This is a genomic window from Komarekiella delphini-convector SJRDD-AB1, assembly GCF_014831675.1.
Taxonomy (GTDB): Bacteria; Cyanobacteriota; Cyanobacteriia; order Cyanobacteriales; family Nostocaceae; genus Komarekiella.
Window position 1 is genome coordinate 115,344 of sequence record NZ_VJXY01000007.1, and the last position, 57,671, is coordinate 173,014.

Genomic DNA, 57,671 nt, shown 5'->3' on the forward strand with positions numbered 1-57,671 from the left:
TTTAAGTTACCTGGGCCGATAGAAACCTTTTCCGAAACTTGGAATCCTTTTATCATTAATCCATTTTTTGATAATGGCGAAAGTGATAAAGGCTTAGGCTGGCAGATACTCAGTAGTTTAGGAAGAGTTGGTTTAGGCTTTTCTCTAGCAGCAATTGTTGGTATCGCCTTGGGGATTTTGATTGGTGCTAATAAATTACTTTATAACGCTCTAGATCCCATTTTCCAAGTGTTGCGGACTGTACCGCCTCTCGCATGGCTACCAATTTCTTTAGCAGCATTTCAACAGGCTAATCCTTCAGCTATTTTCGTGATTTTCATTACATCTGTTTGGCCAGTTGTAATCAACACTACAGTGGGCGTGCAACAAATTCCTCAAGATTACATCAACGTAGCTAGAGTTTTGCGTTTAAAAGGAGCCAAGTATTTCTTTAAAGTGGTGTTTCCTGCCACTGTTCCTTATATATTCACAGGGTTACGCATTGGCATTGGTTTATCTTGGTTAGCAATTGTCGCAGCAGAAATGTTAGTCGGTGGTGTTGGAATTGGTTCATTTATTTGGGATGCCTATAATACCACCACAGAAACTAACTTAAGCGAAATTATCCTCGCTTTAATTTATGTTGGTTTGGTCGGCTTAATCTTAGATAGATTAGTTGGCTTTATAGCTAGTAAGCTTGTACCCGAATAACAAAAGTAGGAAATGGGTTATTTCTCAATTACGAATTACGAATTACGAATTAAAAAATGACTACTTTTGTTGAAGTTGATCACGTTGACCGTGTATTTGATCTGCCAACTGGTGGCAAATATATTGCTCTAAAAAATATTGAGTTGAAAATCCAACAAGGGGAATTTGTTTCTCTAATTGGACACTCTGGTTGTGGTAAATCTACTTTGCTCAACATCATTGCAGGTTTAGATCGAGCAAGTGTTGGTGGCGTTACCTTGGAAGGGCGGGAAATCAAAGATCCCAGTCCAGATCGGATGGTAGTGTTTCAAAACTACTCTTTGCTGCCTTGGTTAACAGTACGGGAAAACGTAGCCCTGGCTGTGGATGAAGTGTATAAAGGTAAGCCCAAGGGTCAACGTCAAAGCATTATTGAAGAACATATCGATATGGTGGGGCTACGCCCTGCGGCGAATAAACGTCCGAGTGAGTTATCTGGGGGGATGAAACAACGGGTAGCGATCGCTCGCGCCCTAGCTACCCGTCCCAAGTTGTTACTGCTAGATGAACCCTTTGGGGCATTGGATGCCTTAACGCGGGGTAGCTTGCAAGAACAACTGATGAAAATTTGCAACGAACACAATGTTACATGCGTGATGGTGACACACGACGTGGATGAAGCGCTTTTATTGAGCGATCGCGTCGTCATGCTCACCAACGGGCCAGAAGCTCATATCGGGCAAATTATCGAAGTGCCAATCCCCCGCCCGCGTCAACGCCTGGAAGTAGTCAAACATCCCAGCTATTACAGTCTGCGGAATGAAATGATTTACTTTCTCAACCAGCAAAAGCTGGCCAAGAAACGCAAAGTACAGCAGACTTCAGTACCAGTAGCTACATTCCACAACGGCTTAGAAAAAGTCAATCTGGAAATTGGCTTTTTACCTTTAACTGATGCTGCACCTTTGATTGTTGCTAAAGAAAAAGGCTTCTTTGCTCAGTACGGTTTAGAAAAAATCACCCTCAATCGTGCCAGTAATTGGGAAGAAATAACTCAAGGGGTTGTTAATGGTAAATTAGACGCTGCTCAAATGCTTGCAGGAATGCCTTTAGCCCTAACTTTGGGTGCTGGTGGTAAAAAACCAATTCCTGTAATCAATGCCCTAAATATTTCTCGCAATGCTAACGCCATTACTTTAAGCAAAAGATTGTATAGCCAAGGAGTCAGAAACCTAACTGACTTAAAAGCAGCAATTAGCGCTACTCCCGACCATATTCTGACTTTGGGTGTAGTTCATCCTACTTCAATGCTGAATCTAATGCTGCGTTATTGGTTGGCGGCTGGTGGCATAGATCCCGATCAAGATGTCGGCTTAACGGTGATTCCACCAATGGAAATGGTTTCTCAACTCAAAGCCGGAAATATTGACGGTTATTGTGCTGGAGAACCTTGGAACTACCTTGCTGTTCATCAAGACTTAGGCTTTGTTGCGGCTACAGCTTTGGAAATTTGGTCAGGACAGCCGAAAAAAGTCTTGGGAGTGCGAGAAGATTGGGCGCAGCAGTACCCAGAAACTTATCTTGCTCTGGTCAAAGCACTGCTAGAAGCTTGTAAATACTGTGATGATCTCCGCAACCGCGAAGAGATTTTAGAAATACTCTGCCGTTCTGAATATTTAGATATAGATCCTGTGTACGTCCGTCCGGGATTCATCGATCCCTACGATCGCGGCGACGGTACACAACTACAAGAATTCACAGCATACAACCAGTTTTATCTCAACAAAACCAACTATCCCAACAGGACTGAAATTTTGTGGATGGTGACTCAGATGGCGCGTTGGGGCTTAACACCTTTCCCAAAAAACTGGGTGGATGTGATTGAAAGAGTCTGTCGTACAGACATATTTGGTGCTGCTGCACGCGAACTTGGCTTACTCGACATCGGAGAGGATGACCCGATTCATTTATTTGATGGTAAAGTTTTTAACCCCTCAGAGCCGATAGAGTATCTCAAGAGCTTGGAAATTAAACGACAAATACGTATTGAAGAAGTATTTATTTAGTCATTAATCACTTCTCATCATAAGATTACCTGCCTCTTCCTTTGCATCCTTGGCGTCCTTGGCGTCCTTGGCGGTTCGTTAAAAAAAATTAGTCTTCGAGCAGAAACAACAACTAATAAATAACAAATTACTAAATTCATCATGCAAACAGTAAACGGAACTAGCAGCAAAACTCAAATCAATCAACTGCAAACGAAAAAAGCAGAAAACTTTTTGGTAATTGAAGGTGTAAGCAAAATTTATCCAACTTCTGAAGGCCCTCACACCGTACTCGATGGAGTTGACCTAAAAGTGCGTGAGGGCGAATTCGTTTGCATCATTGGTCATTCTGGCTGTGGTAAATCAACTTTGCTCAACATGATTTCCGGGTTTAACACTCCCACCGACGGTGTTGTCCTGCTGCAAGACAAACCCATCACCGAACCAGGCCCCGACCGGATGATGGTATTCCAAAACTATTGTTTACTGCCTTGGCTGAGCGTTTTTGATAACGTTTACCTAGCTGTAGATTCGGTGTTTCCGAAAAAACCCCAGGCAGAGAAACGGGCGATCGCCAGAGAACATTTAGCAATGGTGGGACTTACAGAAGCAGCTGACAAGAAACCCAATCAGCTTTCTGGAGGGATGAAACAGCGAGTTGCGATCGCCCGCGCCCTTTCCATCCGTCCCCAAGTTTTGATTCTCGATGAACCCTTTGGTGCATTAGATGCCATCACCAGAGAAGAATTACAAGAAGAACTGCTGCAAATCTGGCGTGAGCATCAAGTCACCGTACTGATGATTACCCATGACATTGATGAAGCGCTTTTCCTTGCCGACAGAGTTGTGATGATGACTAACGGGCCATCTGCTCACATCGGTGAAATCCTCAATATCCCCTTCTCCCGTCCCCGCAATCGTCGCCGCATCATGGAAGACCCTGAGTATTACAACCTGCGGAACTACGCTCTAGACTTCCTCTTTCGCCGATTTGCTCACGCTGACGAGTAACAAAGTTTGTCATTGGTCATTTGTCATTCTCTTCCCCTGCTCCCCTGCTCCTCTACCTACCTCCCCTCCCCTACCCCTGATCTTCACTTAGGAAGGCCTAATGCTTAAAAAATTATTTTCATTCAGCGGGCGCTACAGCATATTACATAAGACTTGGTTTGCCTTCTTTCTCACCTTTGTCTGTTGGTTTAATTTCGCTCCTTTTGCGACAACGATTGGTAAACAGCTACAGCTAGCGCCCGAACAAATTAAAACTTTGGCTATTTGTAATCTGGCTTTGACTATTCCAGCGCGGATCATCATTGGGATGCTTCTGGATCGTTTTGGCCCCAGACGTACCTATTCAATGCTGCTGATTTTTGCGGCTGTTCCCTGTTTGGCTACGGCGCTGTCGCAAGACTTTAACCAACTAGTTATCAGCCGCTTATTGATGGGAATTGTTGGATCTGGGTTTGTGGTTGGTATCCGCATGGTGTCGGAGTGGTTCCCCCCAAAGGAGATGGGAATTGCTCAAGGTATTTATGGTGGTTGGGGTAACTTTGGGGCTTTTGGGGCAGAGTTTGCTTTGCCAATACTTGCAGTTTCTACTAGCTTTATGGCTGGTGGTGCTTCTAACTGGCGTTTTGCGATCGCTCTTACAGGGATCATTGCAGCCATCTATGGCGTAATTTATTACAACAGTGTCCAAGATACACCCCCAGGCAAAGTCTACAAGAAACCTAAGAAAAATGGTTCTCTAGAAGTGACCAGCGTCAAAAGCTTCTGGGCAATGATTATCTCCAATTTTGGTTTAATTTTTGCTCTAGGTTTATTAGCTTGGCGTTTAGAACAAAAGAACATTCACTTTTTGACTTTAAGCCAAATGTATCTGGCTTGGTTGCTATTAGGAGGATTATTTGCTTACCAAACTTACAAAGCTTGGCAGGTTAATCGGGAACTTTTAATTGGCAAAAAAACTTATGCTGCATCTGAACGCTTTCAGTTTGGTCAAGTAGCTTTACTCGAATTCACTTATGTAACTAACTTTGGTAGCGAGCTGGCAGCCGTTTCCATGTTACCTGCATTTTTTGAAAAAACTTTTGCTTTAGAGCATGTAGTAGCTGGGATGATTGCTGCTACATATCCCTTTTTGAACTTAATTTCTCGTCCCAGCGGTGGTTTAATTTCTGATAAGTTAGGTTCTCGCAAATGGACAATGACAATTATCAGTGTTGGTATTGGTATCGGCTATGTGATGACCCATTTTATTAATAGCAGTTGGCCGATTCCGCTGGCGATCGCAGCTACTATGTTTGCCGCTTACTGTGCTCAAGCTGGTTGCGGTGCAACCTACGGTATTGTACCTCTAATTAAAAAAGAAGCCACTGGACAAATTGCCGGAAATGTTGGGGCTTACGGTAATTTTGGTGGTGTGGTTTATCTGACAATTTTCAGTTTAACTAACGCACAAACACTGTTTAGCACAATGGCTATAGCCGCTTTTATCTGTGCTTTTATGTGTGCCTTTTTCCTTAAAGAACCGCAAGGCTCTTTTGCATCTGCTGATGAAAGTGAATTACAAGAAACTTCCAATAAAAACTCTACTGTACTAGTAGAAGAATAAGCTAGTTGCAAAGGTAGTCACTGAGTGAAGTTTCAGTTATAAAAATGTAGTCTGCATAGAGATAAAGACAAGATTTAGCTTTAGCTCATCAAAACTTTGAAGCGGACTACAGTATCTCAAAGCCTGCCTACAGGCTTTATTCGTTTATATTTACCTTTCTATACTGGAAAAGTTTTTGTAAATCCTGCTTAAATCAGTATGTAAAATTTCAAAAATTGGTAAAAATATGATTGTTAAAATTCAAAAATAATAAGTATTTAACCAATAATTACTGTAATTTTGATAGATAAAAAATATTAAAAATAAAGCATAAAAAGTATCGTGCATTACATTTCATTTGATTTAAATAATATTAAATAAGTAAAAATACTAGATTAATCGTTTAATCAAAGTTAAAAAAACATAATTGGGCAAATTTTAGTAACTTAAATTATTAGTTTTGAACAAGGAGCAGTTTAAATATTTTCTCATTACCACTAGTTAAGTTAATAACGACATGATTCGCTAAAATTGCGTCTCTACAAACCTTGCTTTTCAATATTTAAAAAATCAGCGAACACGGTACAACTGTCATGAGTGAATTTACCAAAACCCTTTGTCCATACTGCGGTGTTGGCTGTGGTTTAGAAGTTTCACCTCCAGCCCAACCTAACAAAGCGACTAATCGAGATAGCCAAGGAAATCCAATTTGGCGGGTGCGAGGCGACAAAGCACACCCATCCAGTCAGGGTATGGTTTGCGTTAAAGGTGCGACGATCGCTGAATCCTTAGATAAAAATAGACTACATTACCCAATGGTGCGAGACTCGTTAGATCAGGAGTTCCGGCGCGTTAGTTGGGATGAAGCTTTTGATCTGATCACCAAGCGCATTCAAACCGTGCGCTTTACCCAAGGGCCAGAAGCCTTATGTATGTATGGTTCCGGTCAGTTTCAAACCGAGGACTACTACATTGCTCAGAAACTCATGAAAGGCTGTCTGGGTACTAATAATTTTGATGCCAACTCTCGCTTATGTATGTCTAGTGCTGTAGCTGGCTATATTCAAAGCTTTGGCTCAGATGGCCCTCCCTGCTGTTACGAAGACTTGGAGTTAACCGACTGTGCATTTTTAATTGGCACTAATACGGCTGAATGTCATCCAATTGTTTTCAATCGGTTAGAGAAGTATCACAGAAAGAATCGCAAAGTCAAAATGATTGTGGTCGATCCCCGTCGCACACCAACCGCAGAAGCCGCAGACTTACATTTAGCGATTCGTCCTGGTACAGATATCGATTTGTTGAATGGGATCGCACATTTATTGATGCGCTGGAACTACATCGATACGATGTTTATGGACGACTGCACCAGTAACTTTCCCGCTTATGCTGAGGTGATTCGGCACTATCCGCCAGAAGTAGTGGCTCGTGAATGTGGGATTAGTATTGAAGATTTAGAAACAGCAGCCCGGTACTGGGGTGAATCTGGGCGGGTACTGTCTCTATGGTCAATGGGTGTGAATCAATCGTCAGAAGGGACGGCTAAGGTCAGAACGATCATTAATCTGCACCTGATGACCGGACAAATTGGCAAACCAGGAGCAGGCCCTTTCTCGCTCACAGGTCAGCCGAACGCGATGGGAGGACGGGAAGCCGGAGGTTTGGCGCATTTATTACCTGGTTATCGGGTGGTAAAAAATCCTCAGCATCGCGCAGAAGTTGAGGAATTTTGGGGACTCAAGCCAGGACAGATTTCGCCTAATCCGGGTCTGACTGCATGGGATATGATTACTGGATTGGAAACTGGCGATGTGGGATTACTGTGGATTGCTGCTACTAATCCAGCTGTGAGTATGCCAGATTTGGAACGGACGAAGAAGGCGTTGTTGCGATCGCCCTTCACTATCTACCAAGACGCCTATTACCCTACAGAAACCGCCGCTTATGCTCACGTCCTATTACCTGCTGCACAATGGGGTGAGAAAACTGGCGTGATGACAAATTCTGAACGGGTGGTAACTTTGTGTTCAGCATTCCGCCAACCGCCAAGAGAAGCGAAAGCTGATTGGGAAATTTTTGCCGAGGTTGGTCGCAGATTAGGTTTTGCTGGAGAGTTTGCTTTTGCTAACTCGGCTGAAGTTTATGCTGAGTTTACCCAACTAACTCGCGGGAGGCCTTGCGATATGACGGGTATCAGTCATGAGCAATTACAGACTGAAGGAGCAACTCAGTGGCCTTACCCAGAAGAAAAAGCCGAGCCAATATTTATGGATTCCGAAACAGGAATTCTCAGTTTTGAGCCAGAAGAAGGCGACGATGAAGAAATTCTATTACACAAGGAAGCCGCGAAGAAACAGAAGTACTATAGACGCAGAACTGGTAAACGTCTCTACACGGATTTGCGCTTTCATACCCCTGATGGACGCGCCCGATTTGCAGCATTTTACTCGCGCGGATTAGCAGAACCACCTGATCCAAATTATCCCTTTGTACTGACTAATGGAAGGCTTTACGGACACTGGCACACTCAGACGCGCACCGGTCGAATTGAAAAAATTCGCCAAATGCATCCCGAACCATTTATAGAAATTCATCCCCGTGATGCCGCTGTTTTGAATATTGCAGATCATCAGTTGATAGAAGTGCGATCGCGCCGAGGTAAAGCTAATTTTCCTGCAAAAGTGACAAAGGCGATCGCACCTGGCACAGTTTTTGTACCCATGCACTGGGGCGCACTGTGGGCAGACGACGCCGAAGCCAACGCCCTCACCCATCCAGAATCTTGCCCCGATTCACTGCAACCAGAATTAAAAGCTTGTGCAGTGCAGCTAATACCAATTTCTGTAGAAGTTACAGTCAAAAATTATCAACTCCAGTCTTCACAGTGGTAAGCTGCTAAGTATACCTTTCAATAGTAAATTGGTAATAAATAATCTAGTCAAATATCCATAGTCAATAGTCAATGGTAATTATTAAGTTTTTTGATTATATACTCTTGACTATTAACCATTACCATTTTAAGAAAGGTAAAATTCTCATTATCAAGAAGCTTGCCTAGTACTAGCTTGAGTTATGAAAAATAAAAAACTTAATATGAAACTTGCAAAGTGCTTTTTTTAATCCTCTAGATTTATCTATGGGATTTTTATTTTTTTTACTTTAAAACCGGGTGCAGCAGATGAAGAAATTGCTTAGGAAAGTTGCAGAAGTTACCAAAGATGAGAACTTTATGCACGTCATCGAACACATAGAGGTGATAGTTTCTAAAGTTCTATCTATTTTAATGGTCGTAGTAATTTTGGTTGCGATCGGTGATCTAGTAATTTTTATTATTCAAGAATTATTTACAACTCCATACGCCAGGTTTAACACAACATTGTTTAAAATATTCGGGTTGTTTTTGAATGTTTTAATTGCTTTAGAAATCTTAGAAAATATCACAGCTTATCTGCGAAAACACGTTTTTCAGGTAGAATTAGTTATCGTAACTTCTTTGATTGCTATTGCCAGAAAAATAATTATTCTTGACTTGGAAAAAGTCACGGGCATTGATATTATTGGTTTAGGAATTGCTATTCTAGCTTTGTCAATTAGTTATTTAATAATTCGCTTCAGTAATTCTAGACATTTCCATTAAAATAGGACATTTAAATAATTCGTAATTCGTAATTCGTAATTAAGTTTTGTAATGAGGATTTAACCCCAATACAAAGCTTGCCGATTATAAAACCGGGGGACTTAAACCCACGGAACTAGTTAAAATTTAGAATAAATTATAAGAGTAAAAAGCTCTTTGATATTGTGAGCCAAATAATCCTTATACAACGGGTAAGCTAAAAAGCGAGTGGAATGACTTACGATCACTATCATACCTTTCCCCTTTTCTCTTTTATCCCTCTTGTTTATTACTAGATAATATTAAGTAGAAAAGCTTATAATTAAATACAAGCTCGTAGTCAGCGGCTCTAACCCTTTAAAACTTGACAGCGATAAATCGCTAACTACGAAAAAAAATTTTATCTGAAATTGAATTTTTAACTATTGATTATGGCAACTTTCTTTAAATTTGAAAGCGATTTTGTTGACTCCCTGCGTTGCATCCCCATGCAAGTACGTTACAAATTAGATAGCTGTGGCATCAAGCTAAAATTGTCTGATTGGAACCACATGGCTCACGCTGAGCGTGAAACTTTAGTCGAATTACCTTGCACTACAGAAACGGAAATTCGAGCTTACCAAGAATATCTCCAGCAGTTAATTTTAGAACGCACAGGCATACCACCTGCAAAATTGCCTATCGAGGCTCATCCTGCATGGATGGACTCTACTACTATACCAGGCAGCATTCAAGAAAAATCTCAAGAAATACATATTACCCTCACACCGCATCAGTGGGCAAATTTAACTCCCTTACAGCGTTTTGCTCTGATTAAACTTAGCCGTTCAGGACATGAAAACAAAAACTTTCCAAAAGCAATGGCAGAATTTTCTCTGCTTTAATTAACCTTGGTGATTAATCAGACTTTTCGCGTCTGTAGAAAGCTCAACGCGCAACCTAATCCCCACCTCCCTTTTATAGTGACAGACAGAACATGTAGAGACGTTGCAATGCAACGTCTCTACAAAAGGATTTGTTGCAATTATTATTGAATTGGTATAAAAATATGTCGGTTCTTGAAAGAATCAACTATACGCGAATCTCGATTACAAACTCTGTTCCCTCACCAAGAATAGAATTACAACTCAACTTACCACCGTGGGTTTCTTCAACAATTTGACGAGCGATCGCTAATCCTAATCCTGTTCCTTTGCCAACTTCTTTTGTAGTAAATAAGTGATCAAAGATACGCGCTTTAATCTCCTCTGGCATTCCTGGGCCATTATCTTTGATCCGAATTACTACCGTATTTTGGTTGGTAGACACTTCAGTGGAAATAATAATTTGCTGAGGGTTGGCTTGTAATTGGGCAAATGTTCGTCCAACACTTTCTGTATCAAATACATCAATTGCATTGGCAAGAATATTCATGAATACTTGATTTAACTGTCCTAAAAAGCATTTGACAAGCGGTAATTTACCATAATCTGTAATCACCTGAATCGCTGGACGTTTGTCCGATGCTTTCAGGCGATACTTCAAAATCAACAGTGTACTTTCAATACCTTCATGAAGATTGCAAGCAACTTTTTCAGATGTATCGGCTCTGGAAAAAGTGCGAAGACTAGTGCTAATTTCTGTAATGCGTTCTGTCGCTACTTGCATCGAACTTAGTAGTTTTGGTAAGTCCTCAGACAGAAATTCTAGGTCAATATCTTCTGCATGATCAATAACTATGGGTGCTGGAGTGGGATGATGTTGTTTGAGCAATTGTATATGGGCAAATAAATCTTGGATATATTCCTCGGCATTGCTAAGACTGCCTTTGAGAAATCCAATGGGATTGTTAATTTCGTGTGCGACCCCAGCAACTAAATTACCTAAAGTTGCCATTTTTTCATTTTGCACCATTTGTAGTTGAGCCTGCTGGAGTTCTTGCAGTGTTTGTTCTAACTCCTGAGATTTCTGACGGATTTCTGTTTCAGCTTGTTTGCGATCGCTAATATCTCTAAAAAACCAAATCCGACCGTAATAATCATTACTATCCGACCAAACTGGAGCAGAATAACGCTCTAAAATACGTCCATCCTTAAGGTAAATCTCATCGTAACTTGTTTCCCTAGGGTGGTCATAAAGATATTCAACATTACTCAAAAAAACTTCTGGGTGTGATATTTGGTCAATAACAAATCCTAAAAGTTTTCTGTCGTCCCTAGTTTGAAGTAATGCCTCTGGAATTTGCCAAACTCGACTAAATCGTTGATTATAAGCGCTGATCTTGCGGTTTTCATCAGTTAATAAAATACCATCAAAGGAAACTTCTTGTTGAGCAAAAAAAATAGCATTACTTCGCTGAAGATCTGCTAGAGATTGAGTAAGTTGAATTGCTTTTTCTCGTTCCTTGAGTTCTGATTGCTGCAAAGTTTGATAGAGTTTGGCATTTTCTAAAGAGATGGCAGCTTGAGCACATAATAGTTGGATAACTTCGGTGCGATCGCTCGTAAATGCGCCAATAGTCAACTGATTTTCTAGATACAACAACCCGATTAATTTTCCCTGATGTACAATCGGCGTACATAAAACACTCTTAGGTTGTTCTTGTATCAAATATGGGTCAGCTATAAAATCGATTTGTTTCGTTGCATCATCCAATACAACCGTTTTTAAGCTGCGTTTAACATGATTTACAACTGTGGAGGGAACAGCTTGACAGTATTCCAAAGGTACAGACAGCATGGTGACAGTTTCATTCATGCTGGCTACAGCTTCAATTATTAAGTTACCGTCTTCAATTACAAGCAGAACAGCCTTTTTTGCTCCAGCATTTTCCATCACCACTTGCATTAAGGTACAAAGCAATTGTTCTAGTTGAATTTCACTAGAAAGGGCTTGTGAGGCTTTAAGGATGGTAGTTAAATCTAGAGATCCAGAAATACTGCTACTGCTAGGGCGGCTGGTTTGAATGGTTTGATTTAGGAATGAAGATGAGGTGACGGTGGAAATGCGCGTTTCACCTAGTTGAAAGCGATGCTGTTGCGCTTGCAAGATAGGAGCAAGGAGTTGAGGATAGCGTTTTTCTAAGTCTTCGATTTTAGCTGAGCTTCCCCAACGAGCATAACAATAGTAGGCTTCTTGCATGTAGGATTGAGCTACCTTTTCTTTACCCCAGTCGAGGTAGAATTTGGCTGCTAGTTCATTTGCTAAGGCTTCTTCTTGAATATAGCTGTTTTCTTTAGCTCCCTTGATAGCGTGATCATATAGTTCCATTGCTTGATGGTTTTGCCCACACATCCGCTCTTTTTCTGCTTCAATTAAGTGGAATTTGTGCAAACAATTCATTGGGGCATGATGTGCCCATAGTTTCATTTTTTTCTGATTAACTGCAACTCGCTTTTGAATCTGTTTGTGCTCTGGTTGTGAAGCATTTGAATATATAGCAAGCTGTGATAGAGAGTCATAAAAGTAAAAATTAACAACAGGTTGTAGTGCCGTTCCAGCTTCCAAATATTTGGCGGTCATTTCTGCCTTTTCAACGGCTCCGATATAATCACCGAATAGATAACGCAGAATGAGCTGATTGACATAGGAAAAGAAAAGCCCAGTGCCATCGCCCTTTTGCTCTTGAAGTGCAGGTTGTTTGTCTTCGTTGTAGCTATCACCAATTAGATAAGCAGGGTTTAGCGATCGCCCCAATAAATTCAATGCAATTTGATGATAGATGCTAATGTAAACAAAAGCATTCGTTTGCTTAAATTGATTTACTGCCTCACCATACAAGCGAGTCTCATGCTCAACTTTTGTCAGCTCCTCACCAATTGAATATAAATGTAGAGAACGGACAAGAATAGCCCAGGATGCATATTCTACATCCCCAGTTTCTAGTCCACTTTGATAGGCTGTAAACAATGGATTAATAGTTTCTTTAACATGTCCATGCCAATGGTTAATAAAACAATTAACCATAAATAGCGTCTTACATTGTTGTTCTTTAGCATTGAATATATCTAAAAGCTGGAGAGCCAATTGACCAAATTGATAACCTGTTTCTATATCCAGTAAAATTCCACAGTGAATTAGCCCAAACCAGCTATAAGTAAATGCTGATAAAGACGTATTGCCATATTTAACAGATAAATTAACTTGCTTAAATACCGTTAACGGCAATAAATCAGGATGCCCGATATACGCAGCAGATAAAGCACTAGAGAGAATCCGCATTGCTGCTAGCTGGTTGGGATTACTCATCCGAGGCAGATTTACCAAATCCACAGGCTTTTTCCCAGTTAGAGCTAGTTTTGTAGTGGTAAGTCCTAATAATGTTTCTATTTTTTTCGGTTGTTTAGGTAGCCGAATACCTAACTTTTGTAGAACTGTTAATGCAGTATTAATTGCTTCTTGAAGTTGATTTTGGGCAAGATATGCCTGAATCAGAATTTCGTAAGCTTTTACTTGATCAAGTAATGATTTAGCATGTTGTCTAATTATGCTAATATGTTGCTCCACTTGTTCAAATCGCCCTGTTAAATAGGCTAACTCTGCGGTTTCTTCATGTAAACTCAATATCAATTCATAATGAGATTCCCAAGCATTTTGGTTCAATAGTTCAATGCCTAAGCTCAAGTATTTATCAGCAGACTCGTATGCTGTGGTAGCCTTTGCCCTGTGTCCGGCAATAAAGTTTAGTTTGGCTAATTCATCTTTTTGAGATGAATCATGAAGGTTTGAAATGCCTATATTCAATTGGTTGACAATATCAAAAATGTTAGATTCAAGTTCTGTTTGAGGAGTATTTTGCAGTAGTAATTGACCAATTTTTTGATGTGTAGATTGTTTTTGCTTTTCTGGAATTAAGGAATATGCAGCTTGTTGCACGCGATCGTGCAAAAACTTATACGTTACCGCTTGTGAACCTTGAGCTATATCCTGTATTTCTCGCCCAACGTAGAACTTGTAAATTTCACTTTGAGGCAAGATTAAGCCCTCTTGCAAGGCTTTCCACAGAGCTGTTGCAGTTTCGGTTTCTGACTTTTGAGACACGATCGCTAATGTCGCCAAGTCAAATTGATTACCAATACATGCCGCTAATTTCAACACATCTTGCGTCACCTCTGGTAACTTCTGCAACTGCAATGCCATGAACTCGACAACATCATCCGATAGTGCTAACGCCTTCACCTTTGCAATATCACACTGCCAATTTCCACTATTAAAATCAAACTGAATCATCCCATCTTCATACAGCACTTTTAGAAATTGCGTACTGAAAAATGGATTACCTTGAGTTTTTTGATACACTAGAGTGCTCAACGATTGCGCTATTTCTGGCAAACAATTAAGAGTATCAGCAACAAGTTGATTTAAACTTTTTGTACTCAGTGGAGCTAAAGTAATTGTATTAATATTAGTGTTTTCTTTACCAATTTCCTTTAGAGTCAACATCAAAGGGTGGGTAGTAGAAACTTCATTATTTCGATAGGCTACAATTAATAATAAATACCCACTCTCTGACTCGCTCATCAACAACTGCATTAACTTCAAGGATGCGGAATCTGTCCACTGTAAGTCATCTAGAAAAATAACTAGTGGGTGTTCTTTTGTCGTAAATACTTGGATGAACTTTTGAAAAAGTAAATTAAAGCGATTCTGCGCCGCTGTTCCCGACAGTTCTGTTGCAGGAGGTTGTTTGCTAATAATTTGTTCTAGTTCGGGAATGACTTCAATAATGACTTGCCCATTGTTACCAAGGGCTGCTAATATTTTGTTTTTCCAACTTAACAATTGGGCATCACTTTCACGGCTCAATTGTGCCATTAAGTCACGGAATGCCTGTACAAAAGCTGAGAAAGGAATATTGCGATTAAATTGGTCAAACTTGCCTTTAATGAAGTAGCCACGCTGACGAACAATTGGTTTATGCACTTCATTAACGATCGCTGTTTTACCAATACCAGAAAAACCCGCTACCAGCATGAGTTCTGTCTGATTATTAGTAATGTGATCAAACGCTTCTAAGAGAGTTTTGACTTCTTCTTCTCTACCATAAAGTTTTTCAGGAATTAGGAAGCGATCGCACACATCTCGTTGAGCAATTGGGAAATCCTCAATTTTGCCAGTTTCTTGCAGTTGATGTAAACAAGTTTCTAAATCATATTTCAGTCCTAATGCACTTTGATAGCGGTCTTCGGCATTTTTTGCCATCAATTTCATCACGATATCCGAAACCGACTTAGGAATTTTAAGTTGCTCCAAAGCAGTGGGTTCTTTGGCAATATGACAATGCACTAACTCCATTGCATCGTTCGATTGAAACGGTAAATTTCCTAACAGTAACTCGTAAAAAGTTACACCCAAAGAATAAAAATCTGTGCGGTAGTCAATCCCGCGATTCATCCTTCCTGTTTGTTCTGGAGATAAATAGCCAAGAGTCCCTTCCAATACATTAGGACTCATCAGAATTTGAGTTTCTCGTGGTAGTAAAGATGCAATACTAAAATCAATAAGCTTAACTTGCTTAGTTTCTGGATGAATAAGAATATTAGCGGGTTTAATATCTTTATGAATAATCCGATGGCGATAAAGTAAATCTAATGTATTGCACAGAGCGATCGCAATCTCCAAAAACTCTATCAAACTCACCCCATCCTTAGATTTCGCTGACCATTCTTTTAAGGAAATTCCCCCAAAGTCTTCCATTACCAACGCAGAGCTATTCTGGTATGGTTCTAAGCTGTAGGTTTGAATGATTCCAGGTAAATTGAGATTTTTGGCAATAGTATACTGATTACGAAACTGCACTAGTTCGGTGAAACTAGGATAAGGATTCTTCAACAGTTTAATTACTACAGGTTTTTGGTCACTCTCTCGAAAAGCACGATAAACCTGAGTTCTAGAACCGTTGTAGAGTTCTTCGCTAACTTGATATCCGGGAATGATGACTTGGTTGCTAACCATACTACTAAATCCTTGAGATGCCTGGATTTAGTGTTCCCGATACACGAAACAATCCATCACCAAAAACCCTTTACCTGCTTTTGGATAACATAACGTATATTAAAAAATTGGCAGAAAATTTTGTAGAGACGTTGCATTGCAACGTCTCTACAAATCACCATTCCCTAATTCCCATTACCCAAAATGTTGAATAATCGCCTCAGCAAATTCAGAACATTTTAAGGGTTTAACTGGTGGTTCTAACAACCGTGCTAAATCATAGGTAACTTGACTATTAGCGATCGCATCCCCTAAACCTTTCTTAACTAGGTCTGCGGCTTCTTGCCAACCCAAGTACTCTAGCATCATCACACCAGACAAAATCACTGAACCAGGATTAATCCGGTCTAACCCAGCGTGTTTAGGCGCAGTACCGTGGGTTGCTTCAAAGATGGCACAGGCATCACCAATATTTGCCCCTGGGCCCATTCCTAACCCACCAACAATTGCAGCAGCAGCATCAGACAAGTAATCACCGTTCAAGTTCATCGTTGCCAGAATTGAATACTCATCGGGTCTGGTTTGGATTTGTTGAAAAATGCTATCAGCAATTCGATCATTTACTAATACCTTGTCTTTCCATTTACCATTGCCGTGAGTTTCCCAAATTGCGTTAAGAACGTTTTCAACCTCCTTGACAATTTGCACTTGTTTCTCTGTGGTCAGGCTGTCAAATCCTGGATCAATTTGACGGGCGTTTTCTTCTAAAGAAATATCGGGGTTATTTTCCTTGTTACTCAAAATCCAAGATTCCCGTTCAGTAACAGTAGAGGCACGAAATTCGCTGGTTGCCAATTCATAACCCCAATCGCGGAAAGCGCCTTCGGTGTACTTCATGATGTTGCCTTTATGCACCAAAGTCACTTGTTGCTTGTGTTTGGGCAACAGCAGGGCGTGTTTGATAGCACGTCTTACTAGGCGTTGAGAACCGCTTTTGCTGATTGGTTTGATACCAATGCCAGAATCAAGGGGGATTAGTTTTTTGCCATGTTCTGGGGTGGCGGGGATCAGTTCTTCGTTGAGGATTTTAATTAAGCGATCGCCGATTTCGCTACCTTGACGCCACTCAATACCTAAATAAATATCTTCCGTATTTTCCCGATAAACAATCACATCTAGCTTTTCAGGATTTTTGTGAGGTGAGGGTGTACCTGCATAGTAGCGGCAAGGACGCACGCAGGCGTACAAGTCAAAAATTTGCCGTAATGCTACATTCAAAGAACGAATACCGCCCCCAACTGGAGTGGTCAGCGGCCCTTTGATAGCTACACCATATTCTTGAATTGCTGTTAAAGTATCTTGAGGTAAATACTGGTATGTACCGTATAAATCACAAGCTTCATCTCCAGCGTAAACCTTGAACCAACTGATTTGACGCTGGCCCTTATATGCCTTTGTTACCGCAGCATCTAGTACTTTTTGGGTAGCAGGCCAAATATCTATACCTGTGCCGTCGCCCCGAATAAAGGGGATAATTGGATTGTCAGGCACAACAGGCTCACCATTTTTGAAGGTGATTTTTGCTCCAGTTGTGGGGGGAGTAATCTTATCGTACATACTTCACACGCTCCTAATTAATACGCCGTTGAGCATTGGGCATGGTGCATTGGGCATTGGGCATTGATTAGTTATTCACCTAGTCCCTAGTCCCCAGTCCCCAGTCCCCAGTCCCCAGTCCCCAGTCACTAGTCCCCAATCTCTAGTCCCCAGTCCCCTTAAACAAATCATGAGGCGCAGATTTCCCCTTATTCCCCTTGTACAGCATTTGGGGGTTTTGTGGATTTCAGTGAAACCATCGTAATTTTGTACGATCAAAAATAGTAAACTACTTTTCGCTATCAGTGTTTCGCCTTAGAAAACCCCGATAGCTGCTCGCCTACGACGCGCCTTCAAAGGTGAACACTTTTTCACTGACCGCTAACACTAGTAATGGCATGACAGACCCAATGATTGTATCAGGCAATGCTAATGACATCGACTCTCTCCGCCTTCAGTTAATCTCTGGGTCTGAAAAAGCCCAACAACAAATCATCTCACAGTTGGCTGACCTGGATAATGAAGGATTAGATGTGTTGATGGAATTTTTGCTGCAACGTCGTGATTACCCCGTGACTTGGGTTGATGGCAAAGCCTACCAAGTCCTTTACAGCTCTGATGCACCCAAAGCCAAAGAATTCATGCAAACTAATTTTCCTGAAGGAATTGTACCTCTAAAATCAGAGTGCGGGATTAATTACAATCCCTTGCAACAGCTACTTGCCCTCCAAGACTTTCAAGCAGCCGATCGCGAAACTCTACAAAAAATGTGTGAACTAGCAGGGCCAACGGCTGTACAAAGAAAATGGTTATATTTTACTGAGGTAGAAAATGCCCCAGTTGTTGACTTGCAAACCATTAACAACCTGTGGTTAGTCCACTCTGAGGGTAAGTTTAGCTTTTCGGTGCAGCGAGAAATTTGGTTGAGTTTAGGAAAAAATTGGGACAACTTCTGGTCGAAAATCGGCTGGAAAAGTGGCAATAACTGGACACGATACCCACATGAGTTTACCTGGAATTTGAGTGCCCCCAAAGGTCACTTACCCCTCTCCAATCAACTGCGGGGAGTACGAGTGATGTCTTCTCTACTATCTCACCCTGCTTGGTCTACAAATCTAGAAAAATGATTTTGAGTTGAAGTAAAAAGAAATTATGATCAATGCCAACAAGCGAGAATTCTACGTCATCATCGAACGAGATGAGGATGGCTACTATGTCGGAGAAGTTCCTCAGCTAAAAGCTTGTTACAGCCAGGGAGAAACAATTGATGAGTTAATGGTGAATATTAAAGAAGTAATTGAACTTTGTTTAGAATCAGAAATTGATGAGACAATACTAGAATTTATAGGTATTCAAAAGGTAGTAATTTAATGCCAAAACTACCAAAATTAGCAGGCAAAACAGTTATTAACATCCTTAAAAAAATAGGATTTGAGGTGGTGCGTCAAAAAGGTAGTCATGTGCAAATGAAACATGACGATGGACGCTTAGTAACTATTCCTGTTCATGCTGGTAAAACTATTGGTAGTTTGCTACGCAAGATACTGCGCGATGCCGAACTGACAAGGGAAGAGTTCATAGCATTGCTGGAATGAGAGTATTGAAGGAGTTTCCCCGCCCCTGTCTCCATCAATCCCAATTTGCAAATCTAAAATTCCAAATCGGCTTATGGCAAAAGTTCGTCTAGAAGACATCAAGCGAAGATTTAACAATGTCACCGCTATCGAGGATATTAGCTTTGAAATTCCCGATGGAGAGTTTTGGGTTTTGGTTGGGCCATCGGGTTGTGGTAAGTCTACAATTTTGCGAACGATCGCCGGTTTAGAAAGTGCTACTTCTGGCAAACTCTTTATTGGCGATTCGCTAGTAAACAATGTCCCAGCTAGACAGCGAGATGTAGCAATGGTATTCCAAAACTACGCTCTTTATCCTCACATGACGGTGGCACAAAACATTGCATTTGGGTTGCAGATGCGGAAAGTTGACTCGAAAATCATTCAAGAACGGGTGGTGAATGTGGCGCGATCGCTTTCTCTCGAACAGCTACTAAATCGCAAACCCAAACAACTTTCTGGAGGACAACAACAACGGGTAGCTTTGGGAAGGGCGATCGCCCGCGAACCACAAGTATTTTTACTTGATGAACCTTTGTCTAATTTAGATGCCCAATTGCGAGACGATACACGGGCAGAATTAAAACAACTACATCAAGAATTAGGTATCACAACTATCTATGTAACCCACGATCAAGTTGAAGCCATGACTTTGGCTGATAAGATTGTGGTGCTCAATCGGGGACGGATTCAACAAATTGGCGATCCTCAAAATATTTATGCGCGTCCTGCTAATCAAATGGTGGCAGCTTTTTTAGGCAATCCCCCAATGAATATTTTGCCAGCAATCTATAAGGATGATGGTTTTGATGTCTCTGGGCAATTATTAGCAATTCCATCATATATGCAGGATAATTTGCGTTTACCCCAAGGACAAAACTTTAATTTGGGGATTCGTCCAGAGCATATTTTTATTAATGAACCGCAACAAGCAGCAGAAAACCAGAATCAGTTAGTAGTGGAAGTTAAAGTAGTTGAACCTTTGGGGAGAGAAACTTTAATTCGTGCAGCTTTAGTCAAATCAGCGGCGTTGCTAAATATTCAAACAAGTGGGAATGTGCGTCTGCATCCAGGCGATCGCCTTTCTCTGCAACTGGATTTAAATGAGTTGTTTGTATTTGATCCCAAAACTGGCATCAGAATCTCACCTCAAGAGTAACTCTAGGTAGTTTCAATTAAAAATGCACAATTAAATAAGAGTCCTTAATTTGGCTTGAGAATCTCCATCTTTGTGATCAGATATTCTTTTCGGGTTTTGCCACAGGGTTCAGCACTTTGACAATCATTAACTGATTCTAGTTTATAAAAAACACGTACTTTCTTATTTACAAAAGTTGCTTGTTCTGCACAGATCTCAAATGATGCACCCACATTATGCTCAGTTCCATTTTCATCTATTAGGGTAGCGTAGCACATAAGATCACCATTGACTAACTCTTTGACTGTGCCAATTTTGGGTTTTTCGCTTACAGTAGTCTGAGTTGTGTCAGTTTTATTTTGAGTGCTTGTTGAAGTTTCTTGTATAGTTGCTGTTTTAGATTTTTCAATCTGATTTGTTTGAGTTTCTGCTGTATCAGTTTGCGAGTTCCCGCAACTCGTAATCCAAAAGAAGCAAATAATTAATGGCATGATCAGAATTAATTTTTTCATGAAGTTAATTAGGTAGCTGTTATTCCGACTTTTCAAGATACATACAATAATTTATAAGAATATAACCAAGCTTATTAAGAGCTAGCAACACCTAAAGAGAGAATTTGTTAGTATTTTAAGAAAAGTTACATCTATTTAAGTGTTTACTTGTAATCAAAACGTGGTGGATATGGGAACGCTAATTATATAAAACACTTAATTTTAAAAGACGAATGACCTTATTCAAAGTCGGTCAATGGTTTGAAAAATTGAAGGTTGGACAAAAAATCAGCCTTGGGTATGCCCTAACTTTGGGGCTGACAATTGTTGGTACAACGTTGGGGGTGGGACTGACGCACTATTATCAATACGTAGCGCAAGAAATACAAGAAGATGCCCTGGAAGAATATCAACTTTTGACCCGTTTACAAACCGACTTGCTGCAAACGCGATCGCGCAAACATGAATTTATCCCAGTCCTCAAAAAACCTGAAGAATTGGAGAAACGGTATGCTCTCTTTTTAAAATACTACTCAGATTTCAAGCAGGCGTGGCAAGAATTTAAGGACTCTGAGGGAGCAACCAAGGACGAAGAAGAAAAGGAATTACCAGGCGAAGCAGAGAGAACAAGGGAGTTTATTGAGAAATACGGAGAGGCTACAGAGGCTTACGTACATCAACTAGATAGACTTTTACAGCAAATTAGTCTTGCTAAGTTAAAACCCGAAAATATCAACACGGTTCGGATACAAATTGAACAATTTAATGAAAATTCTGTACATCCCCGAATGGAAGGATTTTTGGAAGGTTTGGCCGAAATCATCAAGTTTTCTCATATAGAGTATGACTTAGCACAAACAACCCTTGAAACTTCTAGAAAATTGCAATTAAAAATTATTGTAGGAACTTTGCTGTTTTCTGGATTAACTGCACTGATTTTGGCAATTGCGACGACTCAGGCTATTGCTCGCCCAATTCAAACTCTTACTAGAGTATCTCAACGCACTGTTCAGGAGTCAAATTTTGACTTGCAAGCTTTAATTAAAAGTGAGGATGAGGTAGGTATACTTGCTTCTTCATTTAATCAACTAATTGCTTGGGTAAAAGAACTCCTGCAACAACAACAAGAAGCCAATGAAAAGTTGGAGTTAATTAATCAAAATTTAGAACTAACAGTTGCAGATAGAACCCAAGAATTAAATGATAAGAATACCTATCTTTTGGAAGTTATAAAAGAATTACATGATACCCAAACCCAAATGATCCAGAGTGAAAAAATGTCAGCTTTGGGTCAAATGGTAGCAGGAATCGCGCATGAAATTAATAATCCAGTCAGCTTTGTTTACTCTAATCTTGATTATATTCAAGAATACACCAAAGGCTTACTGCAATTAATACATCTATATCAGCAGTATTATCCAAATTCACCGCAAGTAATTCAAGAAAAAATTAATACTATTGAACTCGACTTTCTGATAGAAGATTTAAATAAAATTCTTCAATCGATGGCAATAGGCACAAAACGTATTCGGGAAATTGTTTTGAGTTTGCGGAATTTTTCGCGCTTAGATGAGGCTGAATTCAAGTCTGTAGATTTGCACGAAGGCATAGACAATACTTTAATGATTTTGCACCATCGTCTTAAGGCACAGTCTCATCGTCCATTAATTCAAGTTATCAAAAAATATGGTCAATTGCCTTTAGTTGAATGTTATCCTGGACAGTTGAATCAAGTATTTATGAATCTACTTTCTAATGCCATTGATACTCTAGAAGAGTCAGTTGTTAGCAACAAAATATTGAGCATTTGGATTACTACTGAAGTTTCTTCAGAAAATCATGTGTTAATTTCAATAGCCGATAATGGTTCTGGAATACCAGAACATATTCGTAGCAAGCTATTTGACCCATTTTTTACTACTAAAGATGTTGGTAAAGGTACGGGCTTAGGTCTATCTATCAGCTATCAAATTGTTACCGAAAAACATGGTGGAAAAATCTGGTGTGAATCAACACTAGGACAGGGAACAAAATTTTTAGTTGAGATTCCAGTGCGTTTAGTTTTGTAAAAAGTTATTTGAGACGAAAACTCTCAGCGCCAGATTCCTATTACTCAACCAACCAAAAATTTACGAAAAAAAAGCAGTATATACGCGCATTATCTGATTTGTTTTAAATGAGATTTTGCTAGATTTGCTGGTGCAAAAGCACCATTCTCTGTAATTATCGCTGTAATTAATTCAGCTGGCGTAACATCAAAAGCTGGGTTGTAATAATCTATGCCAGACGGTGTGATAAGAGTGTCGCCAATTTGGTAAATTTCCTCTGGGTTACGCTCCTCAATCGGAATTTTGCCACCATCAGACAACTCAAAATCTACAGTAGAAAGGGGAGCCGCAACGAAGAAAGGAATATTATGTGATTTGGCTACGATCGCTAAACTATAAGTACCAATTTTGTTAGCAGCATCACCGTTAGCGGCAATTCTATCAGCACCAACAACTACGGCATCTATTAAACCCTGCTTCATGCAATGAGCAGCCATGTTGTCAGTAATTAACGTAACTGGAATACCTTCTTGGACGCATTCCCAAGTTGTGAGTTTTGCACCTTGCAGACGGGGACGGGTTTCGTCGGCAAACAGACGCGCTAAACGCCCTTCTCTCCACGCCGAACGCACAACACCCAATGCTGTGCCGTAACCAGCAGTAGCTAACGCCCCGGCGTTGCAGTGGGTAAGTATCGTCAGCTTTTCTGGAGTATTGGGCAAAACTGCCAAACCGCGATCGCCGATCGCCTGACAAGTTTGTAAATCTTCAACATTGATAGATTGAGCAGTTTGGAAGAGGATTTGTTTGATTTCATCTACTGTTCCCAGGGTTTCGTAGGCGGCTTTCATCATGCGGCTAATTGCCCAAAATAAATTTACCGCTGTCGGACGAGTAGAACGCAACAACTGGGCGACTTGATCTAAGCGATCTAAGAACTGATGGCGATCGCTTGTCTCAATTTCTCTGGCTCCCAAATACATTCCATACGCCGCAGCCACACCAATTGCCGGCGCACCGCGAACAATCATCGTTTTAATCGCCTGTGCCATATCTTCACTGCGGTGAATTTCCACAAATGCATATTCGTTAGGTAAACGAGTTTGGTCAATTAGTGATACCGCGTTGTTGTGCCAAATAACGGGATAAACCTGGTTTGTAGAAGATGTCATAAGGTATTGGGGATTAGGGACTAGGGACTAGGAATTAGGGACTAGGAATTAGGGACTAGGGATTAGGAAAGAATTTTCTCTACACCCAGTCACCAGTTACCAATCCCCTTTCACTTCTAATACTCGTGGGGAAAATAGGCAACAATCATAGCAACTTCAGGATGATTATGAGCGATCGCCTCTGGTATACGACCCAAAACTGAGAGTAGTTGTTTTTGCTCAACAGAACCGTTTAACACCAACAGATCATTGGTTTTGAGTAAACGAGAAACTTGCTGGACAAAATTACCTCGCACTTTTTGAATGGGTGTATTTTCTGGCAATCCAGCATCATTGAGATCGATAGGTACTCCTTTTACTGTTACAACTTGTAAAAGCTGTAGAGATGCTTTAAGTTCCGTTGACAAACTTTTGGCTAATTCAATACTCTGCCCGAAAGAACTAGCATAAGCTTGTTGAGTGGTGAAAGCGAGAAATACTCGTGCTGTATGCTCAATTGGTAATGGAAATCGAGTTACCAAAACGGGTACTGCACTGCGATGTACAATCTTGTCTATCACACCGCCAAAAATATTTTCCTGATAAGTAGAGTAACCTTTCCAGCCGCAGACAATCACACTAGCCTGCTTCTCTTCTGCCACGCGAGCAATTCCCTTGTCAATTGATTCGTCAATCCGGCCAATGGGAGTAACATTGACAACCGCAGCATGGGCAATCATTTCTGCGGTTGATAATAATTGGCTTTGCCTAGCTTTATCTTCTGGAGAGATGAAGGAACTGTTTTCTAATAAAATGTGGAGTGGTAATAAAGTGCCGGTAGCTGATTTTGTCAGGAGTATTGCCAACTTGAGCAGGTTGTCTTCAGTGCTGGGGTTGGCAACTGGGACTAAAACGCGATCGCCCAAACTTCCTGTTTCGCGGCTTTGACTACTAACTTCTCCTGGCTTGAGTTTTTGTCCCCACTGATTTGTTACCCAAGGAGAAGCAATGCAGGTAACTAAAATCATGGCGATCGTACCATTTACTGTTAACTGATCGACCAACTCAATTTTATAAGCAACGGTGATCGCAGCCAGAGTAGAGGCAGCCTGAGCTACAGATAGCCCAAACATCAACATGATATTATCAAAGCTGAATCCGAATAATTTGCCTGAACCCCATGCAGGAATAAACTTGGCGATAATCGCAACAGTTACCATTACAGCTGATACTAGGAGCGATCGCGGTTCCTGAACCAGAATTAAAGGATTAACCAACATTCCTACAGAGATTAGGAAAAAAGGTACAAACAGCGTATTTCCAATGAATTGAATTCGATTCATCAAAGGGCTAAGCTGCGGAATTAGCTGAGTAATAGCAACTCCAGCTAAAAAAGCACCAATAATCGGTTCAATCTGGATTAATTCTGCTCCATAGGAAACCACAAACAAGGTAGCCAGGACAAATATAAACTCTGCCCCTTCATCGTGTCCAAATCGCTTAAAAAACCAGCGACCGAGGCGAGGTACACCCCACAGCGTCAAAAAAGTGTAGATTATCAGTGAAGGAATGATAAATAACCAAAATTCAAAACTTAAACTGCCTTGATGCGCTCTAACTACTACTGCTAAAACCAAAAGTGCCAAAATATTGGTGATTAATGTGCCTCCGAGAGTGGTAGTTAACACCTGAGAGCGCATAAGTCCCAATTTACTGACTATCGGTAGTGCTAGTAGCGTGTGGGAGGCAAAACAAGAAGCAACTAGAATGGCAGGTAACACACCATAGCCGATCGCCATTATGGCTATAGTACCTAATGCCATCGGCACAACAAAAGTAGCTAGTCCGAATATGACTGCTTTATCAGCGTTATATTTTAGGTCATCTAAACTAGTTTCCAGTCCTGCCATGAACATGAGAAACAGCAAGCCAACTGTACCTAAAAGTACAATCGTGTTATCCCGCGCCAATAATCCCAGTCCATTAGGGCCGACTATGACCCCCGCCAGAATTAATCCCACAATACCTGGCAGTCGGATTCTCTCAAATAGCAGGGGCGCGATCAGCATAATCCCCAAAATCATCAGAAAAACCGGTACTGGCTCTTTAATTGGTCTAGATAATACCGAAGCTAGCAAAAGATTAGTCATACTCTGCCCTAGAGTTGCGTTAACATCTGGTTTGATCTGTTAGCGTTAGCAGGGCAAAGCCCGATATGAGCGCTTTCAGACTTTTGCAAGAGATTTTAATGGCAATTTTGTGTACTAGTATAAATATTTCTAATTTATATAGTGGAACACGCCGGCGATTCCACTTTATAGTGCTTCTCGGTTGTATGCAATACACTCTGGTAGAGGAAAGGGGCTAGAAACTAGATTGGTGTATTCCATCCCGTGAAAAAGCAGAGGAGCAGGGGGTAGGGGCAGCAGGGGAGCTTTCACACCACTTGTGGGTGAGGTTTTTACCCAAAGGTGAAGATAGAATTTACCTTTGACCCCTGCCTCTTATAAACTTTTATAAGACTCTTATTTATTAAGTGAATCAAAGATGAGTTGAGAGTTAATTTTTACGTTATTCTCAATTAATTTATACTTGATAAAATAAAAATATTTTTTATTTATTGTATGTCTGTTAAAGTTGTTTACTTTAATCTAATTACTTATAACAAACTAAAGCTCTAGGCTAAAGACTTAACTCTACAGTTTATTGAATTAATAGCAGAAAATTTTTAAGAGACAACCATCAACCCGGATTTAGACGAAATATTAATGTTTTAGGTCGTCTCTCAAAAATTCAGAACCAGCAACATTTGGGAATTCTCCAGTTACCACTAATAAATATGGCGGAGGAAAATTTTAATTAGCCCACAGTAGATAGTTGCTCCTGAAAGAAAGCTTGCAATACTCTTTCTGCGATTTGATGACTAGTTAGACCTAACTGTGTCTTAGATTCATTGGGTTCAGCATGATCTACTAACACATCTGGCACACCGAAGCGCTTCACAGGAACTAGAATATCGGCATCCATTAGAGATTCAGCGATCGCAGAACCAAAGCCACCAATAACACAGCCTTCTTCTAGGGTAATGACGCGCCCGATTTTCTGAGCTAAAGGCAAAATCAACTCGGTATCTAAGGGCTTAGCAAAACGAGCATTAATCACCGTCGCTTCAATGCCGTGTTCGCTGAGAATTTCAGCGGCTTGCATCCCTGGATATACCATTGTACCGTAACCGACGATTAACACATCATCACCAGTGCGGAGAATTTCCCCTTTGCCGATTTCTAAAGGTTCCCAGCCTTCTTCCATCAGGGGAACGCCGTAGCCATTGCCACGAGGATAGCGCATCGCGATCGGGCCGCTGGTATGGTTAATGCCAGTCACTATCATGCGTTGAAGTTCGGCTTCGTCTTTGGGTGCCATCATTACCATGTTGGGAATGCAACGCAGATAAGCAATGTCATACATGCCTTGATGGGTGGGGCCATCAACACCGACAATTCCTGCCCTATCTAAGCAGAAGAACACTGGGAGGTTTTGAATGCAGACATCGTGAATTATCTGATCATAAGCGCGTTGCAAAAAGGTAGAGTAGATAGCAGCGACGGGACGCATACCTTCAGTTGCCAGTCCCGCAGCTAGAGTAATAGCATGTTGTTCAGCAATACCGACATCAATGTATTGATTGGGCAATTTTGCTTGAAGTTTATCTAAGCCTGTCCCTGTTGCCATCGCCGCAGTAATCCCAATGATTTTTGGATTTTGTTCGGCAAGTTTGACTAGAGTATGGGAAAAGACTTTGGCGTAAGCAGGGGGTTTGGGTTTGGTGGAGGGAATAGCTTTGCCTGTTGCCACATTGAACGGGCTTTGGGCGTGGTAGCCTACTTGATCTTGTTCAGCAATTTCATAGCCTTTACCCTTTACCGTTGCCACATGTACCAGAACTGGGCCCGGTATCTGATGTGCTTGTTGGAAAGTGGAAATCAACTCTTCTAGATTATGCCCATCCACTGGCCCAATGTAGGTAAAGCCGAGTTCTTCAAAAACTGCTCCTACCTTGGGGACAGCTAAGCGCTTCATACCTTCTTTGATGCGTCCTAGTTCTGGAGACAGAGATTCACCAACAAAGGGAATTTGCTTGAATTGCTCCTCAAGATTATCTTTAATAAATTGTACCGGTAAGCTGAGGCGCATTTTGTTGAGGTAGCGAGGAATTGCGCCGACGTTGGGAGATATGGACATCTCGTTGTCGTTGAGAACGACCAACAGGTTAGTTTTTGGTAAGTGTCCAGCATGGTTGATGGCTTCCAAAGCCATCCCCCCAGTTAGCGCCCCATCGCCAATCACAGCAACAGCTTTAAATTTTTCTCCTTTAAGATCTCGTGCTACAGCCATGCCCAAGGCGGCTGAAATACTGGTGGAAGCATGTCCAGCGCCAAAGTGATCAAACTTATTTTCACAGCGCTTGAGATAACCAGCAATTCCATCCTTTTGCCTGAGAGTGTGGAAGCTACTGTAGCGTCCTGTGAGCAGTTTGTGGGGATAAGCTTGGTGTCCTACATCCCAAATCACTTTATCTCGGTCTAAGTCCAGTGTTTGGTAAAGCCCTAGCGTTAATTCTACAACACCCAACCCTGGCCCTAGGTGTCCCCCTGTTGCTGCTACGGTTTGGAGATGCTTGTCTCGAATTTGACGGGCAATCTGTTGCAGTTGTCGAACAGATAAACCGTGCAACTGATTGGGATGAGTGATTTCGCTCAGATGCATATTATACGGTTTTCCTCTCTAAGTCTCTAGTTTCGGTATTCTGATTTTCCCACGGTCGGGTTGCTCGCTCAATCTCACACTGTTACATTGTTACTAAGTTAGCTGTAGTGGACAGTATAACTTTGTAACTGATAAGTTGTCAGTTTGCTCAAGGAGCACCTTATTCCTATTCTCTTCTTACGGGGATTCTGGGCTATTTGGAATACTAGGAACTTCAGGTGTTTCTGGTTGTTGCTGCTGTCGTTGCAAATATTTACTCAATAAATAAGCCATATCTCCCCTAGTCATTGGTCGTAATGGGGCAATATTGCCTTGAGCATCTGTATTGATAAATCCCTCAGTAACTACTGTGGCGATCGCTTTTCTAGCCCAAGTAGGAATAGATGCCTGATCTGGACTTGAAGCTAAAGTTTCATTCACAGTATCATCAGGAAATTGAAATACGCCATAAGCTTGGGCAAAAATTGCAAAAGCTTCTGCCCTTGTTACTCTTTGGTTAGGGAAAAACATATTGCCTCGATAGCCTTTCATAATATCAGTTTTTAAGACTATCTGAATATCATCAAATGCCCAATTAGTAGGATTAACATCTGGAATTGCTAAATTTTCTTTGCTAACAGCTTGTCTCTTATCTAGTCGAAATGCCTTTACCATAATTGAGGCTAATTCTGCCCTAGTCAGCAACCTTTCTGGATAAAACTTACCATCGGAAAAGTTTGTCATCCATTTAGCAGCAACTACCTTTTGAATAGAATCAGATGGTATTGCTGAAGACGTTGCTGGCACTTGGCCCTGAGCAATTACTGGCAATTGTAGTATTGCCACTAACGACAGAGTAATTGAAAGCTGACGCATCACCATAATCAATTTTAGCTACTACTGCGAATGAAAAAACTGCGTTACTTAGGTGAATTACAAGTCTAGTGTACTTAGATTCTGTAACTCATTTATTTCTATGACATCTAGTGACGAATCTAGGCTGAGCAATGTTGCTTACATTAAAGATCCCCGACTTCTTAGAGAAGTCGGGGATCTGAGAAAATAGGATTGCTATATCTAAAATTTAAATATTTACTTGCCACTTCAGTAAATAATATCTTTAGAATTAACTTTGTATAGTTCACTAGAACAGGTGTATCCTGTGCTCCCTAACTTAGTCAGAGGCAAAAGCTTGAAAGGAAAAGATGAAAGAAGAAATCAGAAAAAACTTGTTTTTTACCTTTTATCTTTTCGCGTTACCTGACCACTACTATGGACTATAGTCAGTTTTTCAGGAGTTTTGGGAATGACTACAGCAGCAGATCCCGTGAAGTTGATGAAGCAAGAAGTTGGCAAAGCCGCCGCAGCTCTTGTCAAATCAGGTTCGATTGTCGGGTTGGGTACGGGGTCAACCACAGCGTATACAATTCAGTTTTTAGGCGATCGCCTTAAGTCTGGCGAACTCAAAGATATCGTTGGCGTCCCTACCTCATTTCAGTCAGAAGTTCTCGCAAAACAGTACGGCGTCCCTCTCACCACCTTGGACGCTATCGACCACATCGATATTGCCATTGATGGAGCGGATGAAGTAGATCCACAGAAGAATTTAATTAAAGGCGGTGGTGCAGCACATACCCGTGAAAAAGTCGTAGATTACCTGGCAAATCAGTTTATCGTCGTAGTAGATAGCGGTAAATTAGTAGACCGCTTGGGTTCTAGTTTCGCCGTGCCTGTGGAAGTCATCCCAATGGCAATTACTCCGGTGACTGATGCAATTAAAAAACTAGGCGGCAAACCTGAACTCCGCATGGGTGTAAAAAAAGCTGGCCCAGTAATCACAGATCAAGGCAACTTCGTATTAGATGTCACATTTGACTCTATTGATGACCCAGCTGGACTAGAAAAAACGCTCAATAACATTCCCGGCGTTCTAGAAAATGGTATCTTCGTCAACTGTGTCGATTTAGTTTTAATTGGCGAAGTCAAAGATGGTCAGCCACTAGTGCGGCAAATTTAAAGGGCAAGGGAGAAGAGACGCAGGGGGCAGGGGGAGCAGAGGGGGAAATATAAAGAATTTCTTCCCAGTCCCCATTACCCCTTATCCCCAGAGGGGGCCCCGAGTTCCCCAGTCCCCAATCCCTAGTCTTAGAGATTCTCAATCCGTAGCTGAGTATCCGTATCTTTCCAAGCTGCTGCGAAGTCGGCTTGTACAAGTTTAGCGTCCTCATGTTTACCTAATGCCTGCAAACTTGCCTGCAAGCCAAATAGAGAACGTCCATTGTGCGGATATTTTTCTAAATCTGCACGAAAGACTTTCTGGGCTTGTGCATAGTCACCTTTAGCCAAAAGTACACCACCCAAGGATTCCCGCGTAGGCAAATACCAGTCTGGTGGTTCCATGTAATCAAGGGCATCTTCTGCTGCTATGGCTTTTTCTAGCAATTTAATAGCAGATTCATAGTCATGCTTGGCTTTAGCAATTTTGGCGTCTAGAACTTGTGTAGCAATGTCTAAAATCCGACTAGCGGGACTAATTCCAATGGTTGCTTCGGGGAGAATTATCTGTTTAGCTGCTAACAATGCTTGACTTTGGGCTGCTGCGTCCTCAAGCTTGCCTGTGGCTACGTTTGCCATGCCGCGAGCAAAATGCCAAAGTGCTGAAGTAGTGGGCAGTTTAGCACCAGGGGAAGGAGTTTTGAAGATGGCATCCCAGTCCCCGAAGCGTACCTGAATCAGCATTTTGCTGCCTAGTAATCCCTCAAGCATAGGCATATATGGGTCAATAGCAATGATATTTGCGACCAATTGATCTGCGGCTTTGAGAGCATCTTGGTATCTTCCTGCCATGCTGCTAGCCACCATGAGGAAATGTACATTGTGGTTATAGTACATCGTGGGGTAAGTGCCCTGGACGTGATACTTTTGGATGTAGGCATCGTCTTGAGCGATCGCTTTTTGGTTTGCCCGCATTGCTCCTTGATAATCTCCCACACGAAAATAGATATGGGCAGGCATGTGTACCAAGTGTCCGGCAGATGGAGCTAGGGTTTCTAGTCGCTTGGCACTATTGAGGGCACGTTCTGGGAAAAGTGAGGCTTCCACTGCATGGATGTAGTAGTGATTGGCTCCTAGATGATTCGGGTTACGTTTGAGTACCGATTCTAGAACAGCAACAATCTCTTCTGTATCTGCTTTTGGCTTGCCGTCTTTAGTCCAGTGTTGCCAGGGGTGCAGATCCATTAAGCTTTCAGCATAAAGCGTTGCTGCATCTAAATCATCAGGATATTGCTTGACTATAATTGCCATTGCCTTGGCATAGTCCACCGCTAATTGATGCAAGTCTGCATCGGGTTTTAGCGAGTATCGTTTGGCCAAGGCGGTTATATAGTCCCGTTCTGGAGCAGATGCTTGAGTGGACAATGCCAAAGCTTGCTCTATTGCTTGGTAAGCAGCTCGTTCGCGGTCGAGGTCTACATCTAAATTAATATTTGGCCCTAGGGCTAGGGCAATACCCCAGTATGCCATTGCCAAATGCGGGTCAAGTTTGGCAGCGTGTTCAAAAGAACGCACCGCCTCATCATGATTAAAGGCGTAAATCAAACTTAATCCCTGGTCAAAAAACTGTTGCGCTTGGGGATTAGAAGTAGAAACCGGATGGTGAACTGTGCCAAGTCCAGATATTAAAGAATAAGGCTGTTTTGCTTGAGTGTAGACGCCGATCGCTTTGTCATCTGCGATCGCCACGCCAGGAGAAATCAAGAATATTATAAGCACCCAAACTATAAATAAGTACTTCATTGTCCATATTCCTTTTTTCAAGCTCGTTTTTTAATATCCAAATGCCACACTTTCTCTAAAGTGGCAATTTGTTGGCGTAGAACAACAGAGCGGTGTTTTTTATAAAGTTTAAAACCTGCAAAAAAAATCAATGGAATGAGCAGCGAAGATCCGATGAATACATTAGCAGATAACTCTGGCTGACTCTTGGAATATAAATTAGAGGAGTTGGGTGTTAGCTGAGTAGTTGAAAGTGATTGCATTTATGCCTCCATAGATACGATAGTTGTTCTACTAAAAGACTTCATTAGCAACCTTGCCGTTTTCTGATGTCAGCTATATATTCTGTTTGTTACACACAAAATTCTTGCGTACTACGGCAAACATTGATTAAGTGATGCAAGCGTACTACTAAGTTAGAATGAACAAAGTGCGTAAACACATGTTCCTGCAAATAAACAAGCTACCCAAAGCGTCAGACGATTTTAGATTTTGGATTTTGGATTTTGGATTGACCTCACAGGTAAATCCGGGAGCTTTTACCATTAAGGAATAATTGGTCAAGCACAGGAGAAGAGAAGCAGTTTTCTGCCATACATCACCCCAAAACTCCAATTTTTTAGCCTAGAACTCGGAACTTCGTGCTCAGAACTCGGAACTTCGTGCTCAAAACTTGGAACTTCGTGCTCAGAACTTGGAACTTCGTGTTCAGAACTCGGAACTTCGTGCTCGGAACTCGGAACTTCGTGCTCGGAACTCGGAACTTCGTGTTCAGAACTTGGAATTTCGTGTTTAGAACTCGGAACTTTGTGTTCTACACTAAAACACTAGTTTCGTAGTGGCGTGATAAGCCTAAATTGTTGCAAAAAAAAATGTAGGTTGGATTAGCGTAAGGAAAGCCAACACCCTTATTAATGTTAGCTTTTGCCTTGCTCAACCCAATCTACATCTAATGCACTATTTTAGCTGTGTCAGTCCGTGCGTTATACCATTTAACTTTAAAAATGATACAAATACGTTGGTAGGGACACGGCATTGCTCATACGTGTCAACTTAACGTAAAAGCCTAGTCTGATAAGAACAGTGAAAATTTTTCGATGTACCACCGAGATTTTCGATCCCCCCTAACCCCCCTTGACAAGGGGGGAACTAGAATCGAATGCCCCCTTGTCAAAGGGGTTGGGGGATCTAAAACGACGGTAAATTGAGTGTTTGAGCTGAAGTTGACACGTATGGGCATTGCCGTGCCCCTACAAGAAATCTATATGTATCAAGATTTTCGTGAATTGGTATTAGAGGATGTCTGAAAACTTTTTGGTGTTGTATTCGAGACTTGTAGATCCCCCTAAATCCACGCCACTTGCTACAAGTCGGGAAACCCGACGACAGTCGCCTCAAGTCGGGAAACTCGCCCACGGCGCTGTCTCCCCAACACAGTGGCTCCCCTTTCTAAGGGGGACTTTGATTCCGGTTCCCCCCTTTTTAAGGGGAGCCAGCGCGGTCTTCTCCCAAAGGGAGAGGCTAGCGCCAAGGGGGTTTCCCCCATGAGCGACTGGCGTGGGCTAGGGGGGATCAAGCGAAATATTTAATACTTTTCAGACATCCTCTTAGGCATTGCTAGTGCAATTTTAGATTTAAAACCTTTAGATTTTAATTTGGCAAGTAATTAAAAATTCACTAATGCTATACAGACGATTTGGGCGCACAGAATTACAGATGCCAGTATTTTCCTGCGGTGGCATGAGATACCAGTTCAAATGGCAGGATGTTCCTGCTTGGGAAATTCCTACCGACAACCAGGCAAATCTTGAAGCGACTATTAGACGCGCAGTTGAGATAGGCATTAATCATATTGAAACTGCTCGTGGTTATGGCACTTCTGAAATGCAGTTAGGGAGAATATTGCCCAAGTTTCCTCGTGAACAATTGATTGTGCAAACAAAAATTGAACCACAGGTAGATGCAAAACAGTTCCGTAGAACATTTGAACAATCACTGCGAAATCTCCAGCTAGATTATGTTGACCTACTAGGGTTGCATGGCATCAACCATGCTGAGTCATTAGATTACAGCATCCGTCCCGGTGGCTGTTTAGAAGTGGCGCAGCAGTTGCAAGCCGAGGGAAAGGTCAGATTTATCGGCTTTTCGACACACGGCTCAACAGATACGATTGTGCAGGCGATTAATACTAACCAATTTGATTACGTTAACCTGCACTGGTACTACATTAATCAATGGAATTGGGCGGCAATTGCAGCAGCTAAACGCCATGATATGGGGGTGTTTATTATTAGCCCATCTGATAAAGGGGGAATGCTTTATCAACCACCGCAGAAGTTAGTAAAACTCTGTGCTCCCCTAAGTCCGATGGTATTTAATGATTTGTTTTGTTTGAGTCATCAAGAAGTGCATACCTTGAGTTTGGGAGCCGCCAAACCACAAGATTTTGATGAACACCTGAAAACTTTAGAGTTGCTGGACAGCGCATCAGAAATTTTGCCACCAATTTTGGCACGGTTGGAAGCAGAAGCAATAGCCAGTTTGGGAGAAGATTGGGTGAAAACCTGGCAGACTAATTTACCCACCTTTGAAGAAACTCCAGGTGAGTTAAATATTCGCGTGATTTTGTGGCTGTGGAATTTAGCGATCGCCTACGATCTGGTAGAGTATGCCAAAATGCGCTACAACCTGCTAGGTAACGGCAGTCATTGGTTCCCTGGCAACAAAGCAGATAGGCTAAATGAACTCGACCTACAGCAATGTCTATCTAATAGTCCCCACGCTGATAAAATTCCCCAAATTTTGGAACAAGTGCATCAAATGCTAGCGAGTGAACCTGTTAAACGTCTATCTCGGACTTAAGAGGGATTGGGGATTAGGTATTAGAGGCAGGGGGGCAGAGGGGCAGAGGGGCAAGGGGGGAAATAAAAGAAATTCTTCCCAGTCCCCAGTCCCTAGTCCCCAATCCCTAGTCCCCAGTCCCTAGTCCCCAATCCCTAGTCCCCAGTCCTCAGTCCCCAATTATTCAGACTTTGTAACATCCGCTGATTTATGTGCCGTTGGTACAACTAGCACCTTATCAACGCGGTTGCCATCCATATCCATTACTTCAATACGCATACCTTGCCATTCAAAATGATCTGCTGCGGCCGGGATACGACCTAAATGAGTGATGACAAAACCACCTAACGTTTGATAGCTGCCTCGCTCCTCAGATTCCCACTCTTCCATACCGAATAGTTCCAAAAATTCTTCTACGGGCAACATTCCATCCAATAGCCAGGAACCATCTTCCCTTTGTACAGCTTGTGGTTGGTCTTGCCCATCTGTGGAAGGAACATCCCCGACGATTTCGCTCATGATGTCGTTGAGAGTGACTAATCCTTGAATCACGCCGTATTCATCCACTACTACCGCCATGTGAGTGATGGTTTGCTTGAACAATTCCAACACTTTTAAGCCACGGGTGCTTTCTGGTACAAATACGGGTTGTCGTAGTCCTACAGTCAAGTCTAGCGGTTCACCTCGAAAACTCCGGGCTAATAAGTCTGTAACGGGGATAATACCCAGCACGTTGTCAAGGCCTCCTTGACAAACTGGATACCGGGAATAGGCACTATCAACCATCTTGTGACGGTTTTCTTCGGGAGAGTCGTCTAAGTCTAGCCAAACTATATCGGGACGGGGTGTCATTAAGTAGCTGACAGGGCGATCGCCTAAGCGAAAGACTCGCTCCACCATATCCTGCTCGGCTTCCTCAAAGGTTCCTGCTTCAGTACCTTGCTCGATTAAAATTTTGATTTCTTCCTCAGTGACTTGTGGCTCGGTAGAAGGGGTAATACCTAACACTCGTAGTACCAGATCTGTCGAGGCACTTAAAAGATATACCATTGGGGAAGCGATCGCCGCCAAAGCTCGCATCGGAATAGCCACAAAAGCTGCAATTCGTTCTGGGTTGTTTAATGCCAAACGTTTCGGCACTAGTTCGCCGACAATTAGCGACAAATAGGTAATGATCAAAACTACGATCCCAAATGAGATCGGTTCACTATAAGCTGCCAAAAAAGGAACAAGCCGCACATAAACTTCTAGCCTGTTGGCGATTGTTGCTCCTCCAAAAGCACCAGTCAGTATCCCGATTAGGGTAATCCCAATCTGAACAGTAGATAAAAATTGATTTGGAGACTCAGCTAGTTTCAATGCTGCTCGTGCCTTGGCATCTCCTTGATTAGCAAGTTGCTGTAGTCTCACCTTGCGTGCCGAGACGACCGCCATCTCAGACATAGAAAATATACCATTGGCAATAATGAGTACTAAAACGATTAAAATTTCCAAAGTGGTGGAGGACATGTTTAAAATTGCCGCTTATCAATGCGAACTTAGCTTAATCCCTAGTATCTAGTATTAAAGGTGCTTCTATAAACGCTTTAGCTGTACATAAAGTAGTAGTTATATTTCTACAGTTTATTTAGTAGTTATGCATTATTCTTCCACAGAAAGAATGAGACAGCTGTTAACACTTTTAAAATAGTGGACATAAACTGCCTTAATCTTTTTTGATCTGCTACGACTCCCACACAAGCAACTTATGGCATTTTCTTCTATTGTGCGTGCTTTGGCGCGATCGCCACTGACCACTGAATTTATTTCTAAGCTTAATCGACAACAAGAACTACGGTTAAATGGTATTCCCCGTCTGCCTAAAGGCTTGGTGGCTTCGGCGTTGGCACAAACCGAAAGCAGAAATTTGTTTGTAGTCTGCGCCACTCTAGAGGAAGCTGGACGCGTTTACGCACAACTGGAGGCAATGGGATGGAAGAGTGTGTATTTTTACCCGACTTCCGAAGCATCTCCCTACGAACCCTTTGACCCCGAAACCGAAATGAGTTGGGGACAAATGCAGGTATTGGCAGATTTGGTTAAAGGTCAAGGGTCAAGAGGAGCCAATGCGTTGGGCGGCTCCGCCGACTTAAAGCAACTGGCGCTCAAGGGTCAAGAGTTATTGACTAATAACGGGGGACAGATGGCGATTGTCGCTACTCAAGTGGCTCTGCAACAGCACTTACCACCACCAGAGGCTTTTACATCCTTTTGCCTGACTCTAAAGCGGGGGATGGAATTTGACCTAAATAGCTTTAGTGAGAAAATTACAACTTTGGGGTACGAGCGAGTGCCCTTGGTGGAAACGGAAGGACAATGGAGTCGGCGCGGCGATATTGTTGATGTGTTCCCGGTTTCGTCTGAGTTACCAGTGCGACTGGAATGGTTTGGTGACGAAATTGAGCAAATCCGAGAATTTGACCCAGCAACTCAACGTTCGGCACTTGATAAAATTGACCAGCTAGTTCTGACTCCTACTAGCTTCGCTCCCATCGTGATGGCAGCGCTTAAAGATAGTGCTGAGTTCCGAGTGCTGAGTACTAAGTTAAATTCTGACTCAGCACTTGAAACTCAGGACTCAGAACTTGTAGAGGGTAGTCGTCGTTTTTTGGGGCTAGCTTTCGATCAACCAGCCTCACTTCTAGACTACTTACCAGAAAATACCTTGATTGCCATTGATGAGCCAGAACAGTGTCATGCTCACAGCGATCGCTGGGTGGAAAATGCCGAAGAACAATGGCGATCGGTAACTGGAGAATCCAACCAGTTACCAAAAATCCATCGTTCGTTTGATGACTGTTTGGCTGAGGTTGCAAAATTTAAAACACTATATTTATCAGAACTCGCAGAGGAAAATAGTGGAATTAATCTGGCTAGCAGAGCTGTTCCAGTTACGCCACACCAGTTTGCGAAACTAGCTGAAACTATCCGCCAAGAGCGCGATCGCAATTTCTCTAGCTGGCTGATTTCTGCCCAGCCTTCGCGTTCTGTGTCGCTATTGCAAGAGCATGATTGTCCTGCTCAGTTTATTCCTAATCCCCGTGACTACCAAGCGATTGAAAAGCTCCAAATCAACCATACGCCAGTAGCTCTCAAATATTCCGGTCTGGCTGAGCTAGAAGGCTTTATCTTGCCCACGTATCGACTGATAGTGGTAACAGATAGAGAGTTTTATGGACAACACTCCTTGGCGACTCCCGGCTATCTCCGCAAACGCCGTAAAGCTATTTCTAAACAAGTTGATGCCAATAAGCTGCGTCCAGGCGATTATGTGGTTCACCGTAACCACGGGGTTGGCAAATTTGTTAAGTTGGAAAGTTTGACAATTAATGACGAAACTCGTGATTATTTGGTGGTGCAGTATGCTGACGGCTTACTCAGAGTCGCTGCCGATCAAGTAGGTGCACTATCTCGGTTTCGCAGTACAGGCGATAAAGCACCGGAACTCAACAAGATGACCGGGAAAGCTTGGGAAAATACCAAGAACAAAGTCCGCAAAGCCATTAAGAAGTTGGCGGTGGACTTACTGAAATTATATGCAGCGCGATCGCAACAACAAGGCTTTAGCTACCCAGGCGATATGCCTTGGCAAGAGGAGATGGAAGATTCCTTCCCCTACCAACCAACAACAGATCAGCTCAAAGCTGTACAAGATGTTAAACGCGACATGGAAAGCGATCGCCCAATGGATCGCTTAGTTTGTGGGGATGTCGGTTTCGGAAAAACAGAAGTGGCAATTCGCGCCATTTTCAAAGCTGTCACTTCTGGAAAACAAGTCGCCTTACTTGCACCGACTACCATCCTGACTCAGCAACACTACCACACTCTCAAAGAACGCTTTTCTCCTTACCCTGTGAATGTCGGTTTACTCAACCGTTTCCGTACTGCTGAAGAACGCCGTGATATTCAAAAGCGATTAGTAACGGGTGAATTAGATATAGTTGTCGGGACACACCAACTTTTGGGTAAAGGCGTAGCATTCCGAGATTTAGGACTATTGGTGGTGGATGAAGAACAGCGGTTTGGAGTGAACCAAAAAGAGAAAATTAAAAGTTTGAAAACTCAAGTTGACGTACTGACTCTCTCCGCCACACCGATTCCCCGGACTCTGTACATGTCTTTGTCGGGTATTCGGGAAATGAGTTTGATTACCACACCACCGCCAACCAGACGCCCAATTAAAACTCATTTAGCACCGTTGAACCCAGAAAGTGTCCGTAGTGCGATTCGCCAAGAACTAGATAGAGGCGGACAGGTGTTTTATGTAGTTCCACGCGTTGAGGGAATTGAAGAGACAACAGCAAGTTTGCGGGAGATGATACCGGGAGGAAGGTTTGCGATCGCTCACGGTCAAATGGATGAAAGTCAATTAGAATCAACCATGATTACCTTTAGTAATGGTGATGCTGATATTCTTGTTTGTACGACAATTATTGAATCTGGCTTAGACATCCCGCGAGTCAACACCATCTTAATTGAAGATGCTCACCGCTTTGGGTTGGCGCAGTTGTATCAGTTACGTGGTCGTGTGGGACGTGCTGGGATTCAGGCTCACGCTTGGCTATTCTATCCGAAGCAGCGGACATTATCTGATGCGGCACGGCAAAGATTACGAGCGATTCAGGAATTCACCCAGCTAGGTTCTGGATATCAGCTAGCAATGCGCGATATGGAAATCCGGGGTGTGGGTAACTTGTTAGGTGCAGAACAATCTGGTCAAATGGATGCGATCGGTTTTGATTTGTATATGGAAATGCTAGAAGAAGCAATTCGAGAAATCCGCGGTCAAGAAATTCCCCAGGTGGATGATACCCAGATTGACCTTAACCTCACAGCGTTTATCCCAGCAGATTATATTACCGATTTGGATCAAAAGATGAGTGCTTACCGTGCGGTAGCGACAGCGAAATCTCCAGAAGAATTAACCCAAATTGCTGGAGAATGGAGCGATCGCTATGGTGCTATACCTGCATCTGCTAGTCAACTTTTACGCGTGATGGAACTCAAACAATTAGCGAAAAAATTAGGATTTAGTCGTATTAAACCAGAAAATAAACAGCACGTCATTTTAGAAACGCCAATGGAAGAACCAGCTTGGAATTTATTGGCGGCAAATTTACCAGAAAATCTCAAATCCCGTTTTGTCTACTCACCTGGTAAAGTCACAGTACGCGGCTTAGCAGTTCTCAAAGCAGATAAACAATTACAAAGTCTCATTGACGCTTTGGGCAAAATGCAGGGTGCAATTCCTGAAGCAGCTGTTGTCACGACCTAATATTACAGATAGCCAAGCATACGCTCGCAAGTTACTTTATGAGGCTGAAACCCATCAGCAAGCATAAATAAAGTTGATTTATTTGCTAGATCCTGGCGTTTTGATTGACATTCAGCGAGGTCATGCTTCTGCAATAACTAGGTTTGCCACTCAATAAACCTAAAAATTGCTGCAATATAACTTTTTAATATTGTACAATCCTCTATATAAAGTTCCTGCGTTCAGTTTATTACCAGATCATCTCCAGCTTTTGCAATACAACCAATGGTAGAGCTAACTTTTGACTACCGCGTATCCTCAATCACATCAAATCTTAACTTTAAGTACTTCAAAAGAGTATTTATATAAAAATAGGTGAACGGATAAATTGTCAAAAGATTAATATTAGCAACTGTTGAGCTTGCAAAGGACTCTATTTAAAGGGATGCTAATAGTTTATCAACCTCAGATTTCGGCTAACGACACTTTGTTTTCAGATTTTTTACGCGAATAACACTTGTTTTGAGAAAAAACTCATCTATTTGTAGATGAGTCTAATACACACATTCTCCAGGCGTGATTGTAAGAGTGAACTATGAATAATAAAAAATGGGCTATTAAACGACTCACAGTAAATCTCACTTCAGGGGAGGTAGAGAAACTTGAACAATACTGCAAAATAACAGGCAGAGCCGCAACTGATGTCATTCGGGAATTGATCCGATCTATTCCGGCTGACAACTCAGAAGTATCCGAACGTCATAAATTGGTTAAGTGATCGTCAAACTGGACAAATCACCTCTGCAAGTCGCGGTTCTGCTTTTTCATAACCATCTTAGATGTGCCATATGATCTAAATGTACACAAAATATCAGTACATTAATCATGACAAAGGCAGATAAAAGACTAGATTTTAGATTGCCAGAGCAGGAGTTAAAGATATTGGAAGCTTACTGCTCTGCAACGCACAGAAGCAAAACTGATGTACTCAGAGAATTAATCAGAGGATTAAAACGAAAAATCCCAAAAAGTCAAGTTTTATCCAGCAAGTCCAGTAATCAGGATTACTTCTGACCTCCTGCACCTATATATTGCCTTAGAATCTGGTCACGGTTTGAGAAATTAGACTGTGGCTGCTGTATTGAATTGCCATATATAGACTGCGACGGTTGCGTTGGCTGCTGTATGGAATTGCCATATATAGACTTTGGTTGTTGTGTAGGCTGCTGCAAGCTGTAATTACCAGCACCCACAGGGTTTATTGGTGTAACCACGCTTTGGCTGGGAATCTGACCAGAATAGGGTGCAATATTAGTTGGTGGAGTAGAGAGCGGTGTTGCAGGTGCTACATTAGGTAATACTTGACTGCCATTTAAATTACTGTACGGATTTTGCGGTAAGTTTGTATTCGTGGACGTGTAGCCCGTTCCAGAACTTAACCCAGTGTTTGGTAAAGAATTCTGACTAGGTAAGCTGTTAGTGGGTGGTATCAGCGTTGTGGTTTGATTAGATACTTGTCCCAAAGCATTTGTCTGAGCTGAAACAGTACCATTGAAGCTAGACAACTTTTGGTTTGTAGATTGTGTAGATTGGTTGAGCGCTGCTTGCAAAGGGCTGATGAAAACAGGATTTGGATCAATGTTGGTTTGATTAGTTAATCCAATTCCTACACTAGAGGAGGATTGTACTGCTTTTGTTTGCTCAGACGCCGCAGTTAATGACTTCACGCCTAGAAACTGATTATTACTATCAGATGTCCTGGCACGCAATAAATTTTCTGTTTGTACCACAAAGGGATTTGTCATATTTTGTAGCGGTGGGCTACTAACTGTCCCCAAACTGGGATTTGATTTTACATCACTAGCAGACTTTTGTTTATTAATTGCATCTTCTAATAAGCTTTTACTCTTTTTTGCGTCAGTGTTTTCCTTTGATGTATTTGCTCTTATTGAAAGAGTTGCCTGCTCAAAATCATTAAACAGAACTGGCAAGTTATCAATGTCTGCTGCAATGGCTCTGTCTTCTGCTGACAGAGAAGAGTCAGCAGGGTTTTGTGAAGCCAGTTGTTTAGTTTGCTTGCGAGTTAAAACCTCTGGATTTGACAAGTATTCCCAGGTTACTAGCCCGATTACAGATAAAAAAATTGCTGTTCCCCAAAAACCAGGTCGCCCTAGATTCCATAACCTGGCTTTGAGATAGCGTAAGTAAGCGGGAGAATAATGACGACGTGGCATGGCTTAAGTGATTGAAGTTTACTCGAAATCCGCAAAAAACTTCACAACTGAAGTTAGATGGTGATTTAATCCTAACTTTTGAAGAAGTTATTAGTCATTACCAAAAGACATGTAGTATTCAAAAATTTACTATTTACCTTTAAGGGTTGTTTGGTAAGGCTTTTATAAAAATTTATGGCAATTCATGCTTAGTTTTTGAGCATCGGTCACTTTGGATATCATCCAGATTTGCAAGCTGCTCTAATTTATTGTTGTGGCTGGGAAACTGTTCAACTTTTGCGCTCTCTAAATTCACAAACTGTGCGTTGCAATGCTTCGATGCGCTTGGCGCGACGCATCGCACCGTAATATTTACCAGGAGACTACAGCAATGATGAAAGCTGAAGATATCATGACCAAGGATGTAGTTGCTATTCGCGGTTCGGCAACTGTCGCTGAAGCGGTGGGGTTAATGAAAGAAAAAGGGTTGCGTGCTCTGGTTGTGGATCGTCGTTATGATAACGATGCCTATGGCATTGTTACAGAAACGGATATTGTTTATAAGGTAACAGCCTATGGTAAAGACCCCAAGCAAGTGCGGGTTTACGAAATCATGAGCAAACCCTGTATTGTTGTAAATCCTGAGTTGGGTGTAGAATATGTAGCCCGGTTGTTTGCCAATACAGGCATCCGTAGAGCACCTGTGATCAAAGGCAAGTTGTTGGGCATCATCTCGATTACTGATATTTTAATCAAGAGCGACTTTGTGGAAACGCCAAAAGCGCTACTACTGGATGAGAAAATTGAAAAAGCAATAGAGCAGGCTCGTGCTACTTGTACTGCACAAGGTGCTTATTCTAAAGCTTGTGCTGCGGCTTGGGATGAAGTAGAAGAACTCCAAGCAGAAGCCGCTCATCAAAAAGCTGAGGGTATGGTATCAGCCAAAGTCTCTTTTGAGGAATACTGTAGGGAAAATCCAGATGCGCCGGAATGCCGAAATTATCATCCTTGATAGTAACTGAAGTGTGGGGAGGATAAGGAGCAATACTTTTCGGACAAGCATTCTTCACCTCTAGTCTGATCTGGGCAAAGGTTAAGGGTAAAAGAGAGAGGAGTGAATTTAACCCTTCCCCTTTTACCTTTCCCCTTTAACTGAGAAGTATTGGGAGATGAGGAAGACAAAGTAGAATTTTCTTTTAATGCTCCTTTATCTTCCATTTTGGTAGCATCATTTTGTTGAAATCGGCGTAATTTATCTTTTAGCAACCCGCATCAATAAAAATACACCTACTCCCAAAAACATAAAGTTGGGCAACCAAGCTCCCATAAAGGGAGAGAGGATACCTGCTTGTCCCATTGCACCACTAATAAAGAAAATTAAGTAGTACGAAAAAATAACTATGACACTGATACCAAAGCTTGTCCCTTTTCCGGTGCGTTGGGGTACGGTTCCCATAGCTGCGCCTACTAAGCCAAAAACTACACACACAAAGGGTAAGGCGATTTTTTGTTGAATACGTACTTGAAGTTTGCGAATTTTTTGCCGATCGCCACTGAGAAGTTCTACTTCTAGTTGGTCTAGTGCTTCGCCAATATTCATCTCACCATAGTCTCGGCTCTTTTCTGCCAGACTTAAGGGAGTGCGGGGTAGTTGTAGTTGTTGGTGTTCAAATCTAACGATATTGCGATAAGAGCGATCGGGCGCTACAAAATAGATAGTACCGTTGTAAAAATCCCAGACATTTTGAGAGCCATTCCACTGTGCGGATTCTGATACTACAATTTGGTTCAGACCTTTTGTAGAGCGGTCTATAATTGTTAAACCTTTCATACGCTTACCATCAAACTGGTCAGCATAAAATAAGCGTGTCAGTATCTTATTCTTACTACCATCTGGCTGGGGGTCATCACGGTATTCGGGATAGAAAATATTTTGTTGCTTAAAAGTTGGCTTATCTGATTTGAGAGCTGCATCTAGAGTCAGACCTGCTTGATAATTTGCGGCTGGTGCTATGTGTTCATTAAATACAAATGTCATTCCTGTGACTACCAAGCTCATCATCACAGCGGTTAGCACCATGCGATAGACACTTACCCCGCAGCCCCGCAGGGCAATTAATTCACTTTCGCTAGAAAGACGACTGTAGGTCATCAGAGTAGCCAGTAAGGTGGACATGGGGAAGGCCAAAACGATGAAGTTTGGTAGCTTTAATAAAAAAACTTGAATGGCAATGTCTACAGGTAGCCCAGCTTCTACGATTTTCCGTACTAAGTCAAATACAGCATCAATTGTGACACCAATTGATGAAAAAGCTCCGACACCAAACAAAAACGTCGGCAGCAATTCGCTGATCAAATAGCGATCCATGATCGTAAAAGGCAGCAGCGAATTGAGGTTGTAGAAAGATGTGAGCTTCTTTGAGATCATAAGCAGCTTGAAAAGTTAAATCCCGGCAACCCTGGCAAAAGAATGCATTTCTACTGTAATTTAGTATCTAAATTCAATTATCATTAGCTGAGAAATTGGAGCAAAATTATAGATTGATGGTTAAGTAAAAAAGTAAAAAATATTCTTTTATATCTGTAAATTAATAATTATTAATTTAAACTTGAAAGTTATCTCCTAAATAGTATTGTCGCACGAGCGGATTAGTGTAAAGTTCGTCAGCAGTACCAAAAGCGAGAATTTGCCCCTCACGCATGATGTAGGCGCGATCAGTGATGGCGAGGGTTTCGCGGACATTGTGATCGGTAATTAAGATACCCATGCCGCGATCGCGCAGTTGCGCTACAATTTGCTGAATTTCTGAGACTGCTATGGGGTCAACTCCCGCAAATGGTTCATCCAATAATAAAAATTTCGGCCCCTCTCTCCCAGCAGCAAGCGCCCTGGCTAATTCCGTCCGCCGACGTTCACCACCAGAAAGTTGAATTCCTTTACTATTAGCTAATTTTTCCAAGCGAAACTCTCGCAGTAAAGTTTTTACTCGCTTTGACCATTCCCATCGTGGCACATTAGTTTGCTCTAGTACTAAGAGAATATTATCCCGCACCGAGAGTTGGCGAAAAACACTTGCTTCTTGTGCTAGATAACCAATGCCTAAGCGTGCCCTTCTATGCATGGGCAAGCTAGTAATATCTAGATTATCGAGCCAAACTTTTCCCTGATTGGGTTTTTCTAAACCTGTTGCAATATAAAAAGAAGTCGTTTTACCAGCTCCATTAGGGCCTAGTAAACCAACGACTTCGCCTTGAGCAACAGAAAGGTTGACGCGATTGATAATTACTCGTTTACCGTAGGATTTGTGAATATTTTCTAAAACAATTTTCACACTAGATGCGCCCTTTTTTGGTGATCGATGCTAATTAGAACGCTTTAAAGCTGGTGTTGTTGGAGCAGGCGTACCAGCTTGACCGCCCTCATCTGTTTCCTGCACCATATATATAGACTCTACTTGACGGTTGGCTTGAGGTAAGGCAACAAATCGCCCTTCGTCAATTAGATAGCTAACTTTCTCTGCTCGCATACTATTGCCGCCTTGTTGCAAAATATATACGTTGCCACTGAAATCAATTCGGCGTTCTTTACTAAAGTACTGTGCTTGAGCAGATGTTGCTTGAAGCTGACGAGACGGATACAACATTTGCACATTACCACGAGCCGTGATTACTTGAGTTTTGGCATCATATTCTTGTACATCAGAGCGGATGGTGAGGGGACGGTTACTTGCAGGTGTTTGAGCTGTAGCGGTTTGCACGTTGTGGGTGGGGATAGCGATCGCGCCTAGGAGTGCAGCTGGTAGCATGAAGGCTAATCCAAAGCGACGCATCTGTGATTTAGACAATTGATAGCAGGGCATCATAGTAATTTGGGATTTCAAATTTCGACTTGTATTTCAATTATGTCTAGTTGTCTATCCAGATATAAAATATCCAATCTGGAGTAATTTAGGATAACTGATGGCTGAAATATTGACGGTGTGTTCAAACTCAAGGTTTCAGAAAAGTAGGATGAAATGCACTACAGTTCAATATAGCGGTTCTGGGCTCAGCTTAACTTTTTTCGCCACACCCCACACCTTACAACCGCTCAAAACAGTTTGACCGATATTCTACAGCGAGGGTGGAGATTAGCTTACCAATTCCTGAATCTGCTCTGGGGTCAATTCCTGCACATTACTCAAAACTAATGCCGCTCCTGCTGCTATTAGTGTCTGAGCATAAGCATCACCTCGTGCTGCTGTTTCCTGCACATGGGGTGGTAATACTCCTACACCAATCCAAGTCCGAGATGAATCTAATTCTCGTGCTTTCTTTACGGTGTACATATCAGCTACCGTATCCCCTACGTAGATGATTGCTGATGTCGTCTCCAGTCCATTCTCCAACTGACGAACGGTGGCTAAAAGTCCAGTGGGGTCTGGTTTACCTGGTGCATCCTCCATCGCAATTAATACTGGAGACTGCAAACCAAGGCGTTTTTCTAAAACATAGTTAGCAGAACCACGAGTTGCACCGCTGAAAAATCCCCAAGCAATCCCGGCTTGTGTAAGTTGCTCTAAGTAGCTAAGTTGTAATAATAGGGGTTCATTACAGATATACCCTGTCCAATTGTCGGGATTTTCGCCTCGGTAACGGGATTGAAAAAAGGTAACAATTTTGTTGTAGTCAAGTTGCAGTTGCTCGCGAGTTTGCCCTTGATTTTCAAAATAACGGTAAATTAATTCCTGAGATGCTTCCCAATCGTTATTCCAGATACCTTCAGATTTTAACTTGTCAATGTCTAATGGTGTCGGGCGATACCCTTGGTTAGTAAAGTATTCTACGGTATCTGCGATCGCCCGGCGATAGGAGCCACTGACATCACGGACAACACCATCAATATCAAAAATTGCGATCGCTGTTGTTTGTTCAATCATAGAATTTGGTATTGGGCAGCCAGTTGCCTGAAACTACACTTTATTGGCTGGTTACTATAGATTTTAAATAAGCATTGAGCTTGGTAATATCAAGAGCAAGTAAAGTTGTTCTGGAGTTAAACTAGCTACTGCGGCTAATATACTTTTGGACAAGTGATTATAGTAGTTACTTTCAATAATGAAATATAGAGTGGATTTGCTTAAATGCTAACTAGCAGTTTAGAGATTTTCTGACCCTGACGCTCAGTCTTTTCAAAACGCAGTTCTCGCAGATATCCTGTTAAGACAGTAGCAGCGATGTCTACGACGGGCTACGTTTACGCACTCGGTTCTCCATTGTTGAGTGTGTACGATAGAGAACCATTGTGGCTATTACTGTAGATTTTGCAACTGCTTTTTTATGCAAACGCAGATGTCATATCAATTGAAGTTGTTAACCTAAGCTTTAGTGATATCTTTTGATTGCTGCTTTTGTTTGCAACGCAAAGCCACACCAAAGCCAGCAGCAGTCAACGAACCCAAGATAGTTAAAGGTTCAGGAACCGTTTCTAGTATCAAAGTTGTTGATCCCAGACGAATAATAGATTCTGATGTCTGAATTGCTGTAACTAATGCTGATCCATCTTTCAAAAAGGATAAATCTACAGGAGAAAAAGTGAAATTAAATTGTTCTGGACGCTGATTATAATAACAGTCAGCGAATCTAATACACTGCGCCACCTGTAGTCCATCTAATAAGAGATTCAAGCCTGAACTATTGGGAACATCTGAGTTACCGAAAGTACCACTAATAGTTGCGGATACAATCTGTTCGCCTGAAGGAATTTTATACAAAAATGTACCAACCGTAACCGCAGGCAGAGGAAATGGTGCGCTTTCATCAAAGAGTTCACCGCTGAATTCTGGTAAGGTCGAAGTGATTATGGCTGCTTGTGCTCGGTCTGAAGATAGCACTGCTTCAAAAGCAAGCAATACCAATGCGACAGTAGCCATAGATAATTTTTCTTTGACACTAGAAATAAAATTAAAACCCATTTTTTTTGTGTGCATTACTGATAAATGAATAATTACGCTTCAAACAATAAGTAATCGTATTAGTATGGAGAAAAATTGAGATCAAAACACAGTTTTATAGAGGCACTTATGAGATATTTTGTAATATTTAAACACCTCACATATTCCATCTACGAAAACACAGTATTAAGGTGAATTTAATTTTTAATTTTTTCCTCAATCTTTAGAATAATTAAAAATTGACAAAAGTAATGCTGTGTTAATTTTTTACTAGCGTATGACGTATTTAAGAATATTTTATTATTGTGTTTCATTTACGTATCTTTACAATACCTTGTCCAAAACTTAACAGTAACTTTGCAAAGTCAGGTACAGGGATGAGATAAGACTTGAGGAACATTGTCAATTTTCCATTGTGCGCCAGATATTTTAGTTAGGTGGTAAATCTGGTTAACAGTAAATTCAATTGCGCCAGAATCAATTGAGTAAATCTGTTCAGCTTGATAGTATTGGAAATTAACGATGCAGTGACAAGTGAAGATGAGTAGAACTTTTCGCTGCGGCGGTCTTGGTCAACGCTTAGAGCAACATAGGAGCGTCGGAAGTCTCCGTACCCTACGGGTTCGCGTAGCGTTCCGTAGAAAAGCAAGCTACAGACTTACCGCAAAATCTAAAATCTAAAATTGTCTGACCGAAGAGTATCAGGGATTTTCATATGAAATATCTTCGTCAGTTTGAACTATTCATTGTATTACCTCACCTAATTAAGTGGTTGCCAATTTCTTTTGTGGTTGGCATTCTTGCCGGAACTGCTTCCGCAGCGCTTCTAGCTTCATTGGAATGGGCAACTCAGTTACGAGAATCTCATCGCTGGATCATCGCCTTATTACCACTTGGTGGTTTCTTGAGCGGTTGGATTTACCATCGGTATGGTCAGACTGTAGAAGCCGGAAATAATCTGTTACTCGAAGAAATTCATAATCCTAAAGAGATTATTCCCTGTCGCATGGCTCCTTTAGTTTTGTTAGGAACAATTATCACCCATCTGTTTGGTGGTTCAGCTGGGCGTGAAGGTACAGCATTACAAATGGGTGCTTCTCTGGCAGATCAATTGACTAAAATTTTGCGCTTTCAAGGGGCAAATCGGCGAATTCTGTTAACAATAGGTATAAGTGGAGGATTTGCTTCAGTTTTTGGTACACCCTTAGCTGGAACTGTTTTCGGTTTGGAAGTTTTAGCGATTGGAAAACTTCATTATGATGCCCTTTTTCCTGCTTTAATTGCAGCGATCATCGGGAATCAAGTGACTTTACTATTTGGTCTGCATCATACAGATTACCGACATGCTCCGTTTATACCGACGATTACAATTTGGGGGCTGATATCTGCGATCGCCGCAGGTGTAATCTTTGGAATTATAGCTAAGCTCTTTGCTCAAGCAACTCACAAAATTAGTCACTTTTTTAAAGCAAAAATATTATATCCTCCAATGCGTCCTTTTATAGGCGGTGTGTTCATAGCAGTAATTGTTGGGTTGAGTGGCACAACCAAGTATATTGGGCTTGGTATCCCAACTATCGTTAATTCTTTCTATACTCAGCTACCTCCCTGGGATTTTGCCGCCAAATTCGGTTTTACTACTCTCACTTTAGGAGCAGGTTTTAAGGGAGGAGAAGTAACTCCTCTATTTTTTATTGGTGCAACATTAGGTAATGCTTTGTCGTTGCTTTTGGCATTACCTGCACCCCTATTAGCAGGGATGGGATTTGTCGGTGTATTTGCAGGTGCAGCAAATACGCCTTTGGCATCTACCTTAATGGGAATTGAACTTTTCGGTATAGAATCTGGGCTATTTATTAGTATTGGCTGTGTAGTCAGCTACCTTTTTTCAGGACACAACGGGATTTATAGTGCACAGCGAATTGGATTGAGTAAATACTCTTCTATAAATTTGAAAGATGGGCTGACTTTAGCTGCTGATCAAAAAGCAAAAGTTGATCCAAAAATTGACTTATCTAATGATACCGAAGAGATAGAAAGCAATTATCAGGAATAATTTGGTAAAAATAGATAATTAATTTGATGATTTTTTTTCAGCGCAACCTTCAAAAACCTTATTTTTCAGAATGAAAGTTGCTGAGTAGGGATAATTTTTGTCTGACATACCGTCACTACAATCGTTAACTTTATTGATGATTAATAAATTGTTACCATTACTTCTAAGCTGATACACTCTCACTAGGTCTACAGGACGCCCCTCTGCTTTCAAAGGTACTACGTACGGGAAAGTTAGCCTTTTTGTATCTGGCGAAGAGTAGATAATTCCACTTTTGCTGACAGTAACGCTCCAAAAAGGTTCGGTACCTCTAGCTATGAATTCTTCGCTACTAATAGTTTCAGCAGCAACGAGACTATTCTGATTAATTGACGATATGTCATATTTTGCAGTACTTGGATTGCCAATCAATAAAGTGGTATCAAACCCAAGTAAAACAACACAAGAGATGAAAGTTTTCATAGAGAAAGATTGTGTAGTTACTGATATATTTTGCTAGAAAAGCCTCTTTCTGTTCGATGTTTTGGAGAGCGATCGCTGCTATTGTTTTTCAAGCAATGATCAGATGTAATACTCTTAGAGGTTGTTTGAAAAGTGTTTGGCTGTATCTTTGCACTTATTGATCCCCCCTAACCCCCCTTTTTAAGGGGGGGAACCGGAATCATAGTCCCCCTTTTTAAGGGGAGCCACTGCGGTCTTGGGGTTTCCCCAAGTGGAGCAAGTGGCGTGGATTTAGGAGGATCTGAAAGATTTTGCTACTGAAAAGAGGACTTTTCAAACATACTCTTACTTCATACCCTGTTCATTAAACATTCCAATTAATTTACGCTTACGGGCGTGGGTTTGCATCAACTCATCTCGATAGCTTAACCAGTCAGCCTTCTTCCCAGATTCTAAGTAGGCGGCGCGTGCTTTTTTCAGCCACTCAATTGCCTCTTTATAATATTCTGCCTTGCCTGCATCCATAATCTTCTCGGCACGGCGACGGGCATTGGCAATTACCCAGCTAGGATTGTGAGAGATAGCAGCGTTCATCACCCGATGAATTAGCTCAGAATAATAGGAATTGAGTTCACTGGCGATCGCAATAGCATCATCAATTAATTCCTCATATAAGAAAATATCTACCTTTATTGATTCCGTTCCCCAGCCTTCATAGCTACGGATGAGCTGCAACAGGTCTGTTTTGATAATTTCCCAATTTTCCCCAGCTAATTCTTCTATCTTTTGGTAGTCAAAAAAGGATGGCTTGGCTTGGAAAGCAGTCTGAATTGCTAATAAAGCAGCTTCATCATTATCCAACTCCTCTGCTAATTCACTTGTCCAAATCCCTAAATGGTACTGACAATTACCTGGTAAATTTAATCCACTTTGGGCAATATTTAGTGCTTGCTGTAATGCTCCTTGCCCGCTGAGTGTTTTCGCTAACGCAAAAGCTTCTTCCATTGAATTCATCTGGGTTTGAGCGGCTTCAATTGCTTCTTCCACTCGACCTAACTGCCCCAACATTGTTAGATATTGTTGGTTTTGTCCTGCCGCTTGCGCCAAATACAAGTATTCTTGATAACGTTCCTGACGCTCAAGAATTTTCAGGCGAATTAGTGCCAAATCATCAGCGTAGTCTGGTATTTCTCCTTCCCAAACTCCGATGTCGGTGGTTCCCTGGAGAATTTTCACTAGTGGCGGGTAATCCCAATCTTGTCGCAAAGCCTCTAAACTCATGGCAAAATCAGCATTCCACTCATCTTGCCATGCTTCCAAATTTACTTGAACGTCAACTTTTTCTTCTAGGGAGAGTTCAGCAGTGAGAATTGCCTCACACCAGGCATCATTTAATTCTCTAGCAATCTCATCGTTGTCAGCGCCGTATTCTGCCACATCATCCCAATTTTCTACACAAGTAGAGGTAATTGCTTCCAAAATAGCGATCGCATTATTGCCTTCTCCCCGTTCGCTAAAATCGACAGCAGTTTCTACTACACTCAACAACTCCTCACAAAGAGGGTCTTCTTCACATCCCTCCTCAAAATAGCGCACCGCATCGCGGAGAATCTGCCGCACTTGTCGCCTAAAGGGAGCCGGATCAATGGCACTATAGCGCACGGGTTTTGTGGTTTTTTGCTGAGGAGCCGGACTTGTCATCCAGCTGACATGACGGTCAATTACCTCAATCAGTGGCGGATATTCTGCTACCAATTCTTGTAGCAGCCTTTGAGTTTGGACATGATCCAAGCGATCAAGTAGTTGTTCTAGGGTGGGGCGTTGCTCAATATTTTCTGCTTGACGCGCACAGACGAGCATTGTCGCCACAATGTGCTTACACCAGCCGTCAAAGTTGTAAGCACAAGTGCAGTTGACTGAGAGCAACTCGCTGCTATCGAAATTCAAGCTGACGCGATAAGACTTAGCTTCATTACCTTCAACTTCTGCCTGAAGCAGATGACCACGTTGGGTAACTACATTGACAGCACCAGACTCGTAGTATGCCTCGCCTCGCTGGAAAGATTTAGCGTTGGCATTACGACGGATAGTAAATTCACTAATTGGGGGAATAGACATCAAGCGATCGCCTACGTAAGTCCTTTGTCTGCATGAATTTTAAATCTAGGTGGGAGCTGAAGCTAACGGGTTGTAAAGAAACTCAAAGTGAAAAAAATCATTATATTTGGTAGAGACGTTGCATTGCAACGTCTCTACAGTCGTTTTACTTTACTTAGGACTTTCATTAAGTACTGAGTCAATGTGAACGCATCGACACCTAACTCGGTACGTTCTTGGGCTGCTAAAATACCTGTTTGTGAATGCCACCAAGCAGCAGTTGCAACAATATCTTCTACTGGAATTTGTTTAGTCGCCGCTTGCGCCAATAATCCACTTAGTAGCCCAGTTAATACGTCGCCACTACCGCCACGGGCTAAAGCTGGGGTACTTTCTGGGTTAATCCAAACTGCACCTTGAGGATTTGCGATCGCAGTTCTTGCTCCTTTCAACAATACTACCGCACCACTTTGGGATGCTGCTTCCTGTACTGCTTTCACCCTGTCTTTTTTGGCATCGGCGACATCAGGAAACAATCGCTGAAATTCTCCAGTGTGGGGTGTAAGTACCGTCACTGCTTGGCGCTTTTGTAAAGTAGGGATCGTTCCCATTTGTGCCAGAATGTTTAAACCATCAGCATCGAGAAGTAAAGGGCGTTCGCCTTTGGCGTTGGCGGAGCCATCGCTTTCTATAACTGCTTGGACAATCGGGGTAGCATCTCGTGTTAAACCGGGGCCACAGGCGATCGCATTAAAAGAACTCAAATCGGTGTTTTCTGGGAGTTTTAGGTGAGCGATGGCTCCGCTTTCCGTCTCTGGACAACCGACAATCAACGCTTCTGGCAAATGTGACACTAAAAGAGGTTTCAGGGATTCGGGTACGGCAATTGAAAGCATTCCCACACCACTTGCCCGCGCACCCAAACCAGTTAAAATTGCTCCACCAGCATAGCGGCGTGAACCACAAATTAGCAGTAAATGTCCTTCCTTATACTTGTGAGTCACTGGTGGACGAGGTAAGGGAAGCGTGGAAAGTGCCGTTGCTGGTGTAATGCGTTTAATTCTGGGTGTATCGCCTAGAACAGCTTGCACGTCAGCCAAAGGAATATCAAAATCGATTAACTCAACTTTGCCGAGATAATCTAAAGCTTGATCTTGCAAAAAAGCCAGCTTCCACAAACCTAAACAAAACGTGTGAGTAGCACAAATAGCTGTTCCTAACACCTCACCTGTATCGGTGTGTAAACCCGACGGCAAATCAATACTAATGATTGGTACAGAAAATTCATTTAGCTGATTAATTGCAGAGGCGATGGGATCTGTGAGCGTTCTTTCTAAACCAAATCCAAATAATCCATCAATCAAAAAATCAGCATTTGGTAGTTGTGCAATGGTTTGATAAACCGGGATGCCTAAACTTTGGGCATACTGCAAGTGCTGTGAAGTTAATTCTTTGAGCTTCGAGAAAGAAGAATATATCCAGACTTCATACCCGCGAAAGTGTAATTCACGGGCTACTACCAAAGCATCTCCCCCATTATGACCGGGGCCGACTAAAATTCCTACACGAGATTTCTCTTTTACAGAAAAAGGGATCAGCGCTTGAATGCGACGCGCAATTAACCCCGCTACCTTTTCCATTAAAGCCACTACAGGCATTCCTGCTGTAAAGATACGCTCCTCAATATCGCGCATTTGCTCAGCAGTAACGACCACTTGCGAAATTTGTTCTTGCCTGTCTTGCATCAGTCCCCATTGCTGAGTCATAAGTAGTGAGTTGTAAGTTTTAGGTTTTTAATTAACTTCTAACTTTTAACTTTTAACTCGATACTCAGCACTCAGCACTCGATACTCAGCACTTATTTACTTTCCGTAGTAAACCCTAGCATCACCGTATCCCAAATAATCTCGTAAATACTTATTCCATTCCTCTGCTTGGAAACGCTCAGAGAAAGGGCCGACTGCTACGTGTGGCCCTCGTGGCTTGAGCCTTTCAAATACACCGCCATTTTGTCCTAGGTTCTGCCTAATTCGGGAGGCAATTCCGGCTAATTCTTCAGCTTTGGCGGGAATGGCGACATAGTATCTAGACTCTTCCCTTCTAGAATTGTCTCTACCAGAATCGCCTCTAAAGGAGGAGGAAGTAGTTACTTCCTGTCCATCAGCAAAGCTAACAATTCGGGCGCTATTGATGCCGTATGATTTCAGTTCTCTGACTCGTTGTTGAGCGTTAGACGCTCTGCTAAAAACTCCTGACTGGATTACGGTACGTCCTTGGTACTGGCGGATATAAGCTCTGGGTTCAATCAGACGTATTTGTTCAAGTGTCCGGGGATCATTGCTATCAACATATACTAAATAACGCTCAAAATTCTGGCTATATTGATTAGCCTGTGCTGGTTGGAGAGGCTGAAAGTCTTGCTCATACTGATAAACTACTGGTTGTACTGGTTCTAGCTGCGGTAATGGCTGCTGACCATAAGGAATCGGTTGAAGATCTGGCGGTGGTGGTAAAGTTTCAATTACCCCTTGTTGAGCCAGCAAAACACGGCTGTTGTGGATTTGTGCTTGTGCTGGAGTAGAGTGGGGGGTCAGCGCTAACCATCCTCCCACAAATAAATAGAGAAGTCTGTGCGCCGGACGCCAGCGCTTATAGCTTTGGAGTAGCATCTGAAAGCGGATAAATTGACTTGGTATTGCACTCGACATAATAGTCACAAAATAGTCACAACATTTCTAGGCAATTTCCTACAGCAACTAATTAGTTCGCCGTTGTAGCAACTATATAGTGTTTGCGTAAAATTAGCTCATTTACGTGGCAATTAGAGGGTAGGGGAAGGGGGGCAGAGGGGTAGAGGGGTAGAGGGGTAGAGGGGTAGAGGGGTAGAGGGGCAAGGTTTGTATAAAAGGCTTGTGCGTGAATATCAAAGGCTTGTGCGTGAATATCAAAGGCTGGTGCGTGAATATCAAAGGCTGGTGCGCGAATATCAAAGGCTGGTGCGCGAATATCAAAGGCTCGTGCGCGAATATCAAAGATTCGTGCGCGAATATCAAAGGCTTGTGCGTGAATATCAAAGACTTGTGCGTGAATATCAAAGACTCGTGCGCGAATATCAAAGGCTTGTGCGTGAATATCAAAGACTCGTTCACCAGTATAAAAGGCTCGTTCACGAATCTTGATTTATACGAAATTACACAGGATTTACGCGAAATCTGAATAAACGTAGACGCGGAGCGGCTTGCCGCAGGCTACCGCAAAGGACGCATTCGCGTAGCGTTTGTCTACGACACGCTACGCGAACGTAGAGAAGGACACAAAGGAATAAGAGTTTCAGAGAGTTCTTGTGTAAGTCCTATTACAAATCATTCTCCCCTGCTTCCCCTACTATTTATTGCTCGCTGATTCGGTTGTTCATAAACTGAAGTGCTTTTATAGTAAGGCTTTGAAGAGGTGTATGCTACAATTTGACTATCACGTAGCTTCCGTGTGGTGCTTGGATGAAAAGCCTCTTCTCGTACGCCGAGTATAGCGTCACCATTACAAATACCGGAAAGGAGCAAGCACTTTCTAAAGTGTAGATTGCTATTAGTTGCAACCACGAGTTCTGTAAACATGGCGTTGCCTTGATTGCATAAAAACCACAGATAGAAAGTTGGATAAAGTTAAAATTTTGCCATAAGGTTGTTGTATTGCATGGGTTTGAATCCCAGTAGCCTAACAAGATTTAGGGTTATGAAAAAAGTCGTCGTTGGTCTTTCGGGTGGCGTTGACAGTTCCACCGCCGCTGCTATCCTGCACCATCAGGGCTATGAAGTGATTGGTTTGACTCTTTGGCTAATGAAAGGCAAAGGTCAGTGTTGCTCTGAAGGTATGATCGACGCGGCTGATATCTGTGAACAACTGGGCGTTCCTCATCAGGTTGTTGATATTCGGGATGTTTTTCAAACACATATTGTCGATTACCTAGTGGCTGGTTATAGTGCTGGGATCACGCCTTTGCCTTGCTCTCAGTGCAATAAAACGGTGAAGTTTGGGCCAATGGTGCAATATGCTCGTGAAGAATTGGGATGCGATCGCATTGCTACAGGTCATTATGCTCAAATTAACTATGATCAAGCTAGTGGGCGTTATCAGTTGTTAAGGGCAGTTGACCGCAACAAAGACCAATCATACTTTCTCTATGATTTGTCTCAAGATTTACTCGCAGCTAGCATATTTCCTTTGGGCGAACTGGAAAAAGCTGATACGCGCCGTATTGCTGCTGAATATGGACTAAAAACCGCTGATAAGCCAGAAAGTCAGGACTTATGCCTAGTGGAGAGCAATGGTTCCATGCGGGCATTTCTAGATAAGTATCTTGCCCCCAAAACAGGCGATATTGTGGATGCCACAGGCAAAGTTT

41 protein-coding genes and 1 pseudogene (2 of these 42 cut by a window edge) are annotated in these 57,671 nt (G+C 42.0%); 21 read left to right on the forward strand and 21 right to left on the reverse strand.

The features are described 5' to 3' along the window. The 7 genes from ntrB to FNW02_RS09020 all read left to right on the forward strand — a co-directional run. Window positions 1–690, forward strand: partial view of a nitrate ABC transporter permease gene (gene ntrB, locus FNW02_RS08990; RefSeq protein WP_191757208.1) — the 3' portion only. 144 nt of this gene lie to the left of the window's left edge; the window shows 690 of its 834 coding nt (coding positions 145–834); its start codon lies off the left edge, out of view; its stop codon occupies window positions 688–690. A 56-nt stretch (window positions 691–746) separates the two neighbouring features. Next, window positions 747–2,735 carry an ABC transporter ATP-binding/substrate-binding protein gene (locus FNW02_RS08995; protein ID WP_191757209.1) on the forward strand — a complete coding sequence of 663 codons (1,989 nt, stop codon included), beginning with the start codon at window positions 747–749 and terminating at the stop codon, window positions 2,733–2,735. A 141-nt stretch (window positions 2,736–2,876) separates the two neighbouring features. Continuing rightward, on the forward strand, window positions 2,877–3,725 hold the full coding sequence (locus FNW02_RS09000; protein ID WP_191757210.1) for a nitrate ABC transporter ATP-binding protein: 849 nt from the start codon (window positions 2,877–2,879) through the stop codon (window positions 3,723–3,725). 100 nt (window positions 3,726–3,825) lie between these two features. Further along, on the forward strand, window positions 3,826–5,328 hold the full coding sequence (locus FNW02_RS09005; protein WP_191757211.1) for a NarK family nitrate/nitrite MFS transporter: 1,503 nt from the start codon (window positions 3,826–3,828) through the stop codon (window positions 5,326–5,328). A gap of 572 nt (window positions 5,329–5,900) precedes the next feature. Beyond that, complete coding sequence (locus FNW02_RS09010) at window positions 5,901–8,198, forward strand: molybdopterin oxidoreductase family protein (protein ID WP_191757212.1); 2,298 nt, start codon at window positions 5,901–5,903, stop codon at window positions 8,196–8,198. Window positions 8,199–8,485: 287 nt separating this feature from the next. Further along, window positions 8,486–8,944, forward strand: a complete 459-nt coding sequence (locus tag FNW02_RS09015; RefSeq protein WP_191757213.1) for a phosphate-starvation-inducible PsiE family protein — start codon at window positions 8,486–8,488, stop codon at window positions 8,942–8,944. 410 nt (window positions 8,945–9,354) lie between these two features. Continuing rightward, complete coding sequence (locus FNW02_RS09020) at window positions 9,355–9,807, forward strand: nitrate reductase associated protein (RefSeq protein ID WP_191757214.1); 453 nt, start codon at window positions 9,355–9,357, stop codon at window positions 9,805–9,807. Window positions 9,808–9,994: 187 nt separating this feature from the next. Here the strand turns inward: FNW02_RS09020 and FNW02_RS09025 are convergent, their stop codons facing one another. Both FNW02_RS09025 and FNW02_RS09030 read right to left on the reverse strand, forming a co-directional pair. Next, on the reverse strand, window positions 9,995–15,856 hold the full coding sequence (locus tag FNW02_RS09025; RefSeq protein WP_191757215.1) for an AAA family ATPase: 5,862 nt from the start codon (window positions 15,854–15,856) through the stop codon (window positions 9,995–9,997). Window positions 15,857–16,030: 174 nt separating this feature from the next. Continuing rightward, a complete protein-coding gene (locus FNW02_RS09030; protein WP_191757216.1) occupies window positions 16,031–17,452 on the reverse strand; it encodes an NADP-dependent isocitrate dehydrogenase in 1,422 nt (473 codons plus the stop codon). 377 nt (window positions 17,453–17,829) lie between these two features. Here FNW02_RS09030 and FNW02_RS09035 point away from each other — a divergent pair, with 377 nt between their 5' ends. From FNW02_RS09035 to FNW02_RS09050, 4 genes are all read left to right on the forward strand, one after another. Further along, window positions 17,830–18,558: a GUN4 domain-containing protein gene (locus FNW02_RS09035; protein ID WP_191757217.1), complete on the forward strand. Its 729-nt coding sequence runs from the start codon at window positions 17,830–17,832 to the stop codon at window positions 18,556–18,558. A 25-nt stretch (window positions 18,559–18,583) separates the two neighbouring features. Beyond that, entirely contained in the window at window positions 18,584–18,802 is a 219-nt protein-coding gene (locus tag FNW02_RS09040) for a type II toxin-antitoxin system HicB family antitoxin (RefSeq protein ID WP_191757218.1), read from the forward strand. Beyond that, window positions 18,802–19,026: a type II toxin-antitoxin system HicA family toxin gene (locus FNW02_RS09045; RefSeq protein WP_191757219.1), complete on the forward strand. Its 225-nt coding sequence runs from the start codon at window positions 18,802–18,804 to the stop codon at window positions 19,024–19,026. The genes FNW02_RS09040 and FNW02_RS09045 overlap by 1 nt, the downstream gene beginning before the upstream one ends. 73 nt (window positions 19,027–19,099) lie before the next feature. Then, complete coding sequence (locus FNW02_RS09050; RefSeq protein ID WP_191757220.1) at window positions 19,100–20,203, forward strand: ABC transporter ATP-binding protein; 1,104 nt, start codon at window positions 19,100–19,102, stop codon at window positions 20,201–20,203. Between the two features lie 44 nt (window positions 20,204–20,247). Here the strand turns inward: FNW02_RS09050 and FNW02_RS09055 are convergent, their stop codons facing one another. Beyond that, window positions 20,248–20,694, reverse strand: a complete 447-nt coding sequence (locus FNW02_RS09055) for a hypothetical protein (RefSeq protein WP_191757221.1) — start codon at window positions 20,692–20,694, stop codon at window positions 20,248–20,250. A 212-nt stretch (window positions 20,695–20,906) separates the two neighbouring features. On the opposite strand from FNW02_RS09055, the gene FNW02_RS09060 reads away from it, so the two are divergent. Next, entirely contained in the window at window positions 20,907–22,742 is a 1,836-nt protein-coding gene (locus tag FNW02_RS09060) for a sensor histidine kinase (RefSeq protein WP_191757222.1), read from the forward strand. Window positions 22,743–22,831: 89 nt separating this feature from the next. On the opposite strand, the gene mtnA is transcribed toward FNW02_RS09060, so the two are convergent. From mtnA to FNW02_RS09080, 4 genes are all read right to left on the reverse strand, one after another. Further along, window positions 22,832–23,893, reverse strand: coding sequence for an S-methyl-5-thioribose-1-phosphate isomerase (gene mtnA / locus FNW02_RS09065; RefSeq protein ID WP_191757223.1), 1,062 nt, complete (start codon window positions 23,891–23,893; stop codon window positions 22,832–22,834). 116 nt (window positions 23,894–24,009) lie between these two features. Further along, window positions 24,010–26,022 (reverse strand): cation:proton antiporter domain-containing protein, encoded by a 2,013-nt coding sequence (locus FNW02_RS09070; RefSeq protein ID WP_191757224.1) that lies wholly within the window; start codon window positions 26,020–26,022, stop codon window positions 24,010–24,012. Between the two features lie 709 nt (window positions 26,023–26,731). Further along, window positions 26,732–28,639: a 1-deoxy-D-xylulose-5-phosphate synthase gene (dxs, locus tag FNW02_RS09075; RefSeq protein WP_191757225.1), complete on the reverse strand. Its 1,908-nt coding sequence runs from the start codon at window positions 28,637–28,639 to the stop codon at window positions 26,732–26,734. Window positions 28,640–28,816: 177 nt separating this feature from the next. Then, a complete protein-coding gene (locus FNW02_RS09080) occupies window positions 28,817–29,500 on the reverse strand; it encodes an S-layer homology domain-containing protein (RefSeq protein ID WP_431356801.1) in 684 nt (227 codons plus the stop codon). Window positions 29,501–29,924: 424 nt separating this feature from the next. On the opposite strand from FNW02_RS09080, the gene rpiA reads away from it, so the two are divergent. Continuing rightward, window positions 29,925–30,635, forward strand: coding sequence for a ribose-5-phosphate isomerase RpiA (rpiA, locus tag FNW02_RS09085; protein WP_162394796.1), 711 nt, complete (start codon window positions 29,925–29,927; stop codon window positions 30,633–30,635). Between the two features lie 128 nt (window positions 30,636–30,763). Here the strand turns inward: rpiA and FNW02_RS09090 are convergent, their stop codons facing one another. After that, a complete protein-coding gene (locus tag FNW02_RS09090; RefSeq protein WP_191757226.1) occupies window positions 30,764–32,416 on the reverse strand; it encodes a tetratricopeptide repeat protein in 1,653 nt (550 codons plus the stop codon). A gap of 17 nt (window positions 32,417–32,433) precedes the next feature. Further along, the gene (locus FNW02_RS09095; RefSeq protein WP_191757227.1) at window positions 32,434–32,658 is read right to left on the reverse strand and encodes a hypothetical protein; all 225 of its coding nucleotides are present in this window, start codon (window positions 32,656–32,658) and stop codon (window positions 32,434–32,436) included. A gap of 1,417 nt (window positions 32,659–34,075) precedes the next feature. On the opposite strand from FNW02_RS09095, the gene FNW02_RS09100 reads away from it, so the two are divergent. Further along, window positions 34,076–35,257: an aldo/keto reductase gene (locus tag FNW02_RS09100; RefSeq protein ID WP_191757228.1), complete on the forward strand. Its 1,182-nt coding sequence runs from the start codon at window positions 34,076–34,078 to the stop codon at window positions 35,255–35,257. Between the two features lie 159 nt (window positions 35,258–35,416). Here the strand turns inward: FNW02_RS09100 and FNW02_RS09105 are convergent, their stop codons facing one another. Beyond that, on the reverse strand, window positions 35,417–36,745 hold the full coding sequence (locus FNW02_RS09105; RefSeq protein WP_191757229.1) for a hemolysin family protein: 1,329 nt from the start codon (window positions 36,743–36,745) through the stop codon (window positions 35,417–35,419). Window positions 36,746–36,983: 238 nt separating this feature from the next. Between FNW02_RS09105 and mfd the strand changes: the two genes are divergently transcribed. The 3 genes from mfd (at window position 36,984) to FNW02_RS09115 (ending at window position 41,603) form a co-directional block, all read left to right on the forward strand. Next, window positions 36,984–40,550 (forward strand): transcription-repair coupling factor, encoded by a 3,567-nt coding sequence (mfd, locus tag FNW02_RS09110; RefSeq protein ID WP_191757230.1) that lies wholly within the window; start codon window positions 36,984–36,986, stop codon window positions 40,548–40,550. Between the two features lie 574 nt (window positions 40,551–41,124). Next, window positions 41,125–41,307, forward strand: coding sequence for a CopG family transcriptional regulator (locus tag FNW02_RS38525; protein ID WP_225225533.1), 183 nt, complete (start codon window positions 41,125–41,127; stop codon window positions 41,305–41,307). A 107-nt stretch (window positions 41,308–41,414) separates the two neighbouring features. Further along, window positions 41,415–41,603 (forward strand): ribbon-helix-helix protein, CopG family, encoded by a 189-nt coding sequence (locus FNW02_RS09115; protein ID WP_191757231.1) that lies wholly within the window; start codon window positions 41,415–41,417, stop codon window positions 41,601–41,603. On the opposite strand, the gene FNW02_RS09120 is transcribed toward FNW02_RS09115, so the two are convergent. Beyond that, on the reverse strand, window positions 41,594–42,763 hold the full coding sequence (locus FNW02_RS09120) for a hypothetical protein (RefSeq protein ID WP_191757232.1): 1,170 nt from the start codon (window positions 42,761–42,763) through the stop codon (window positions 41,594–41,596). The two genes, FNW02_RS09115 and FNW02_RS09120, sit on opposite strands and share 10 nt — an antisense overlap. Before the next feature lie 370 nt (window positions 42,764–43,133). Here FNW02_RS09120 and FNW02_RS09125 point away from each other — a divergent pair, with 370 nt between their 5' ends. After that, the gene (locus tag FNW02_RS09125; protein ID WP_191757233.1) at window positions 43,134–43,754 is read left to right on the forward strand and encodes a CP12 domain-containing protein; all 621 of its coding nucleotides are present in this window, start codon (window positions 43,134–43,136) and stop codon (window positions 43,752–43,754) included. Window positions 43,755–43,994: 240 nt separating this feature from the next. Here the strand turns inward: FNW02_RS09125 and FNW02_RS09130 are convergent, their stop codons facing one another. The 6 genes and pseudogenes from FNW02_RS09130 to FNW02_RS09155 all read right to left on the reverse strand — a co-directional run. After that, complete coding sequence (locus FNW02_RS09130) at window positions 43,995–45,110, reverse strand: LptF/LptG family permease (RefSeq protein WP_191757285.1); 1,116 nt, start codon at window positions 45,108–45,110, stop codon at window positions 43,995–43,997. Window positions 45,111–45,345: 235 nt separating this feature from the next. Continuing rightward, a complete protein-coding gene (gene lptB, locus FNW02_RS09135; protein WP_191757234.1) occupies window positions 45,346–46,074 on the reverse strand; it encodes an LPS export ABC transporter ATP-binding protein in 729 nt (242 codons plus the stop codon). Between the two features lie 30 nt (window positions 46,075–46,104). After that, window positions 46,105–46,605, reverse strand: a complete 501-nt coding sequence (locus FNW02_RS09140) for an LptA/OstA family protein (RefSeq protein ID WP_191757235.1) — start codon at window positions 46,603–46,605, stop codon at window positions 46,105–46,107. A gap of 267 nt (window positions 46,606–46,872) precedes the next feature. Then, window positions 46,873–47,661, reverse strand: a complete 789-nt coding sequence (locus FNW02_RS09145; protein WP_191757236.1) for a TIGR01548 family HAD-type hydrolase — start codon at window positions 47,659–47,661, stop codon at window positions 46,873–46,875. Window positions 47,662–48,099: 438 nt separating this feature from the next. Further along, window positions 48,100–48,654 (reverse strand): PEP-CTERM sorting domain-containing protein, encoded by a 555-nt coding sequence (locus FNW02_RS09150; protein ID WP_225225534.1) that lies wholly within the window; start codon window positions 48,652–48,654, stop codon window positions 48,100–48,102. 386 nt (window positions 48,655–49,040) lie between these two features. After that, a pseudogene (locus tag FNW02_RS09155) lies at window positions 49,041–49,205 on the reverse strand (ISKra4 family transposase); the annotation flags it as partial. 185 nt (window positions 49,206–49,390) lie between these two features. On the opposite strand from FNW02_RS09155, the gene FNW02_RS09160 reads away from it, so the two are divergent. Then, complete coding sequence (locus tag FNW02_RS09160) at window positions 49,391–50,731, forward strand: voltage-gated chloride channel family protein (RefSeq protein ID WP_191757238.1); 1,341 nt, start codon at window positions 49,391–49,393, stop codon at window positions 50,729–50,731. An 18-nt stretch (window positions 50,732–50,749) separates the two neighbouring features. On the opposite strand, the gene FNW02_RS09165 is transcribed toward FNW02_RS09160, so the two are convergent. From FNW02_RS09165 to FNW02_RS09180, 4 genes are all read right to left on the reverse strand, one after another. Further along, window positions 50,750–51,193 carry a COG3650 family protein gene (locus FNW02_RS09165; protein ID WP_191757239.1) on the reverse strand — a complete coding sequence of 148 codons (444 nt, stop codon included), beginning with the start codon at window positions 51,191–51,193 and terminating at the stop codon, window positions 50,750–50,752. 324 nt (window positions 51,194–51,517) lie between these two features. Further along, window positions 51,518–53,290: an SWIM zinc finger family protein gene (locus FNW02_RS09170; protein ID WP_191757240.1), complete on the reverse strand. Its 1,773-nt coding sequence runs from the start codon at window positions 53,288–53,290 to the stop codon at window positions 51,518–51,520. A 134-nt stretch (window positions 53,291–53,424) separates the two neighbouring features. Beyond that, window positions 53,425–55,014: an NAD(P)H-hydrate dehydratase gene (locus FNW02_RS09175; RefSeq protein ID WP_191757286.1), complete on the reverse strand. Its 1,590-nt coding sequence runs from the start codon at window positions 55,012–55,014 to the stop codon at window positions 53,425–53,427. 117 nt (window positions 55,015–55,131) lie between these two features. Beyond that, window positions 55,132–55,977: a hypothetical protein gene (locus tag FNW02_RS09180; RefSeq protein WP_225225535.1), complete on the reverse strand. Its 846-nt coding sequence runs from the start codon at window positions 55,975–55,977 to the stop codon at window positions 55,132–55,134. A 189-nt stretch (window positions 55,978–56,166) separates the two neighbouring features. On the opposite strand from FNW02_RS09180, the gene FNW02_RS09185 reads away from it, so the two are divergent. Both FNW02_RS09185 and mnmA read left to right on the forward strand, forming a co-directional pair. Further along, window positions 56,167–56,448 carry a hypothetical protein gene (locus FNW02_RS09185; protein ID WP_225225536.1) on the forward strand — a complete coding sequence of 94 codons (282 nt, stop codon included), beginning with the start codon at window positions 56,167–56,169 and terminating at the stop codon, window positions 56,446–56,448. A 553-nt stretch (window positions 56,449–57,001) separates the two neighbouring features. Beyond that, a protein-coding gene (gene mnmA, locus FNW02_RS09190; protein ID WP_191757241.1) for a tRNA 2-thiouridine(34) synthase MnmA crosses the window boundary here: on the forward strand, window positions 57,002–57,671 show its 5' portion. It continues 383 nt past the right edge of the window; 670 of the gene's 1,053 nt are visible here — the first part of the coding sequence; the start codon lies at window positions 57,002–57,004; its stop codon lies beyond the right edge, outside the window.

Excerpts from the sequence above, each read along its gene's own strand:
- FNW02_RS09145 (WP_191757236.1), bottom strand. The coding sequence starts at position 47,661 with ATGATTGAACAAACAACAGCGATCGCAATTTTTGATATTGATGGTGTT.
- FNW02_RS09115 (WP_191757231.1), top strand. The coding sequence starts at position 41,415 with ATGACAAAGGCAGATAAAAGACTAGATTTTAGATTGCCAGAGCAGGAG.
- FNW02_RS08995 (WP_191757209.1), top strand. The coding sequence starts at position 747 with ATGACTACTTTTGTTGAAGTTGATCACGTTGACCGTGTATTTGATCTG.
- FNW02_RS09015 (WP_191757213.1), top strand. The coding sequence starts at position 8,486 with ATGAAGAAATTGCTTAGGAAAGTTGCAGAAGTTACCAAAGATGAGAAC.
- FNW02_RS09160 (WP_191757238.1), top strand. The coding sequence starts at position 49,391 with ATGAAATATCTTCGTCAGTTTGAACTATTCATTGTATTACCTCACCTA.
- FNW02_RS09095 (WP_191757227.1), bottom strand. The coding sequence starts at position 32,658 with ATGCAATCACTTTCAACTACTCAGCTAACACCCAACTCCTCTAATTTA.
- FNW02_RS09055 (WP_191757221.1), bottom strand. The coding sequence starts at position 20,694 with ATGAAAAAATTAATTCTGATCATGCCATTAATTATTTGCTTCTTTTGG.
- FNW02_RS09005 (WP_191757211.1), top strand. The coding sequence starts at position 3,826 with ATGCTTAAAAAATTATTTTCATTCAGCGGGCGCTACAGCATATTACAT.
- FNW02_RS09020 (WP_191757214.1), top strand. The coding sequence starts at position 9,355 with ATGGCAACTTTCTTTAAATTTGAAAGCGATTTTGTTGACTCCCTGCGT.
- FNW02_RS09125 (WP_191757233.1), top strand. The coding sequence starts at position 43,134 with ATGATGAAAGCTGAAGATATCATGACCAAGGATGTAGTTGCTATTCGC.
- dxs (WP_191757225.1), bottom strand. The coding sequence starts at position 28,639 with ATGCATCTGAGCGAAATCACTCATCCCAATCAGTTGCACGGTTTATCT.
- FNW02_RS09000 (WP_191757210.1), top strand. The coding sequence starts at position 2,877 with ATGCAAACAGTAAACGGAACTAGCAGCAAAACTCAAATCAATCAACTG.
- FNW02_RS09120 (WP_191757232.1), bottom strand. The coding sequence starts at position 42,763 with ATGCCACGTCGTCATTATTCTCCCGCTTACTTACGCTATCTCAAAGCC.
- FNW02_RS09070 (WP_191757224.1), bottom strand. The coding sequence starts at position 26,022 with ATGACTAATCTTTTGCTAGCTTCGGTATTATCTAGACCAATTAAAGAG.
- FNW02_RS09010 (WP_191757212.1), top strand. The coding sequence starts at position 5,901 with ATGAGTGAATTTACCAAAACCCTTTGTCCATACTGCGGTGTTGGCTGT.
- FNW02_RS09090 (WP_191757226.1), bottom strand. The coding sequence starts at position 32,416 with ATGAAGTACTTATTTATAGTTTGGGTGCTTATAATATTCTTGATTTCT.
- FNW02_RS09040 (WP_191757218.1), top strand. The coding sequence starts at position 18,584 with ATGATCAATGCCAACAAGCGAGAATTCTACGTCATCATCGAACGAGAT.
- FNW02_RS09045 (WP_191757219.1), top strand. The coding sequence starts at position 18,802 with ATGCCAAAACTACCAAAATTAGCAGGCAAAACAGTTATTAACATCCTT.
- FNW02_RS09140 (WP_191757235.1), bottom strand. The coding sequence starts at position 46,605 with ATGATGCCCTGCTATCAATTGTCTAAATCACAGATGCGTCGCTTTGGA.
- FNW02_RS09035 (WP_191757217.1), top strand. The coding sequence starts at position 17,830 with ATGACAGACCCAATGATTGTATCAGGCAATGCTAATGACATCGACTCT.
- FNW02_RS09100 (WP_191757228.1), top strand. The coding sequence starts at position 34,076 with ATGCTATACAGACGATTTGGGCGCACAGAATTACAGATGCCAGTATTT.
- FNW02_RS09175 (WP_191757286.1), bottom strand. The coding sequence starts at position 55,014 with ATGCAAGACAGGCAAGAACAAATTTCGCAAGTGGTCGTTACTGCTGAG.
- FNW02_RS38525 (WP_225225533.1), top strand. The coding sequence starts at position 41,125 with ATGAATAATAAAAAATGGGCTATTAAACGACTCACAGTAAATCTCACT.
- FNW02_RS09060 (WP_191757222.1), top strand. The coding sequence starts at position 20,907 with ATGACCTTATTCAAAGTCGGTCAATGGTTTGAAAAATTGAAGGTTGGA.
- FNW02_RS09180 (WP_225225535.1), bottom strand. The coding sequence starts at position 55,977 with ATGTCGAGTGCAATACCAAGTCAATTTATCCGCTTTCAGATGCTACTC.
- FNW02_RS09030 (WP_191757216.1), bottom strand. The coding sequence starts at position 17,452 with ATGTACGATAAGATTACTCCCCCCACAACTGGAGCAAAAATCACCTTC.
- FNW02_RS09080 (WP_431356801.1), bottom strand. The coding sequence starts at position 29,500 with ATGGTGATGCGTCAGCTTTCAATTACTCTGTCGTTAGTGGCAATACTA.
- FNW02_RS09130 (WP_191757285.1), bottom strand. The coding sequence starts at position 45,110 with ATGGATCGCTATTTGATCAGCGAATTGCTGCCGACGTTTTTGTTTGGT.
- mtnA (WP_191757223.1), bottom strand. The coding sequence starts at position 23,893 with ATGACATCTTCTACAAACCAGGTTTATCCCGTTATTTGGCACAACAAC.
- FNW02_RS09050 (WP_191757220.1), top strand. The coding sequence starts at position 19,100 with ATGGCAAAAGTTCGTCTAGAAGACATCAAGCGAAGATTTAACAATGTC.
- FNW02_RS09105 (WP_191757229.1), bottom strand. The coding sequence starts at position 36,745 with ATGTCCTCCACCACTTTGGAAATTTTAATCGTTTTAGTACTCATTATT.
- mfd (WP_191757230.1), top strand. The coding sequence starts at position 36,984 with ATGGCATTTTCTTCTATTGTGCGTGCTTTGGCGCGATCGCCACTGACC.
- FNW02_RS09150 (WP_225225534.1), bottom strand. The coding sequence starts at position 48,654 with ATGGCTACTGTCGCATTGGTATTGCTTGCTTTTGAAGCAGTGCTATCT.
- rpiA (WP_162394796.1), top strand. The coding sequence starts at position 29,925 with ATGACTACAGCAGCAGATCCCGTGAAGTTGATGAAGCAAGAAGTTGGC.
- FNW02_RS09170 (WP_191757240.1), bottom strand. The coding sequence starts at position 53,290 with ATGTCTATTCCCCCAATTAGTGAATTTACTATCCGTCGTAATGCCAAC.
- FNW02_RS09025 (WP_191757215.1), bottom strand. The coding sequence starts at position 15,856 with ATGGTTAGCAACCAAGTCATCATTCCCGGATATCAAGTTAGCGAAGAA.
- FNW02_RS09165 (WP_191757239.1), bottom strand. The coding sequence starts at position 51,193 with ATGAAAACTTTCATCTCTTGTGTTGTTTTACTTGGGTTTGATACCACT.